Source organism: uncultured Maricaulis sp., from assembly GCF_963976135.1.
Lineage (GTDB): Bacteria > Pseudomonadota > Alphaproteobacteria > Caulobacterales > Maricaulaceae > Maricaulis.
Map to the genome: position 1 here is coordinate 1 of NZ_CAXBKN010000007.1, position 46,708 is coordinate 46,708.

A 46,708-nucleotide genomic window follows, 5' to 3' on the forward strand; every position below is an offset into this window, starting at 1 on the left:
TGATTATGCGCGCAGGTTTGGGGGGCGGGGATAACATCACTCAAAATTCGTCATCCTGACGCAAGTCAGGACCTCGATCGACCGGGCTCCGCGCCTGCTATGTCGAGGTCCCGGCCTTCGCCGGGATGACGTGGGATGATTGTCGACGGTGGGGGATAAGTGCTCACAAACACAGCTCCCACAACTCCGAACAATCCAATTTTTGTCATCCCGGACGGATGCCCGGACGCGGCAGCGATCCGGGCGCAGATCCGGGACCCAGACGCCCGACGTCCGGTCGTTAGTTTGTGGTGAGTAGAGACGTTCGGCCAGCCGGACCAAGATGAACTCACCTTGGCGGTTCTGGGTCCCTGATCTACGCCCCGCAGTCGCGGGGCATCCGTCAGGGATGACAAATGTATATATTTATTGAGAGATTGACGCTTCCCCGCCCGCTTCCTCTTCCTTCGAACCGACATCTTCCGGCGGATCGATCGTGATCAGACCGTCTTTCAGCGAGATATGGGGGACGAAATCGCGGGTGAAGGGGAGGAACCAGTCGCCATTGCGGCCGGGCGTGGCGGTGATTTCCAGCAGATCGCCGGAACCGAAATCATGCACGGCCTTGAGCTTGCCCATGGGTGAGCCGTCGAGGCCCTGGACCGTCAGGCCGATCAGGTCGGAATGGTAGTATTCCTCATCGTCCAGCTCGGGCAGGGCGGAGCGCGGGACGAAAAGCTGCGTGCCGCGCAGCGCCTGAGCGTCTTCGCGGCTCAATTCCTGCTCGAAGGCGACGACCCAGCCATCCTTGACCGGACGCCAGCGTTTGGCGCGCAGGATTTCCTTGCCGGCGGCATCGAGGAAGGGGCCATAGCTGAAGGCGGCTTCCGGATCGCCGGTGAAACTCTTGACCTTGCATTCGCCGCGCACGCCATGGGCCGCCGCGATGGCGGCAACGAAAACGAGATCGGCGGCGGGTTTGGCGGTCATGATACGGGTCTTTCACGCCGCCACCCGGATCCCCGACCGGCACAGGGCCGGGCGGGGACGGGAAGGACGGTCTGTCGTACGAAAAGGCGAAGCCTGTCCGGACTATTCTTCAGCTGGCGCTTCGGCTTCAGCTTCAGCAGCAGGCGCTTCTTCGGCCGGTGCCTCTTCAGCAGCCGGTGCTTCCTTGGCAGCCTTGGCTTCAGCGATCGCAGTCTTGCGAGCTTCTTCCTTCTCGGCCTTTTCAGTGGCCAATTCCTTGGCTTTCTGGCCTGGCTCACCCTTTTTCGGGTTGGAGCCGGCTGTCCAGGCCCAGGCGCTGGCATCAGCGTCATGGATGAAACGGCCGACGCGATCGGTTGGCTGGGCGCCCTTGGCGATCCAGGCCTTGGCCTTTTCCAGGTCGAGCACGACGCGCTGGGCGTCTTTCGGCAGCATCGGGTTATAGGAGCCGATCTTTTCGATGAAACGGCCATCGCGCGGGGCGCGGGCGTCGGCAACGACGATACGGTAATAAGGGCGCTTCTTGGTACCACCACGGGTCAGTCGGATTTTAAGAGACATTATTCGGGTCCTTCGGGTTCATGTCTGGTGAAAAACTTGGGGCTATTTCTTCGGCAAGCCGATTGGCAGACCATCAGGTCCGAGCGGGGCACCGCCCAGACCGGGCAGGCCGGATGGTGAAGCGGGTTTGGACGATCCAAGACCCGGGAAATCTTTCGGGATCTGGCCGAGCGAGGGCTGCTGGCCGCCCATCGGGCCGCCCATGCCCTTGGGCATGTTGCCGCCGCCCATACCGCCCATCATGCCGGCGAGACCGCCGCGGCCACCCCTGGAGGCCTTCTTCATCATGTCGGCCATTTGCCGGTGCATCTTGATCAGCTTGTTGACGTCGGCGACATCGACACCGGAGCCGGCGGCGATGCGCTTCTTGCGGCTGGCCTTGAGAATCTCAGGCTTGGCGCGTTCCTGCTTGGTCATCGACAGGATGATGGCTTCCTGACGGGTCAGCATCTTGTCATCCATGCCCGAGGCCGCGGCCTGGGCCTTGGCGGCCTTGTTCATGCCCGGCAGCATGCCCATGATTGAGCCGAGCCCGCCCATTTTCTTGAGCTGGCTGAATTGTTCGCGCAGATCATCGAGGTCGAACTTGCCCTTGGCCATTTTCTTGGCCATGCGTTCGGCTTGCGCCTGGTCGATATCCTGGCTGGCCTTCTCGACCAGCGAGACGATATCGCCGCGGCCGAGAATGCGGCCGGCGACGCGGCGGGCATCAAAGGCGTCGAGCCCGTCGGGCTTTTCGGACACGCCGAGGAATTTGATCGGCAGGCCGGTGACATGGCGCATCGACAGCGCTGCACCGCCGCGCCCATCACCGTCCATCCGGGTCAGCACCAGGCCGGTCAGCGGCAGGCGTTCGTGGAATTTGGCGGCCGTGTTGACGGCGTCCTGGCCGGTCAGCGCATCGGCGACCAGCAGGGTTTCATGCGGATGGGTGATATCGGCAATGGCTTTCGCCTCGCCCATCATCTCCTCATCGATCGAAGTGCGGCCGGCGGTGTCGAGGATGACGACGTCGAAGCCCTGCAGCCGGCCGGCGCTCATGGCGCGCTTGGCGATGTCGACGGCTTTCTGGCCCGGCACGATCGGCAGGAAGGCGACATTGATCTGGTTTGCGAGCTGCTGCAATTGCTCCATCGCGGCCGGGCGGCGCGTATCGAGCGAGGCGAGCAGGACTTTTTTCTTGTGGCTCTCGGTGATGCGCTTGGCGAGCTTGGCTGCCGTGGTGGTTTTACCCGAGCCCTGGAGACCGGCCATAAGAATGGCGATTGGCGGCTCGCCCTCGAGATAGAGGCCTTCCGGAGCGCCATCGCCGCCGAGCAGGTCGACGAGTGCGTCATGGACGATCTTGATGACTTGCTGGCCGGGCGCGACGGCACGGATGACATCCTCGCCGATCGCACGTTCGCGGATCTGTTTGGTGACGGATTTGACGACCGGCAGGGCGACATCGGCTTCCAGCAGGGCCACGCGAATTTCGCGCAGGGCCGCATCGACATCCTTCTCCGACAGCGCGCCGCGCCCGGTGAGGGTGTCGAATATACCGCCAAGCCTGTCTGTCAGTGTGTCGAACATATGTTCGTTGTCCTGCCTGTTTCCAATATTTCCGCGCAAGAAGCGCAAAGCATCGCGACCCCGCTGAGCGAAAACTTCGCCGGGCGGGGATCTCGCCTGCCTCCCCCGTATCCCGAAAGCCGGGGCGGATGTGCAGGTAAGACAAGCGGTAAGGCTTGCGTGATAAGTGGCGGCGTTTACGCGCGGGCGGGCGCAGAGTCAAGCTGTGTGAGGGAAAGACCGGGCTCTACTGCCCTAGCGGTCGGCATTCTCGCCGGCAAACTCATTGCTCGCGGTGATCATCGGGGCCGGCTGAGTATCCGCGAACAGGTTACGCGGGCGCGGATCCGGTGCGGCAGCGAGAACGGCGCCATAGACCGAGGCCAGCATCACGGCGACGGTCAGCCACAGCATGGCCGACTTGATCAATGATCCGCTGTGTCTTGCTGTCCTGCTCATACCGGTCCCCACGACATATCGGCTGATGGAATTCGAACCTGAGTCCGTTAATGAATGATAATGGCCCCAAATTGGCTGAAACTTTGTCCCCAAAAAGGTTCAAATTGGACCTTTCGCCGTATTTGTTGACGTGCTCGGGGGCGACTTCATAGGCCGATTGGCCCGATCGGGGCGTGATCCTGGACACGCCGCACGTCTGGTGGTTCCGGGCGGGTCAGCCCGAGCGGGCCTGTTCGCCCGCATCGGCAGGGGCTGGACGCAGCCTTCCGAGCAATTCCGGCCAGCGCCAGACAAACCACAGGCCGGTCCAGACATTGCCGAGCACGAAAACCGGCAGGATCCAGAACAGGGCCGGCAGCCAGCGCCGTTCTGTTGCACCGATCACCAGCGCGCTCAGCGCAAAGCCGAAATACAGGTCGGAGAGGGTGACGATGCCCCAGGGCTGGCCAGTCAGCCAGTCACCGGCGGCGCCGAAATCCCCAGCCCTGACCGCCCAGATGATCAGGGCGGTCAGAACCAGCGTTGGGACAAGCAGGAGGAGGCGCGAGATTGAGGGCAAACGACTTCTCCTGCCTTGGGACGCAGGGAGGGTACGCTGCCGGGTTCAGGGCGGATCACCGGGATGCGAAAAAATTCCCCGGCTGGAGACCGGCCTCGGGCGTTAGCGGGCAGTCATCGCGATTTCCCCGTGCCGATCAGACCTTGGCCGGCGCCCGGAACACATCCTCGTCGAGTTCGCCCTCCCATTTGGCCACGGCGGTTGCGACGGCCGCATCGCCGGTCACGTTCACGGCCGTGCGGGCCATGTCCATGATGCGGTCAGCCGGCAGGATGAAGCCGACGATGATGGCGATATGCTCCGGCGAGACGTCGAAGGTCTGCAGGACGATGGCGAGCAGGAAGAGCGAGGCCGAGGGAATGCCGGCGGCGCCAATCGAGACGACGGCGGCGGTGATCGCGATCATCACGTAATTCATGAAGGTCAGGTCATAGCCGAAGGCCTGGGCGGTAAACAGCGCCAGAATGCCGAGATAGAGCGCCGTGCCATCCATATTGATGGTGGCGCCGAGTGGCAGGACAGACCCGGCGACTGACTTCCTGATCCCCAGATTGTCTTCCGCCGCAGCGATTGTGACCGGAAGGGTTGCCGAGGATGATGCGGTCGAGAAGGCGACGGCGATCGGATCGGTCAGGCCGCGGAAGAAGCGGGCCAGTGGAAGATTGAGAATAAACCGGATCAGGACGCCATAGGTGATGAGCGCGTGGGTGATCAGGCCGAGATAGACCGCGACAATCAGGATCAGCACGGATTGCAGTGATTCCAGGCCCTGGCTGGCGGCGGTGTAGGAGACGAGGGCGAAAACGCCGTAAGGCGCGACCTCCATCACATAATGGGTGATTTTCAACACGACTTCGGACGCGGAATTGAACAGGTCACCAACCGGCTTGCCCGCTTTGCCGGTCGCCAGAATGGCGACACCGACGAAGATGGAGAAGAAAATGATCGCCAGGACATTGCCGTCCGCGAGCGCCGCGATCGGGTTGGTCGGAATGATTTCCAGCAGGCGGTCAATAATCGATGGCGCGTCGGTTGAAACTGGCACGGGGACAACATCGCCGAGATTCGCGCCGCGGCCGGGCTGGAAGATCGTGCCGAAGGTCAGCCCGATAATATTGGCGAACATGGTGGTGACGAGATAGAGGCCGATCGTTTTCAGCCCCAGTGTGCCAAGTTTGGAGGGCTTGCCCATCGCAACCACACCAGAGACCAGCGTGGTGAAGATGAGCGGCACGATCAGCATCTGGATCAGACGGATGAAGGCGGTGCCGACGGGGTGAATCCATGTGGAGATCCACTGTGTTGCGGCCTCCTGCCCCATCAGCTGTGACATTGTCAGCCCGAAGGCAACGCCCGCGACGAGAGCGAGCAGAACGCGCTGCCAGAGTTTGATCCCGAACCACCAGCCCATGAAATACCCTCCCCGAGGCGCGCCATCAGGCGTCGCCGGAATGTCCCTGATCGCACACTAGTGCCTGTGACGGATCGGTCAATTGTCTGAGGTAGAAGGGGAGGCTTTGGCCGGGATGCGCGGCACGCCGCCGGGGGCGGTCAATCGCCGGTCAGTTGCGTTCGAAGCCGAGCGTCAGTTTCGACAGGATGCGGTGGGCCGAATAGACCAGCCCGACGCCACCAAGCAGATTGGCCACGCCTGCCAGATCGCCGCTCAGCAGCAATTGCCCGCTCGCCACAAGCGCCACTGATATGGCCAGCCGTACGAGAAGCCAGGTCCAGGACAGGTCGGCAAAATGCCGCGCTCGGGAAATCGTCCGATTGGAAAACCATGTCCGACCGCCCCGGAGCGCATGGCTCTCGGGATTGGTGCGCTTGGGCAGATGGTCGAGGGTATGATCAATCATGGACATAAGCTCATTATACGGAGCTTATACGGAATTGCAAGGCCTGTGGAAAACTCACGAAAAACGTACTAAAGAGTGGGGTTTTCGTGAGTTTTCTACAGCATATCGAAATGTGGCGAAGGTGTTAAAAATGCCTAAACGGCGTTTTCTGCAGCCAAGACCTGGGCCGCGGCATTAACCACGGCAGCGATGCGGACGGCGGCCTGGATCTGAACGCTCGTCAGGCCGTGTTTGCGCAACTCCGCTTCATGGCTGTCGATGCAGAGGCCGCAGCCATTCACGGCTGAAACCGCCAGCGACCATAATTCGAAATCGGCCTTGTCGACGCCGGGATTGGCGAGCAAATTCATCCGCAGGCGGGCGGGCAAGGTGCCGTATTCCTTGTTCTTGGACAGGTGGATGAAGCGGTAATAGACATTATTCATGGCCATGATCGCAGCGGCTGCCTTGGCGGCGGTGGCTGCGGCCGGGTCCATCTGGCCTTCGAACTCGGCGCGTATGGCGCGCAGCACGGTCGGTTCACCGACGGCATAGGCGGTGGCGAGAAAGCTGCCCCACTTCTTCTGATCGTCGAGATCACTCTCGCGTGCCAGGGAGGAGAGGTTGAGTTTCAGATCCTTGGCATAGTCAGGCAGGGCGTTCTTGAGGTCTTCGAGGCTCATCATGATCTCCAAAGCGAATAAGTCTTAATTGCAAAGTCGAGGTCTGAAAAAACCCCGGTCCCGCCGCTCGGTGTGACGGGACCGGGGTTTCACAGGCGGCGCTCCGGGGGGAAAAGCGCAGCCTGAGTGTCAGATTAAAGCGTGTCGCCGCCGACAGGACGGTTGCACGGGCACAGCTCGTCGGTCTGCAGCGCGTCGAGGACACGCAGCGTGTCTTCCGGATTACGGCCAACATTGAGATTGGTGACATAGACATGCTGGATGACATTGTCCGGATCGACCACGAAGGTGGCGCGATAGGCGACGCCGGCGTCCGAGCGGATGCCGAGCGAATCGATCAGCGAGCCGGTCGTGTCGGCAAACTGCCACATCGGAAGCTTGTCGAGGTCCGGGTGCTCGCGGCGCCAGGCCAGCTTGCAGAATTCATTGTCGGACGAACCGCCCATCAGCACGGCGTCGCGATCCTCGAAATCGCCATTGAGCTTGGCGAAGGCGACGATCTCGGTCGGGCAGACGAAGGTGAAATCCTTGGGGTAGAAGAAGATCACCTTCCATTTGCCGGCAAAGCTTTCCTGGGTGATGTTCTCAAAGGCCGACTCGCCATTTTCTTCATGCGCGTTGAAACCGGGCTTCACGCCAGTGATTTCGAAATCTGCGAGTTTTTCGCCAATGCCCAACATGTAAATCTCCAATTGAAACGGCCGGTCAAAAGCGCCGGCGTCAGATAGCCACGCCCCATTGCCCTTGACGCTAATATAAGGCCAATGGATTATCTTTTGCAGGTCCATAGGTATTTTCAATACATGTCCCAGCTCCCCACCCTGCGCCAACTTCAATTCCTGCTGGCTCTCGCCGAACATGGCAGTTTCTCCCGCGCCGCTGACGCCGTCTTTGTCACCCAGCCGACGCTGAGTGCGGCGATCAAGGAGCTCGAGGCAATCCTGGGGGTCATCCTGGTCGAGCGCGGTGCGCGCGGCGCCACATTGACCCCGGCGGGCGAAGCCGCCCTTGCCCGGGCCCGGCGGGTCATGACCGAGGCAGAGGATCTGGTGATCGCGGCCCAGGCTGCGGGCGAGCCCCTGTGCGGACCGCTCCGGCTCGGGGTCATCCCGACCATCGCCCCCTTCCTCCTGCCCCGCGTCCTGCCAACGGTGCGGGATCAATTTCCCAAGCTCAAACTCTATCTGCGAGAGGACCTGACCCAGCGCCTCTACGATGCGCTGCTCGAACGCCGCCTCGATGCCGCGCTGGTCGCTCTACCCTTCGAGGCGCCGATGATCGAAACGCATGTCCTCGGGGCCGATGAATTCCTGTTCTGTTGTGAATCCACCCATCCGCTGGCGCAGCAGCCAACGCTGACCTCGTCCGATCTGGCCGGTGAGCCCCTGCTCCTCCTCGAGGACGGGCATTGCCTGCGTGATCATGCATTGGCGGCCTGTTCGGCCGGCGTGGTGCGCTCCGACTTTGCTGCGACCAGCCTGCATACGCTGGTCCAGATGGTGAAGGCCGGGCTGGGAGCCACGCTCTTGCCACGCATGGCCGTCGAGGCCGGTCTGGTGGACCAGCTGGATCTGACGGTCCGGCCCTTCGACCCGCCTGTCATCGGGCGCGAGATCGGCATTGCCTGGCGCCGGGGCTCAGCGCGGGCCGAGGAGGCGCGTCAGCTGGGCGAGGTCATTCGCGGCCTGCTGATCACCCCCGAATAGGCCGGCCAGTCCCGGGTGGCCCGGCTCAGGCTTTGTGTATCAAGGCTTTCAGCGTCTCCGGCTCAAGCAGGTCGATCTTGTTCACCGGGCCGACAAGCTCGAAACGGTAATCGCTGTTCTTGACGCCCGTATCATGCGCCGTCATGAGCACAACACGTCCCTCATACCCGGCCGAAGCCAGCATGGGCAGGGTCTCGCGATACTCGTCATGGGGCGGAATACGGCGGTCCAGAAACACCAGATCATATTGTTCCGGTTTCGATTCAATAAAGCCGCGCACAGAGGTATGGCCCTCGAATTCGAGCGAATCGTCAAAGCTTGTCGAAAGCTCGCGAAGCAGCATCAATTCAATCGGATCGTCATCGACGACGGCAATACGCATGATCTCTCCGGACACTTTTGATTTGCGGAGAGCGTGTACTGGCCAGACCTGCCCGTCAGGGCAATGCATAAATTATCGGGCGGCCGGCTTATCGGGGGTCGCCCGTGCCTGCCCCGGCAGGCCGGCGCCGCAGGATTGCCTAGAAGAGCTCCAGAACCTGTTCTGGCGGGCGGCCGATCATGGCGCGTTTTCCGTGGATCACGACCGGGCGCTCGATCAGTTTGGGATGGGTCGACATGGCCTTGATGATGGCGGCCTCGTCCTCGCTCGCCTTCAGGCTGAGATCGCGATAATCGGGCTCATTCTTGCGCAGCCATTCATGCGCCGATGTGAAGCCGAGCTTTTTCATCACGTCTTTCAGTTCTGCCACGGATGGCTTGTCTTCCATGTAATTGCGGATTGTCAGCGTGCCGCCGCGGGCTTCCAGCAATGCCAGGGTCTGACGGGATTTAGAGCACCGCGGATTGTGCCAGATGATAGTCGAATCGGTCATGTAAATTTCCTCAGTTCCGCCAATGAAAGCCTTTCCGGCCTCATTTGTAAAAGTCCAAACCTGCTTTTGGTTAGGTTTGCCGCAATCTCAGGGGTCGTTGCCGCTGCCGGCCGATAACAGCGCCCGCGCCGCTTCCAGGTGGAGGCGCTCGACCATATCGCCATCGAGATTGATCACACCCTTGCCGGCATGGGCCGGGTCGGTGAAGGCGGCGACGATCTGGGCCGCCCGTTCCAGTTCAGCCGGGCTGGGCTGGAAGCATTGATGCGCCGGCTCGATCTGGCCGGGGTGGATCAGCGTCTTGCCGTCGAAGCCGAGCGCGCGGCCTTGCCGTGCTTCACGCAAAAAGCCGTCCTGGTCGCGAAACTGATTATAGACGCCGTCGAGCGCGTAGAGGCCACTGGCGCGGGCCGCGCACAGTATCTGGGCCAGGTGCGGCAGCAGGGCCATGCGGTCCTGATCGGGAGCGCAGCGCAATGCCCGCGCCAGATCATTGACCCCGGCCATCAGCCCGCCAAGGCCGGTGCCGGTCGCGCCGGCAATGGCGGCGGCATGGAGCACGCCGCGCGGGGTCTCGATCATCGCCCAGAGCGGCACGGACGAGCCATGGGCATTGAGCGTCGAGCGCGCCGCATGCAGATCGCCGACCTGTTCGACCTTGGGCAGGATGACGGCCTCGGCCTGGCTTGCCGCGCGCAGATCGGCCGCGCCCCAGGCGGTGTTGGCGCCATTGACCCGCACGGCCCGCAACGCCCCGGATGATTGCCACAGCGAGAGCGCCCCGGCGACGATCTCGCGCGCGGCATCCTTGTCGTCCGGGCCGACGGCATCCTCCAGGTCGAGCACCAGCATGTCGGCGCCGAGATTCGCCGCCTTTTCGATCGCACGTGCGTTATTGGCGGGAACAAACAGGGCGGATCGGATCAGGCGCTTCATCTCGGACTTTCGAATGTCTGGGAAAGCGATATAGCATGGAGCCATGCCGATGGCCCTCCTTCTTTCCAGCCATGTTGCCGCCTCCATGGTCGGTGGCAGCATGTCGCGGGCGGTGTTCAATCTGACCGGGATCGACACCATGCTGGTGCCGACCGTGAATTATGGCCGCCATCCCGGCTGGGGCCCGCCCGGCGGCGGCATTACCGGGAATAATGTATTCAGCTCGATGATCGGCGCCATCGGCGAGCAGGGCCTGTTCTCGCTCACCGACATCGTGCTGACAGGCTATTTCGGCGAAGCTGGCCAGGTGTCCATCGCCGCTGACACGATTGACCGTGTGCGGCGCGCCGGTCGCGAACATGAGGGCGCGCGCGCCTTTGCGGATCGCGTATCGATCGTGGTCGATCCGGTGCTCGGCGATGCGCCCGGCGGGCTTTATGTCGACCCGGCTATCGCCGCCGGGATCAGGGACCAGCTCGTCAGCCGCGCCGATCTGGTGACCCCCAATCTGTTTGAACTGGGCTATCTGACCGGTCGCAGCCTGACCGACCTGGCCTCCATGGTCCGGGCGGCGCGGGCGCTGGAACGGCCGGTTCTGGTGTCCTCCCTGCCGCGGCGCGGCCAGATCGGCGTGATCTATGTCGATTCCCGGGAGGCCTGGATCGTGACTCATGACCGAAGCCCGAACGCCCCGAAGGGCACGGGGGATCTGCTGACCGCTGTCTTCACGGCGTCAAGGCTTCGTGGCGCCAGTGTCCGCGATGCGCTGGAATTCGCGACCGCCGCCACGGTCAGTGTGGTGATGCGGGCCAATGAGTGGAATAGCCTGGAATTGCCGGTGGTGGCGGCGGCGAGTGTGTTGCAAAAGCCGCTGATCACCCTCCAGGCGCAGCCCCTATAGGGGCAGGCCGCTTGCTTGCCAGACCCGGAACACGTTAGCCCGAGAACCATCATGACCGACATATTTCCAGAGATAACGGGCCATATCGCCCCCGGTTTCGAACCGGTCGCCGAGGCCTTCCTGGCCAATTGGACTGACCAGGACGAGCTTGGCGCGGGTTTTGCCGTCCGCCTGGGCGGTGAGCTGGTGGTCGATATCCATGCCGGTTGGGCCGACCGCAAGAAAACGCGCGCCTGGCAGGCCGATACGCTGGTGCCCGTCTATTCAACCGGCAAGGCCATTGCAGCGCTGGTGATTGCGCGCCTGGTCGATCGCGGCCTGCTTGATTACGACGCGCCAGTTGCCGATTTCTGGCCGGAATTCGCCGCCAGCGGCAAATCCTCAATAACCGTCGCCCAGGCCCTGTCACACCAGGCGGGCCTGTCGGGCCTGTCCGAGGAAATGGATGCCGCCGACTGGTTCAATGCCACGCTGATCGAGACCCGGCTCGCCCGCCAGACCCCGCTCTGGGATCTTGGCACCGGTTCGGGCTATCACCCGGTGACCTTCGGCTTCATCGTCGACGCGCTGGCGCGGCGCACCGACGGCCGCTCGATCGGCGCCATCCTGCGCGAGGATATCTGCGGGCCGGGCCATATCGACTTCCATATTGGCCTGCCGGAAAACGAACATCACCGTGTTGCTGAACACGCCATGCCGCGGCAATTGCCCGATCTGGGCATCGTCACGCCGGCCCGCGAACTGGCCTTTCTCAAGCCCTGGTCCTCCCCGGGCCGCCGCGGCGCTTCGCAATGGCGCATGCATGAATTCCCCGCGGCCAATGCGCATTCCAATGCGCGCGCCCTGGTGCGGCTGATGAGTGTCTATGCCGATGGCGGCAGGCTGGAAGGCAAGCGTTTCATTTCCGGTGAGACGCTGGAAGCCCTGACCCGCGAGCGCGTATCGGGACCGGACAAGGTTCTGCCCTTCGATCTGTCCTGGGGCGCTGGTGTGATGCGCAATACCCACACGGCCTTCTACGGTCCCGAGCCGGCGGCGATCGGCCATTCCGGCTGGGGTGGGTCCTGCGCCATGGCCGATCCGGTACGCGGGCTGAGCGCCGCCTATGTCATGAACCGGCAGCAGCATCATCTTGCCGGGGATCCACGCCCGACGCGCCTGATCGAGGCCTTGTACGGCTGTCTATAGTGCTTCTTGCGTCAGCCAGCCTGACGCCTGCCGGCGGGTCACAAAGACGCGGATATCGATCGGCCAGTGATCCGGACCATTCATTGCCGCCCAGAGCTCCGCAATGACCCGTTTGAGATCGTCAGCGCAGACAAAGGCTGTACGGGGCCGCGCCCCGGTTCGATTGGTCTCGTTCCATGGCCGCATGAAAGCCTGCAATTTCTCCATGGCTTCCAGCGTGAAGGTCTCCAGGCCGGGGCCATCGCCGATCAGGATCATGATATCGAAATCCGGATCCCAGTCCGCGTGATCACTGAGTTCGCCAAAGGCCTCGATAAGACAGGGAATGGTGGCGGCGCCAAAGATGTCGAGTGTGGCCAGCCGCTTGGCAGGATCGACGATAATATCACAGGTTTTTTGGGCCATGAGTGGCATTTTCCAATGATTGATTGCTTAAGGCAACCTCTTGTTGCCTTTGCCATCGCCGGTACGCGCGAGCGCGGCGATGGCATCGTCCACGCGCAGGAATATCCCGTCTTCAACGCCGGTTGCCATCCGGTTCACCGCGAGCCAGAGCTCGACGATCACCCGTTTGAGCTCATCCGCACACACGATCGCGGCCTGGCTGGGGGGTAGATTGCGGTGCTGCGCGCTCCATTCCGAAATGAATTTTTGATAGCTCACCAGTTTATCGAGCGTGACATCATTGAGATCGGAATCGGTGCCGATGGCGACGATAATATCGAAATCGGCCGACCAGTCCGGATGCGCGGCGACATCAGCCGTGCTCTGCATCAGGCTTTCGATCGCGTTCGGACCGTTCAGCCAGACAATACCGCAATGCTGCTGCGGCCTGATTTCAATGCGATAGCCGGACACGGTGTACACCCTTTTAACGTCAAATATGATTAGACAACTTGCAGGCGTGCCGCGCAATCCACGATCAGGCCGGGAAGCGCCGTGTCAGCCATTCCAGCAGATGGGCGTTGAGCATGTCGGGCTGTTCCCACATCGTCCAGTGACCGCAGCCCTCGAGAATGTCGATATCGACATCCTTGCACAGGGCCGGCATCCAGGCCGCCAGCTTGGGTGGCAGCATGAAGTCGCACTCGGCGGCCACCAGCTTGCACGGCATTGCCAGGCGGTGATCCACCCCGCCCATGCGCTGCCAGTTGGCGTCGAAATTGCGGTAGAGATTCATCCCTGGGCCAAAGCCGGTCTTGCGATAGGCATCGGCATAGACCTTGCGGTCCTCGGGACCGACCACAATGCGGTCTTCGTCACGGCCGCTGAATTGTTCAAACAGGCGCGGGATATGGGTGATCTCCGGATAGAGCGCCTCGAACTGTTCCGCCGTCGGCGGCTTGCCGAAGATAAAGGCGAAGAAGTCATCCTCGCGGCCCTCGAACCGGCTCTCCGCATAGCCCGGCTCCTGGAAGCGCAGGATATAGTGATCCTCACCGCCGATCTCGCGGAAATAATGCGTTGGCGCTTCAGCCCCGCGCGGCAAATGCGGTGTGTTGACGCCGATCACGCCGGCGACCCGCTCGGGGATCAGCATGGCCGCGTGCCAGACGAGAATACCGCCCCAGTCATGGCCGACGAAAACCGCTGTGTCGTGTCCGAGCGCATCGAGCAGGCCAGCGAAGTCGGCCATCAGCGTGTCGACATCATATTTCCCGGCGCCCTCAGGGCAGTCCGAACCGCCAAAACCGCGCAGATCCGGCGCGATCACCCGGTAGCCGGCCCTGGCGAGGACCGGGATCTGGTTTTTCCAGGAATAAGCCAGCTCTGGCCAGCCATGGAGCAGCAGCAGCGGCTGCCCGTCTTCCGGGCCGGCCAGATGCACGGAAAGCTCGATACCATTGGTCTTGATGCGGGTCGGTGCGGGAAAATCGCTCATGAAAGCTCCTGTTTGACCTCAGACTAGCGAAGCCCTAGTCGCTTGTCGCCACCGCCGCCCGCTCGCGCCGCAACTGGCTCCAGGCAAAGGTCGCAACCCCGGCCCAGATGAAGCCGAAGGTGATCAGGTGCGCCGCCGTGAAAGGCTCGCCGCGCATCACACCGATGGCGAATTGCAGGCTCGGCGCGGTAAATTGCAGCAGGCCCATGGTCGAGAGCCGCAGCCCACGCGCACCGATAATATAGAGCAGCAGCGGCACGATGGTGATCAGCCCGGCCAGGATCAACAGGCCCGCCTCGGCGGGACCCTGCAGGAAATGTCCCGTCCCCTGCGACTGCATCCAGATGATCGCGCCGAGCGCAAAGGGCGTGATGAAAGCGGTTTCCCAGAACAGGCCGATGCGCCCGTCGACGGTGACGATCTTGCGCAGATAACCATAGCCGGTGAAGGACAGCGCCAGGGTCAGCGAGATCCAGGGCACTTCGCCGACGGCAATGATCTGGTTGAGCACGCCGAGAGTCGCGAGGACGATGGCGGCGATCCGCCAGGGCCCCAGCGGTTCGCGCAGCACGACCACACCGACGGCGACGCTCATCAGCGGATTGATGTAATAGCCCAGCGAGGCCTGCAGCACCTGACCGTGATTGACCGCATGAACGAAGACCAGCCAGTTGATCGAGATCAGCACCGAGGTCGCCAGCAGGATCAGCACGACGCGCGGCTCGGACATGGCCTTGAAGGCGGTGCGCAGCTTGCCGGCAAACCACAGCGCCGCGAACAGCATCGGCAGTGACCAGACCACACGGTGCGCAACGATTTCCAGCGCATCGGCAAAGCCGACGAGCTGGAAATATAGCGGCGAGACACCCCAGATCAGATAGCCGGCCAGGCCTGCAAACAGGGCGCGGCGCATTTCAGTCTGTGTGGGCTCGGTCATGGCGGCGGCCTTCTGCAGGGTCAGGCCACGCAGATAGGCAGCTGCGCCGCCGATGGCGAGCCGTTTCTTGCGATTGGCAGCGATGCAGAAACGGGCAGGTCGGCCCCGCCCCTAGCTGCGCTTCAGCAATCCGCGATTATTCAGGCCTTCGGCGATCTGCACGGCATTGAGCGCGGCGCCCTTGCGCAGATTGTCGGCGACGATCCACAGGGCGAGACCGTTCTCGACGGTCGGGTCCTCGCGGATGCGGCTGACGAAAGTGGCGAATTCACCGACGGATTCGACCGGCGTCATGTAGCCGCCGTCCTCATGCTTGTCGATCACCATCAGGCCCGGGCTCTCGCGCAGCAGGGCGCGGGCTTCCTTGGCGCTGAGCGGATTTTCCAGCTCGATATGCGCGGCGATGGAATGGCCGACGAAGACCGGCACGCGGGCGCAGGTCGCGAAGAGCTTGATCTTGGGATCCAGGATCTTCTTGGTCTCCATCACCATTTTCCACTCTTCCTTGGTGGAGCCATCCTCCATGAAGACGTCGATATGCGGGATGACATTGAAGGCGATCTGCTTGGTGAAGGCGACCGGATCGGCATGGTCATTGACGAAAATGCCCTTGGTCTGGGTCCACAGCTCGTCCATGCCGGCCTGGCCGGCGCCGGAGACGGACTGATAGGTGGCGCAATTGACCTTCAGGATTTTGGCGCGGTCATGCAGCGGCTTGAGGGCGACCATCAGCTGGATGGTGGAACAGTTCGGATTGGCGACGATGCGCTTCTTCGTCACGCCGTCGAGCGCTTCGGGATTCACTTCGGGAACCACCAGCGGCACGTCCGGGTCCATCCGCCAGGCCGAGGAATTATCGACGACGATGGCGCCGGCCTTGGTGATTTTCGGTGTCCATTCCTTCGACACATCGCCGCCGGCCGACATCAGGACCAGATCGACGGTAGAGAAATCGAACGTATCGACATTGACGCATTTCAGGGTCCGGTCGCCATAGGAGACTTCCTTGCCCATGGATTTGCGGCTGGCGAGGACATGAATGGCGTCAGCCGGAAACAGTCGCTCTTCCAGAATGGTCAGCATTTCCTTGCCGACCGCGCCCGTCGCACCGAATACCGCTACCCGTACACCCATGATGTCGTCCTTTTTCGTGCCCAGATTGATCCATGCCGATCTGCAGGCATGTAGACCCGGGACCCGTGTGTGGCTAGGCTTGAATCAGGCTTTTTGCGCGTCAGGCCCCGGCCTGCGCTATTGCATCCGGCGCCAGATGCGCCAGGCGACCAGGCCGACGATCGCCAAAACCAGCAATTCCAGCGCATTGACACCGAAGAAGAGTGGCGTGATCAGCCGCTGCAGCACGCCCCACCGGCCATCATAAATCGTGTCGCCCTGGCGGACGAAGCCGACATAGACACCGCCGGCAATGACGAGCGCGGCGCCGAAGCCCGCCAGACGTATCATGCCTGCGGGGTTGAAGCCCTGGCCGGTCTGGTCGCGGCGGGTGCGATTTCTGTGGGTGCGATCGAGGAAGCGGCGGCGTGTCATTCGCCAGTCTCGCCATGTTCGGTCTCGCCATGCTCGGGCACGCTGTTTTCGGTCCCGCTGCTTGCGGGCTCACTGGTTTGCGGCGTGATCATGCGCAGGGCCTCGTCGAGATCGATGCTTTGGGTCCGGCAGCTGGGTGTGCGGTCGCGAAAGCCGTTATTGGCGTAGTTATTCCAGCAGGCGCCATTGATGGAGCAATAGCAGATTTCAATATCGAGTCCGGCGATTGTGTCCCGCATGGTGAGACCCAGCCCCTCGCCGGTGATGCGAAAGGCCGTCAAATCCTCGCCGACAGCGAGCACTGAGTCGGGAACCGAGCCGACCTGCATGGCGAGTCCGGTATTTGGGCGTCCGGCGAGGTGGACCAGCCCAAGCGGATGCGTGACTTCCACCCCGTCCTGGACCAGGCGGAATTCATGGATCAGAGCCGGGCCGAGTCCCTTGTTCGACAATTGAAGGTCGAAAACATCCGCCTGCAGGGTGATCGAGATATCAACATAGGGCCAGACATCGGCCTGCAATTGCCGGTCGGCGGCACGTAACTGCAGGAAGGTAAAGACCATTGCGATCGCCGATATCGCCAGCGCGACGCCGGACATCAGGTATTGGTTGCGGTCATTTGTCGTCATGGGGCACCTCAGAAAATTGATTATGACGCAGGCGCCACTGAGCGCCACACCGGATTCATTTGATTTATGGGTGGACGTGTGCGTATAACCCCTTCTAACGGGCGGCCACATAGGCCGGACGGAATACTGATCGCCTATCCGGTGCCTCGTTCATCGGACCATTCGACTTCAGCCTTCCCCGACTTCACGTCCGTAACACCCACACCGGGACGCTGGTGTGTACAATATGGATTGTGCCCGGACGCGGAGCATGCATACAGGGAAGGTTCCCCATCATGGCCACAGGTACGGTCAAATTCTTCAATCAAAGCAAAGGCTTTGGTTTTATTACTCCTGATGAAGGCGGCAATGACGTCTTCGTGCACATCTCTGCCGTTCAAGCGTCAGGTCTGCCGGGTCTCAGCGATGGTCAAAAAGTCGCTTTCGACACCGAGCCGGATCGCCGCGGCAAAGGCCCTAAGGCAGTGAACCTCCAGTTCGCTGACTAAGGTCTGAAAAAAAGGATCGCAAGATTCTGTGGCGCGGGAGCCTGGCTCCCGCGCCATTTTCATATCTGCATTCCGGATTCCAAGGCACTGTCTGCTCTATTCGGCGGCCATCGCATCGCGCACCCGCACGGCGGTCGCCGGGAAATCGGTAAACACCGCATCGGCGCCCAGATCATAGATCCGGCGCAGCTCGGTCTCGATATCAGCCCCGTCACCGACCGGATCATCATCGCGGAAGGTCCATGGATGGACCGGCAGACCCAGCGCGTGTGCGCGGGCGATGAAGCCGGTATCCATTCCCTCACTGTCGACCAGCAGGGCCTTATAGGGTCCGACGCCGTCGGCGAAGGCGATCATGTCCTCCAGCGCTACAGTCGGGATCAGCGGATCAAGGTCCGGCTCCAATTCCTGCATCTGGAAGACCAGCATCAGCAGCGGCGTATCGATCTCGCCATTCAGCCGCGCCAGGAAATCCGGCTCGAAACACTGGATCGCGATGGGTGCGTCGGCCGTGTCGAGCCCGCGCAAGCGCAGAATTCGCACCAGTTCCGGCAGCGGGTCGAGCCCGGCCGCGATGAATTGCGAGGGTGATTTGACCTCGGGTTCGGTGGCGACGCCATGGGCGGCGGCCAGATCGAGCACCTCCTCGAAGGTCGGGATCAAATAGAGCCCGTCAAACTCCGTCGGACGGCCGGGGCGGACCTGGCGCGCCCGCAGGGTGCGGATCTCGGCCAGCGTAAAATCATCCACCCACCAGTCATCGCGTCCGCCCTCCACCCGGCGGCGATCGGCAAATTCCGGGTGATCGGCGATATCGGTACTGTCAGCGAGATAGCGGTCATGGCGCACGACAAACACGCCGTCGGAGGTCAGGACGAGATCGGGCTCGATAATGTCGGCGCCCTGCTCGATGGCCAGCGTGTAGGCCTCGATCGTGTGTTCGGGCAGTTCGCCATTGGCGCCGCGATGCGCGATCACCAGTGGCGGCTCACCCGAAAGCGTATGCCAGACATGGGTGCCGGGGGCATCGGGCGCCGCACAGGCCGCCAAGCCGGCTGAAATCGCCAGAGCCCAGATTGAGTACCGCATTCGCCTCTCCCGTTTTTCGCCGCAACACACTAGCCTGCCTGTACTGATTGCGGGAGAGCGAAATGACCGAACCGAAACCCTTTGACATCCTGGCCGACGCCGCCGAGCGATATGGCCGTGCCAGCCTGGATAATTATGCCCAGGTCCGCAATGTGGCCGAGAATGTCCAGGCGGGCTTTTGCCGCTATCTGTCGGGCGGAGAGAAGGTCTGTGTCTATCTCGTGCCGCCCGAGGGCGCATGGTCGCCGCAACCCTATCAGAGCGGTGCGTTTTCGGTCTCCGGGACCGGTTTCCTGCCCCTGGACCCGATCAGTTTCGGCCTCGCGGTGCGGGTTTCGCGGACCGGCGACTGGCTGCGCCTGGTGCTGAGCTGCGCCAAGATGGGCCCGGAAATGGAGATAACGATCCAGAATGGTGGTCAGTTCTCGCTGACGCTCCCGGCCTCGCCCGAACAATTGAAGCAATTATTCGATCTGCTGTACGGCCATCTGACCGCCTGGTTCGTGCAACAGGCCGATCTGTATGAGAATGGCGAATATGGCGGCCGCTCGATCGGGTTCGATTTCCTGCACAGCCCCAATGGCGATTCCGGCCCGGTTGTCTAGCGGCGGGCGGCACCCTAGTGGAAGAGGCCGGTCAACCAGGCCATGGAAACCATCTCCGGAGCCGGCACCATGCCGGCACCAACCGCACCCAGACAACCGAGCGCTGACAGGCCCAGCGTGGTGGTGAGCTGACGGCGCAGTGCAAAACCGAACGTCGCGCGCGCCAGTCCCAGCACGCGGCCGGCGCCGATCAGCGCGACCGGACCGCCGATCAGCGTCGCAGCGCAGAATGAGACCAGGGCCATCTGGATTTCATAAGACAAGGCTTCCATTTCTACCTCCCTGCGTTTGTGCGCGTCTGACAGGCGACGGGCTTCGAAAAACGCGTTATCAGATGCCTCATGATAGACGCTGCTTCTGACCTCCCCCTGACCATCGCGATCATCACCGGTTCAGGTGTCGCCGCCCAATGGCTCGCCTGGCGCCTGCGCGTGCCTTCGATCGTGCTGATGATGGGGGCGGGGCTTTTGCTCGGTCCGATTGCTGCCGTGGCGCTGGGCCATCCTCTGCTGACACCGGATGAGAGCTTCGGTGATTACTTGCGGCCGATGATTGCGCTGGCCGTGGCGATCATCCTGTTCGAAGGCGGGATCACCCTCAATTTCCGCGAACTGCGCGATACATCAACCGCAGTTCGCCGCATGGTGGTTCTGGCCTTTCCCCTGGGCTGGGGCCTGGCCACGCTGGCCTTGCACTTCATTGGAGGTCTGGCCTGGGACGTTGCCGCGATGATCGGGGCACTGCTGACCATTACCGGCCCGACCGTGGTCCTTCCCTTGCTGCGGCAGGCGAAACTGCCGCCTCGCATCGCCTCGGTGATGAAATGGGAAGGCATTGTCAACGATCCAATCGGTGCCCTTGCGGCCGTTTTCGTGTTCGAAGCCATCCATCAGACCCAGCTCGGCCACAGCGTCGGCTCGGCCGCTCTCGCCCTGTCCTTCGGAATCGCGATTGGCGCCCTGCTGGGTTTCGTCTCGGGCATCTCCCTGTCGCACGCCTTCCGCCGCGGCTGGGTGCCTGAACCGATGAAGGCGCCGCTCGTGCTTGCCGCTGTCCTGGTCTGCTACGCGCTGGCCGACAAGCTCGCGGCCGAGACCGGCCTTGTCGCCGTGACCGTGTTCGGCCTGGTCGTTGCCAATTCCCGTCTCGCTTCCATCGAGGAAATGCGCCGCTTCAAGGAAGGCATTGCCTCCATCCTGGTGGCCAGTGTCTTCGTCGTGCTCGCAGCCTCGCTGACGCCGGCAGCGCTGGGCTCGCTCGGCTGGCAGCATTTTGCGGCCGTCGCGGCGATTATCCTGGTCGTGCGCCCGGTGGCTGTCTTCCTGGCGACGCTCGGCTCGGGACTGACCGTTGCCGAGGCCAGCTTTATTGGCCTGATCGGGCCTCGCGGCGTCGTGGCCGCTGCGACGGCTGGGCACTTGTCCGTGAGCTTGATGCAGTCGGGCAGGGAAGATGCGACCGTACTCGCGCCCTTGGTATTTCTCGCCGTATTTGCCAGCGTCTTCGGCTGCGGCTTTGCCGTCGCACCGTTGTCACGCTGGCTTGGATTGTCTGAAACGGGTCCGGACCGGCTTTTGATCGTCGGGGCCAATCCCTGGAGTCTCGGCCTGGCCGATGCACTGAAGAAGGCGGAGGTGCCGGTCACTATTGCCGATACCAGCTGGCGGCGTCTGCGTGCGGCACGGCTGGCCGGACATGATGTCTATTATGGTGAAGTTCTCTCGGAGACAGCCGATTGGCGGCTCGAGCCCTCGCGCTTTTCCAGCCTGCTCGCCGTGACCCCGAATGACGCCTATAATGCCCTGGTCTGCATTGAATACGCGCCGGAGCTGGGCCGCAGTCATGTCTTCCAGCTCTCCGGCTTCGATGGCCCGGCTGAGTCGGCGAGGGCTGATGATGACCCGCAAGCGATTGCGTTCACCGCGCGCGGCCGGACATTGATCCGCCGCGGCCGCGGCTATGACAGCCTGGCCCGCGACTGGTGGGGTGGCTGGCGCTTCAAGGCGACGCGGTTGACCGAGGAGTATTCGCTCGAGCAATGCCTTGAAGATGCCGGTGATGATGCCGACTTCATTCTTGCACGGCGGCCGAATGGCCGTGTCTCCCTGTTGGGGGATAATACCAAACTCCCCGATGCAGCCGAGACGGTCCTGATCCGCTTCGCGCGCAAGGCTGCGGCAATAACCACGGCGCCCGAGACCGCGACCGGGTCTGATGCGGTGGTGGAGCCTGGCGCGGACAGCGCCTGATCAGTCGCCGCTATAGGGTTTGTCGAGATAGCGTGGTTGCGACCCGCCCGGCTGGGCAGCGCCGCAATAGGGCCAGTTATCGGCATTCGGGTCGCCGCCAGGGCAGACCGAATCGGCGCCTTCATACAGGCCGATACAGCCGGACAGGCTCAATGAGCCCAGGATCAGGGCCAGAATGGCAACGGAACGCTTGATGGACATGACAAATCCCCTTTGTGGCCATGTTGGCGCGCCAAGGCTTTGGTAGCAAGTCTGCAAGCGCTGTTCTTCATCGGGAATTAACTCCAATTCCTGCAGATGAAGGCTTCGAGAGCTTTCCAAGGACACCACATGGCCCGCAGGCCTGCCACACCGCTTGAGGCGACGCGCACCAACCGGCCCGGGCCGGGGCCGTCGCGCACGCCGTCAGGGCGTCGCTCATCGCGACGGCGTGGTGGTCTGTGGCGGCTGGCCGTCAGCGCGATGCTATTGCTGGGTCTCGGGGTGGCCGGCTGGCTCGTCTCGATCGCGCGCGAACTGCCCGACACGTCCGGTCTGATCGAGGTTGAGCGTGCGCCCAGCCTCGCCTTCTACGATCATGACGGCCGTCTGATCGCCCGCCGCGGCTCGGCCCATGGCCGTCTGGCGGTGATCGAGGAATTGCCTCACTACGTTACCGATGCGGTGATGGCGGTCGAGGATCGCCGCTTCTACAGCCATTTCGGCATTGACCTGATCGGTACGGGACGCGCCCTGCTGGCCAATATCCGCGCCGGTCGGGTTGTCCAGGGCGGTTCGACCCTGACCCAGCAGCTGGCGAAAAACCTGTTTCTGACCTCGGAACGCACCGTCCGGCGCAAGGTGCAGGAAGTGATGCTGGCTTTCTGGCTGGAGAGCCAGTTCACCAAGGACGAAATTCTCGAACTCTATCTCAACCGGGTCTATTTCGGCGGCGGTGCCTGGGGCATTGAAGCGGCGGCGACGCGCTATTTCGGCAAAACGGCCAGCGAGCTCAATCTCGGTGAGGCGGCGCTGCTGGCCGGTCTGCTCAAGGCGCCTTCGCGCTACAGCCCCGTCAATGATGCCCAGCGTGCAGCCGCGCGCGCGACGGTAGTGCTTGATCTGATGGCCCAGACCGGGCGTATCACCGAGCAGGAACGCATTGATGCGGCGGAAACCCCGATCCGCGTCTCGCGCGGGGCCTCCAGCCCGGGCGCCCAATATTTCATCGACTGGGTTGCCCAGCAGGTCCGCATGCTCGTCCCGGGCGATCATGGCGATCTCATCGTGCGCACCACGCTCGATGTCCGCGCCCAGCGCGCCGCCGAGCTTGCCGTATCCGGCATTATGGACGATCCCGAGATGGCGTCGGGGGCCGGCGAGGCCGCCCTGGTGGCGTTGGCGCATGATGGCTCTGTGCGGGCGATGGTCGGGGGGCGCAATTATGCGACCTCGCAATTCAATCGCGCCGTGCTGGCCCGGCGGCAGCCCGGATCGGCCTTCAAGGCCTTTGTCTATGCTTCAGCCTTTGAGGCCGGGCTGACGCCGGAGGATATCCGCGATGACGCCCAGATCCGGCTCGGTGACTGGTCGCCGCAGAATTACAATGATGAATATCGCGGCCCGATCAGCCTGCGCGAGGCGTTTTCGCGTTCGTCCAACTCGGTAGCCGTGCGCATTGCCGAGGAAACCGGCCGCGGCCATGTCGCCCGGCTGGCGCAGCGTTTCGGGATTGAAAGCCCGCAACGGGTCGACCGCTCGCTGGCGCTCGGCGTGCATGAAGTCACGCCCCTCGAACTGGCCTCGGCCTATGCGCCCTTCGCCAATGGGGGCTATCGCGCCCGCGCCTATGGCATCGCCTCGATCGAAACTCGCGATGGCGAATTATTGTATTCCGCCCGGCCGGCCTCCGGCGAGGTGGTGATGGATGCCCGCACATTGGGGCAGATGAATGATCTCCTGCAGACAGTAGTGCGTTCGGGCACGGGTCGGCGGGCCGCCGTCGCGGGCCTGAATGTGGGCGGCAAGACTGGCACCACCAATGATTTCCGCGATGCCTGGTTTGCCGGTTTCGCCGGCGACCTGGTCGCCGTTGTCTGGACGGGCAATGATGATAATTCACAGACCCGCCGGGCGACGGGTGGCGGACCACCGGCCCGGATCTTCAGCGCTTTCATGAGCGCCGCGCCGCGTACCGGACTGGACGCCCACCCGTCGAGCACGCCGCTGGAGCTGGCCGAGCCATTCACGGGCGAGCCGGCAGTGCCTGCAGAGGCCGAAGCGCCGGCTGCCGACCCGATTGCAGCCTTCCTCGCCAGCCTCGGACGTGATTAAGGACGGCGTGACCGTGTCACGCCGCCGGGTCAATCAGCGTGTCTTGAGTGCCGCAGCACCTTTTTCGCTCATGAAGCGTTTCATCATCGGCGCGACCTGTTCGCGGAAGCGGCGGCCGTTGAAGACGCCGTAATGGCCGACATCGGGCTGCACCCAGTCTTCTTTCAGACCGTCGGAGAGTTCCGAGCAAAGCGTGTGCGCGGCCTGGGTCTGGCCGATGCCGGAAATGTCGTCATTCTCGCCCTCGACAGTGAGCAGGGCGACGTCGGTAATGCTGGACGGAACGACCAGGCGGCCCTTCACTTCCTGCGTGCCGGTGGCCAGCTTGTGCTCCTGGAAGACATCGCTGATCGTCTGCAGGTAGAATTCCTCGCTCAGATCCATCACGGCGAGATATTCGTCATAGAAAGTGCGGTGACGATCAGCTTCATCGCCATCACCCTTCACCATATTGGCGAAATAGTCCTTGTGGGCGTCGACATGGCGGTCGAGATTCATGTTCACGAAGCCGGCCAGCTGCAGGAAGCCCGGATAGACACGGCGCATGGCACCGGCATTGGGCATGGTCACCGTATGGATGAGATTGTCGGCAAACCAGCTGAATGGTTTGTCCTGTGCCAGCTTGTTGGGAACCGTTGGTGACAGGCGAGTGTCGATCGGCGAGCCCATGAAGGTCATGCTCAGGGGCCGGGCGGGATCCTTGTCCTCGGCCATCAGCGCGACAGCCGCCAGGGTTGGCGGGCCGGGTTGGCAGACGGCGACGACATGCGTGTCCGAGCCCAGCTCGGTCAACATGGCGCGGACATAGGTGGTGAAATCGTCGAGGTCGAAGCGGCCATCGGTGACGGGGACGCTGCGCGCATCCTTCCAGTCGGTGATATAGACCTCATGATCGGGCAGGAAGGCCTCGACCGTGCCGCGCAGCAGGGTGGCGTAATGGCCGGACATCGGTGCGACGAACAGGACTTTGGGCTGGGCCGTCTTGACGCCGGCTGCCTTGAGCGCCTGGGGATCGCGCACGAAGTGCAGCATGTTGCACCAGGGCTGGCTCCACACGACAGTCTCGGTGACGGGCACCTTGTGGCCATTGATCTCGACGGGTTCCAGATTCCATTCCGGTTTGACATAGCGTCGCGTCATGGTCTCGAACAGATCGGCGGCGGCAGCCATGGTGCGCCCGGCATAGGTGTCGCCGATCGGATTCCAGGGTGCCTGCATCATCTGGCGGGTGGCATTGGCTGCGGCGCGCCATGGCGTCATGGCCAGACGGTTAAACTCGTAAACACTATACAGCATGAGTCCTCCTGGGACCGGCACTGCCGACACCGGCAATGCTCATGAGGATGAACCTTCTTCCTCAAGGAATTCTTGCAACCGGGCCGCCATCGTTTGCGGGTCCGAGCCATGCGAGAAGACGTCAACGAAACGTCCTTCAAAATCCATTAGATAGACGATGGAACTGTGATCCATCAGATAGTCGTCACCGGTATCATCCTGGCCGTCTTCACCGGGACTGCGCCGGAAGGCGACGCGGTAGGCGCCGGCGACATCGGCGATTTGTTCCGGTGTTCCGGTCAGTCCGGCCAGGTCAGGCGGGAAGGCCGGCGAGGCGACATATTGCGCCAGTTGGTCGACCGTATCGCGCTGCGGATCGATCGTGATCAGGATGGGCTGGATGCGGGCGCGCTGCTCGGGTTCGAGCTGTTCGAGCGCGGCGGCCATGATCTGCAAGGAGAAGGGGCAGACATCCGGGCAATAAGTATAGCCGAAATAGATCAGCATGGCGCGGCCATGGAAATCGGCCTCGGTGACAGTCTGCCCGGTCTGGTCGATCAGGGTGAAGGGACCGCCAATAAGGGCTTCGCCGCTGGTGCGCGTCGGCGCACGCCGGGTCTCGCGCTGGCCCGGATCGGTGAGCATCAGCGTGAAGAACCCGATCACCACAATCATGGGCAGGGCAATAATCAACCAGATCCAGGCTCGTTGCATTTGCGCTCCATCAACTATCCGAAGGCGGACAAAGCATGTTATGCCGCCCCGGATGTAATTTGCTGCAGATGCGAAGCTAGGACGGCTCGATCCGCCTGTCCATCGACTTCGCTGCATGACCGGAGCCAGCCAATGCTAGATGCCGATTGGGACCCGTATGGCAGTGATGCGCACCTGACGCCGGTGTTCGGGCGTCTGCGCCTGCGCACACTGGTCATGCTGCGCTGGCTGGCGGTGGCGGGTCAGACCCTGACCGTTCTGCTCATACATTATGTCGTCGGCTTTGACCTGCCGATCGGCGTCTGTCTCGGCGTCATCATGGGCAGCGCCTGGATCAATACATGGCTGACCCTGTCTGTGCCGCCGCAGCAATTCGCCAAGGATTGGGAAGCCTTCGCCCAGCTCAGCTATGATGTGTTGCAGCTTTGCGCGCTCCTGATGCTGACCGGCGGGCTGCAAAATCCCTTCGTCGTCATGCTGGCCGCGCCCGTCACCATCGCGGTTGCGGCATTGCCGCAGCGCTGGGCGCTTGGCGTCGCTCTCATCGCCATGGCCGGCACCGGGCTGATGTGGCTGTGGAGCCTGCCCCTGCCCTGGGTCGGCGGTGAAACGCTGCACCTGCCCGACATGTATGTGCTGGGCTTGTGGTGTGCGATCTTCATCGCGGTCGCCTTCACGGCCGTCTATTCCTGGCGCGTCAGCCAGGAGGGGCGCCGGATGGCGACCGCCCTGGCAGCAACCCAGAGCGTGTTATCCCGCGAGCAGCGCCTGTCGGCCCTCGGCGCACTGGCCGCTGCGGCCGCCCACGAGCTTGGCACGCCTCTGGCCACGATCCAGCTGACCGCCAAGGAAATGCTGCGCGAGGTCCAGGACAATGATCTGCTGCGCGAGGATGCCGAGTTGATGGTGACCCAGGCGCGCCGGTGCCGCGATATTCTCAAGCGTCTGAGCCAGGAACAGGCTGTGTCCGACGAACGCCATGACCGGGTCGGGTTGCTCGCGGCTCTCGAGGAGGCCAGCACGCCCCTGCGTGGTCTGGGTCCGATGCTGGATGTCACTGTGGTCGAGGCCGAGGGCATGGGTCCGGCCCCCATGCTCAACCGTATGCCGGAAATGCTCTATGCCATTGGCAATTTCGTCGAGAACGCTGTCGACTTCGCCGCCACCCGCGTCACGGTCGAGGGCTGCTGGGATGCCGAAAGCCTGCGCGTCACGATTTGTGATGACGGTACCGGCTTCAGACCCGAGATTCTCTCAAAGATTGGCGAGCCCTATGTCACCACCCGTTCGGGGACGCCTGGCCAGGGCGGGCTGGGGCTGGGCGTGTTTATCGCCAAGACGATGATCGAGAAAACCGGCGGACGGGTGGCTTTCGACAATGTTTCACCCCAGGGTGGTGCCCAGGTCAAAATCGTCTGGCCGCGCAACCGGGTAGAGGCGGCGCCGATCCTTCGCTAGTAATGATGGCCAGACAGATACCGAATCGCGAGGACGCTGCCGTGGACGATATAGAATACGACATGCCCGAAGACCGCACCCTGCTCATCCTGGACGATGACGCACCCTTCCGCACCCGTCTCGGGCGGGCGATGACCAGTCGCGGCTTTGTCGTTTCCGCCGTCGGTACGGTGGACGAGGCCGAGGAAATTGCGCGCCAGAATCCGCCGGCCTTTGCCGTGCTCGATCTGCGCCTGACCGATGGCGACGGGCTGGAAGTGGTCAAGGCGCTGCATGCCTCGCGCCCCGACTGCCGGGTCGTGATGCTGACCGGTTATGGCAATATCGCCACCGCCGTTGCCGCAGTGAAGGCCGGTGCGATCGACTACTTGTCCAAGCCTGCCGATGCCGATGATGTCATCAAGGCGCTGCTCGCCAGCCCGGAAGACAAGCCACAGCCGCCGGAAAACCCGATGTCGGCCGATCGCGTGCGCTGGGAACATATCCAGCGCGTGTTCGAATTGTGCGATCACAATGTCTCGGAAACCGCGCGGCGTCTGAACATGCACCGGCGCACATTGCAGCGCATTCTGGCCAAGCGCGCACCACGCTGACGCCTTACTTCAGCGCCGCGGCTCGGCCCGGGCATAGCCATAGATCGGGCCGCCATTGGCGCCCTGCACGATGGCGACCGTGCCGTAGCGGCGATAGGCCTCGCCCATGAATTCGGCCTCACCGCCCGACCAGCGGCCGAGATAGGTGAGGCTTTTCACCATGTTGTAGTGCAACATCTCGACGCCTTCATTCTCGCCGGCGCCGATCTCGAGGCTGGCCCAGCCGGGCGCATAGGCGATCAGCCAGACATCGAGATTTTCCTCCGGCGCGGCGCCATCGAGGCGAACGATGAAGGAGCCGAACGGGCCGTCACCAAGGCGGATGGACGGGCTGTCGGGCATCGCCGCCAGGCGGTCATCGACCGCCTCGGACACCTTGTCCTGGTTCCAGCCGGGCGCGTCGGTGACGCCATCGACGACGAAATGCGGCGTGTAGAGCCGGTTGACGCCGAGGCGCGGCAGATAGGTGCGCTGGCGCTGGACATATTCGGGCCGGGCATAGGTATCGGCCCAGCCATACATGTCCCAATAACTCACCCCGAAGGCGAGCACGAAGACATTCTCGCGCTGGTCGAGTTCGCCGAGATAGCGATTGGCCTCCGGGCACAGGCCGCAGCCCTGGCTGGTGAAGAGCTCGACCAGGACCGGGCGGGCGGTAGCCGGCGGCTCATGCGGGCCGGCCTGTCCGAAGGCAGGCAGGGTCAGCAGGGCGGCGGTCAGAAGCGAAATGAAAAAGCGCATGCCGACTACATAATCACGACCGCCCGCATCGGCCAATCAATTGGCTGTGACGCGGGCGGCGTTGATTATCAGGCGTTACGAGCGGGCGAGATTGCGCAGCACATAGTGCAGGATGCCGCCATCGCGATAATATTCCAGCTCGTTCTCGGTATCGATCCGGGCGCGGACCGAAGCGGTCTTCACCGTACCGTCCGGGAAGGTCACTTCGACGGTCATCAGGGCGCGCGGCTCGATCTCGGCGACGCCGAGAATGTTGACGCTTTCATCGCCCGTCATGCCAAGACCTTCCCAGGACGCACCGTCCTCGAACTGCAGCGGCAGAACGCCCATGCCGATCAGGTTGGAGCGGTGAATACGCTCGAAGCTCTCGGCGATCACGGCCTTGACGCCGAGCAGGCGGGTGCCCTTGGCCGCCCAGTCGCGCGAGGAGCCGGTGCCGTATTCCTTGCCGCCGAAGACGACGAGCGGGATGCCGGCAGCCTGGTAGTCCATGCAGGCGTCGAAGATATCGACCTGCTGGCCATCCTTCTTGGTATAACCGCCCTCAACCCCATCCAGCATCTTGTTCTTGATGCGGATATTGGCAAATGTGCCGCGCATCATCACTTCGTGATTGCCGCGGCGCGAGCCGTAGGAATTGAACTCCAGCACCGGAACCTGGCGTTCCTGCAGATAGCGGCCGGCCGGGCTGCTGGCCTTGATCGAACCGGCGGGCGAGATGTGGTCGGTGGTGATGCTGTCGCCAAACAGGCCCATGATGCGTGCATTGACGACATCGCCCGGCGCATCCGGTTCCATCGTCATGCCTTCGAAATAGGGCGGGTTCTGGACATAGGTCGAGGTGTGATCCCAGGCATAGTTCAGCCCGGTGGGAACATCGATGCCCTGCCAGGCCTTGTCGCCCTGGAAGACGTGGGCATAGCGCGTCGCGAACATGTCCGGCGTCACCGAGGTGCGCACGGTCTCGGCGATCTCCGCCGAGCTGGGCCAGATATCTTTCAGATAGACATCCTTGCCATCCTGGTCCTGGCCGAGCGGCTCCTTGGTGATGTCGATCTGCATCGAGCCGGCGATCGCATAGGCGACGACGAGTGGCGGCGAGGCGAGATAATTGGCCCGCACGTCCGGACTGATCCGGCCCTCGAAATTGCGATTGCCCGACAGGACCGAGGTCGCGACGAGGTCGTTTTCGTTGATCGCCTTGGAGATCGGGCCCGGCAGCGGACCGGAATTGCCGATACAGGTGGTGCAGCCATAGCCGACCAGGTTGAAGCCGAGCGCATCGAGATCATCCTGCAGGCCGGCGCGCAGCATATAGTCGGTGACGACTTGCGAGCCCGGTGCGAGCGAGGTCTTGACCCAGGGCTTTACCTTCAGGCCGCGGGCGACAGCATTGCGGGCCAGCAGGCCGGCGCCGAGCATGACCGACGGGTTGGAGGTATTGGTGCAGGAGGTGATGGCGGCAATCACGACATCGCCATTGGTGATGCGATAATCCTCGCCCTCGACCGGGGCTGACTTGGCCATTTCATTGGCCTTGTTGAATTCCTTGCCCATTGCTTCGGTGAAGGCGGTCTTGGCCTCGGTGAGGATGACACGATCCTGGGGCCGTTTCGGGCCGGAGATCGCCGGCACGACGGATGCCATGTCGAGATGCAGGGTGTCGGTGAAGATCGGATCGGCTTCATATTCCGGGCGATACATGCCTTGGGCCCTGGAATAGGCTTCCACGAGGGCGACGCGCTTGTCGTCACGGCCCGTGGCGGTCATGTAGGTGAGGGTTTCCTTGTCGACCGGGAAGAAGCCGCAGGTCGCGCCGTATTCCGGCGCCATATTGGCGATGGTGGCTTCATCTTCCAGCGAGAGATGGTCGAGACCCTTGCCGTAGAATTCGACGAATTTGCCGACGACGCCGCGCTTGCGCAGCATCTGGACAATCACCAGCACGAGATCGGTCGCGGTCGCGCCTTCCGGCAGCTTGCCGGTCAGCTCGAAGCCGATCACTTCCGGAATCAGCATCGAGACCGGCTGGCCGAGCATGGCGGCTTCGGCCTCGATCCCGCCAACGCCCCAGCCGAGCACGGCGAGGCCATTGATCATCGTGGTGTGGCTGTCGGTGCCGACGCAGGTATCGGGATAGGCGATGGTTTCGCCGTTTTCTTCCTTGGTCCAGACGCACTGGGCCAGGTTTTCCAGATTGACCTGGTGGATGATGCCGGTGCCTGGCGGCACAACGCGGAAGTTTGCGAAGGCCGACGCGCCCCATTTGAGGAATTTATAGCGTTCGCCATTGCGCTCATATTCGCGCTCGACATTTTTCTCGAAACTGTCGGCATGGCCGAAATTATCCACCATCACCGAGTGGTCGATCACCAGATCAACGGGAACCTGCGGATTGATTCGCTGCGGATCGGCGCCCAGCTTGGTGGCGGCATCGCGCATCGCGGCGAGATCGACGACAGCGGGAACGCCGGTGAAATCCTGCATCACGACGCGGGCCGGACGATAGGCAATCTCATGCGTGGATTTGCGCGTTGTCAGCCATTCGGCCATCGCCTGGATATCAGCCTTGGTGACGGTCTTGTTGTCTTCGAAACGCAGCAGGTTTTCCAGCAATACCTTGAGCGAAGCCGGCAGGCGGGAAATCCCGGCCAGACCGTTCTGCTCGGCGACCTTCAGATCGTAATAGGCGTAGGTGTCGCCGGCCACATTGAGGGTGCGTTTACAGGAAAAACTGTCGAGAGAAGCCATTGGGGATCGTCCTCAGGGTCGGTGGGGTGTCAAACACCCGGTGGGGAGGGTGGGTCAGCTGGATATGACCACATGTTTGCTGGGGTTCTACCCCTTGTCCCCGTTTGCTGCAATGCGGCACGCAGTCCGTTGACCTCGGGCCTGCATTTGGGCGACATGTCGCCATGACATCGGCCTCGCTTTCCCAGACCGCCAAACCGGCACCGGCCTTCCCGGCGCTCCGCCTGGACGTGAGTGAGCTGGGCTTGTCGCGCGGCGATACCGTGCTGGCGAGCGATCTGGCCCTTGCGCTGGGGCCGGGCGAGGCTGTGCTGCTGACCGGCCGCAATGGCACCGGCAAGACCAGTCTTCTGCGTGCCCTGGCCGGCTTCATCGAGCCGGACGCCGGCGCAATCACGCTCAATGACGAGCCCCCGGCCATGGCCGCGCCCGAGGCGATCGCCTGGCTGGGACATGCCGACGGGCTCAAACCCGGCGAGACGCCGCGCAGCGCCCTGCGCTTCTGGGCCGATCTCTATGGCCAGCCGCGCACCGCCATCATGCCGGCCCTGCGCGCGCTCGAGATCGATCACCTGATCGACCGCCCCGCCGCCCGGCTGTCGCGCGGCCAGCAAAGACGCTGCGGCCTTGCCCGCATCGTGCTCGCCAATCGCCCGCTCTGGCTGCTCGACGAACCCGCCGGCCCGCTCGACGCTGAAGGCCGCGCCTGCCTGGCGGCGCTGGTGAGCCAGCACCGGGCCCGCGGCGGCCTGGTGATCGCGGCGACGCACCAGCCGCTCGACTGGCCCGATGCCCGCAGCCTCGATATGGGGCGGCTGTGATGGGTGTCCTGACAGCCATTTTCGCGCGCGAGGCCCGCCTCGCCTGGGCCGGCGGTGGCGGTGCGGCCGGACCGGCCGCCTTCTTCCTCGCCGCGATCACCCTCGCCCCGCTGGCCATCGGCCCCGCCGCCGACCTGCTCGCGGCCGCCGGTCCCGGCATTCTCGCCTTCGCCGCCCTGCTCTCCGTGCTGCAATCGGCGGAACGCCTGTTCGGCGATGATTTTTCCGACGGCACGCTTGATCTCTATCTGCTCACCCCGACCAGCCTCGCCGCCCTGTGCCTGGCCAAGGTGATGGGCCAGGCCAGCGCCACCCTGTGGCCGCTGCCGCTGATCGGCGTGCTCGGCGGTCTGATGTATGGCCTGCCGCCAGTTTCAGCGCTGGTGCTCGGCGCCGCCCTGCTCGCCGCCATCCCGGCCCTCGCTTTGATCGCCGGTTTCGCCGGGGCGCTCGCCGCCGGCATCAAGCGCGGCGGCCTGCTGATCGCCTTGATCGCCACGCCGATGATGGTTCCGGTCCTGATTTTCGCCGCCGGAGCCGGGCGCTCGGCTTTCGCTGGGGATGAACGCGCCGTGGCAAATTTGCTGCTGACCTTGGCGATCAGCCTCGGGACGGTGGCGCTGGCCCCATTCGGGATCGCGGCGGCGGTGCGGGGGCGGTTGGGATGAAACGGTTCACCTGCGACCACCCGGCAGTTGCCGCCCGGCCTCCCGCAAAGTAAGTGAGCGCCATGCTGTCCTATTTCGCCAACCCGCAACGTTTCGACCGGCTCGCCCGCATCGCGATTCCGGTGTTTGGCGTGTTGACGCTGATCCTGCTCGGCGCCGGCATCTACATGGCCTTCTTCGCCTCGCCGCCGGACTATCAGCAGGGCGAGACCGTGCGGATCATGTATGTGCATGTGCCCGCCGCCTATATGGCTTCGGCGCTCTATGCGGCGCTGGCCGGGGCGAGCTTTGTCTATTTCGTCTGGCGTCATGCGATTGCCGATGCGGCGGCTGCCGTGATTGCGCCGATCGGGGCGGTGTTTACGGCGCTGGCGCTGGCGACGGGGTCGATCTGGGGCAAGCCGATGTGGGGCACCTGGTGGGAATGGGATGCCCGCATGACCTCGGTGCTGGTGCTGTTCCTGGTTTATCTGGGCTATATGGCGCTGCGCGCCGCGCTCGAAGACGCGCAGCAGGCGGCGCGTGCCGGCGCGATTCTGGCGATGGCCGGGGTGATCAATCTGGTGATCGTGAAATTTTCCGTCGAATGGTGGTCGAGCCTGCACCAGCCGGCCTCGGTCTTCCGCGCTGACGGGCCGACCATACATTCCAGCCAGCTCTGGCCGCTGGCACTGATGGCGCTGGGTTACACAATGCTGGCCGGCTGGCTGGTGTTCTACCGATTGCGCACGCGCGCCATCGCCCGGCGGGCCGATGCGCTGATGCGTCAGAAGGAAAACGAGGGCCGCAAATGAGCGATTTCCTCGCCATGGGCGGCTATGCGGTCTGGGTCTGGTCGGCCTGGGGGCTTTCGGCCGCAGCCTTGATCGCGCTGGTCGTGACCGCTCTGGCCGAGCGCCGGGCGGCGGCGGAACGCCTGCATCGCCTCGAAAGTGACGAAGCATGATGCCGGCGATCCGCCTCCTGGCCATACTCTCCATTCTGGCCTTGGGCGCCGCTCTGGGCTGGCGCTGGTATCAGGACCGGCCAGCGCCGCCTGAACCCTTGCCATCCCTGACGCTGGCGGCGGTGGACGGGCGGGCGAGCTTTGATCCGGCGGTGATCGAAGGCCCCTATCTGATCAATGTCTGGGGCTCCTGGTGTCCCTATTGCCAGATCGAACACCCGGTCCTGATGGCGCTGCAGGCCGAGGGTATCGCGATTTATGGCATCGCCTGGCGCGACACGGCATTGGCCGTGAATGCGTCGCTTGACCGGCATGGCGATCCCTATGCCGGCGTCATGCTGGATGTCGACGGCTTGTCCGCCCGGGCGCTCGGTGTGACCGGAACGCCGGAAACCCTGGTGGTCGGAGCGGACGGGCAGATCCTGGCGCGCTGGTTTGGCCCGATCACGGCGAACGTCTTGCGCAACCGGATCTATCCGGCGCTCGAGCGCGGAGCGTTGCAGGACTAGAGTCTCAGGACGCCGCGCGTTCGCTGGCGCCCTTGCGGGCCTTTTTTTCGGCCTTTTGTGCCTTGAGCTTGGCCTTTTCCTTGGCCCGCCGCTTGGCTTTTTTCTTCTTTTCCTTGTCTTTCACCTTGGCCTTCATCACCGCTTCCTCGCCCTTTTCCAGGGTGAGGGCGATGCGGCGCAGGGTCTCCAGGAAATTGGCGCGTTTATTCTTGGGCATGGCCGAGATGATGGCCCGGTCGGCCTCCATCGCGCCCAGCGTGGCGGCTTCAAGCAGGGCACGGCCGGACGCGCTGAGATGGATCGCATTGGCGCGGGCATCATCGGCCAGTTTTACGCGCTCCAGCAGACCATTACGCGCCATCCGCGAGACCAGTTCGGCCAGGGTGGAGCGGTCGATTCCGGTGATCTTGACGAGCTCGGTCTGGGTCAGACCCTCATTCTGGGCGGTTGCGTGCAGGACAGCAAACTGGCGCTGGGTCAGCTTGGCGCCGGCCATCGCCTTGGTGAAGCGTTCGGCAGCGAATTGCTGGGCTCGGTGCAGCAGATGCCCCGGCGAATCCGCGAGATCGAAAGCCTTCGGGCTGTGCTTGTCACTCGGCATGGCAGTCTCCGGATGTCGTCTGGCTCATCCTGACTCGGATTTATAACGTAAGAATGACGTTTGTCCGATCACGGAGCGTTGCATTTCTTATGCGGCTTCTCCGGTTTCCGCGCCGTCTTCATCCTCGGCCCGCTGGTATTTGAGCAGGAGCGGCATCTGCAACGCGGCGAAGGCCAGGCTGAGCACCATGACGCCGAGCTTGGCATTGGCCCAGAAGGCCTCGCTCATCTCGAATTCGGCGAACCAGCGCGCTGATTCCGGCACCACGGAATCAGTGATGTGGCGCCACATGACCTCGTTGAGCAGGGCGAGAAACTGGAACCAGAGCGCCCAGCGCACGGCCAGCATGGTCCAGGCTTCTTCGGGCAGGTTGAAGACGCTGGCGAAGAAGACTTTCCAGACATTATGCCCCAGCGCGACGCTGATCAGGATCAGGAAGGAGTAGAAGAGATTGATGATGGTCGGTTTGAGGTAGAGGAAGATCGGATCCTGCAGCACGATGCCGATCGTGCCCATGCCCAGCACGATCACCGTGGTGAAGATCAGCATCGGCGGGAAGCGTTTTTCGACCCGGATCGCATAGGCCAGGCCGATGACGGCGGCGATCATATAGGCCCCGGTACCAATATAGATCGCCTGGTCGCCGGCATAGGCCCGGGCCAGATTGTAAACCACGATCCAGACCCCGATCGGGCCGAAATCGACCAGCATGCTGGCGGTCTGTTTCGTCGTGGTTTCGGTCTGGTTCACGGAGTTCTCCTTGGCATTCACAATGTCTGCATCACGACAAGTCCGGTGACCAATAGCACGGCCAGCGCAATACGCTTCAAGCCGAAAGCCTCCTTCAGGACCAGCGCCGCAAGCAGTGCGCCGAACACGATACTGGTTTCGCGCAAGGCCGCCATTGGTGCGACCGGGGCGATGGAATAGGCGTAGAGGGCCAGTCCGTATGTCGTCAGATTGAACAGCATCGAGGTCGCGGCCGGGCGGGTTTCCTGCCGTGCCGCGGCCCAGAAACGCGAACCGCGCCGAATGGCCGCTGTGGTGCCAATGGTGACACCTGAAAGTACGAAGAACCAACCCGTATACACCATCACATTACCCGAGGCGCGCACGCCGGCGGCATCGATCACGGTATAGCAGGCCGTCATGCCCGCGGCCGCGAGGGCGAGCAGCAGGATCTGGGCCTTCGGTGCGCCGTCCTTTTCCGGCCAGGCAAAACCGACCAGTGCCGTTGAGGCAATCGCCAGGCCGAGCAATTGCCACAGCGAAACGGCCTCGCCGAGAAACAGATAGGCCGCCAGCGTCGCCAGCGCCGGCGCACTGCCGCGCATCACCGGATAGACCAGATTCATCTCGCCGCGCTCGAAGGCGGCGATCAGCAACATGTTGAAGGCCCAGATCGTTGCGGCACCTAGCAACAGGAAACGCCAGACTTCCCAGCCGGGCAGGGGCTGGAAGACCAGCCAGGGCAACATCAATAGCGCGACGAAGATCAGCGACAGGGCGCGAAACACCAGCCGATCCTGCGCCCGCTTGGTCAATAGCGTCATGCCGGCATGGGCCAGGGCCGAACCGAGCATGGCGAGGGCGCCAGCTGTCAGGCTGGCGTCCAAGCGCTAGCTCTCCAGCCCGGCCAGCGCCCGCGAGAAGTCGCGCGCATTGAAGGCCTGGAGATCATCCTCGCCCTCGCCAATGCCGATATAATGGATCGGCAGCTGGAATTTCTCCGCCACCTGGACCAGCGCCCCGCCCTTGGCGGTGCCGTCGAGTTTTGTCATCACCAGGCCGGAGATCTGGGCCGCATCGAGGAAGGCCTGGGCCTGGGAGACGGCATTGGAGCCGACGGTGCCATCGAGCACCAGCACGGTCTCGTGGGGCGCGGACGGATTCTTCTTGCGGATGACGCGGACGATCTTGCGCAGCTCGTCCATCAGCTCCGCCTTGTTTTGCAGCCGGCCGGCGGTGTCGATCAGCACGGTATCGCGGCCTTCGCGTTCGGCCTGTTCCAGCGCGTCGTAAGCGAGCCCGGCGGCATCGGCGCCGATCTCGCGCTTGATCACCGGCGATTTCGCGCGCTCGCCCCAGACCGAGACCTGTTCGATCGCCGCGGCGCGGAAAGTGTCGCCGGCGACCAGGATCGGGTCGCGGCCCTCGCGCTTGAGCTTGACGGCGATCTTGCCGAGCGTTGTCGTCTTGCCCGAACCGTTCACGCCGACAAACAGGATGACATGCGGGCCGTCCGTGCCGGTCAGCTGCAGGGGTTTTTCGAGCGGTTGCAGGGTTTCACAAATCACTTCGGCGAGGGTCTCGCGCACTTCCTCGTCGGTTATTTCCTTATCGAAACGATCGCGCGCCAGCCGCTCGGTGACGCGCAGGGCTGCGGCGGTGCCAAGATCGGAGGCGATCAGCAGGTCTTCCAGCTCGTCCAGCGCTTCGCGATCGAGCTTGCGCTTGGTGAAGATCGCGGTGACCGATTCGCCGAGCTTTGACGAGCTCTTGCTGAGACCTGAGACGAGGCGGGAGAAAAAGCCGCGTTTCTTCTCGGACGGCTTGTCGTCGCTCATGATGTGAGCTCCCCGTGCAATTCACGCCCGTCATGATGCGTGACCTGGATATTCACCAGTGCCCCGGCGCGTGGAAACTCGGTCTCCGGCAGGCGGATGGCGGCAAAATTCCCGGCCCGCGCAAAGCCGGGCTTTTCCATCAGGGCACCGGCCACGGTGCCGATCATCGTATCGAGATGGGCGGCCAGGACCTGATCGGCCTTGTCGCGCAGACGCGCGGCGCGGGCCTTGATGACGGACTTCTCAAGTTGCGGCATGCGCGCTGCTGGCGTTCCCGGTCGCGGCGAATAGGGGAAGACGTGCAGATAGGCGAGCTGGCACTCATCAACCAGTTTCAGCGAATTTTCGAACATCGCTTCGGTCTCGGTCGGGAAGCCGGCAATGATATCCGCGCCGAAGGCGATCTCCGGCCGCGCGGCTTTGAGCCGGTTGCATAGCGCGATGGCGTCCTCGCGCGAGTGGCGGCGCTTCATGCGCTTGAGGATCATATTGTCGCCGGCCTGCAGCGAGAGATGCAGATAGGGCGCGATGCGGGCCTCGCCCGTGACAGCCTCGAACAGGGCTTCGTCGATCTCGATCGCATCGATCGAGGACAGGCGCAGGCGCGGCAGATCGGGCACCTGTTTCAGGATCGCCTGCACCAGCCGCCCCAGCGGCGGCGTGCCGGGAAGATCGCCGCCCCAGGAGGTCAGATCGACGCCGGTGAGCACGACCTCGCTATGGCCGGATGCGACCAGCGCCTTGATCTGGCTGACGATCTCGCCAGCCGGGACCGAGCGTGAATTGCCGCGGCCGAACGGGATGATGCAGAAGGTGCAGCGGTGATCGCAGCCATTCTGGACCTGGACATAGGCGCGCGCGCGCCCCTCCATGCCTTCGACCAGATGGCCGGCGGTCTCGCGCACGCTCATGATATCATTGACGCGGATCTTCTCGGTGCCGCCCAGCAGGGTGACCGGGTTGAAGGTCTCGGCGCGCAGTTTTTCCGCATTGCCGACGACGCGGTCGACTTCCGGCATGGCGGCGAACATGGCCGGATCGACCTGGGCGGCGCAGCCGGTCACGATGATTTTCGCATCGGGATTGGCGCGGCGGGCCTTGCGGATCGACTGGCGCGCCTGGCGCACGGCTTCCGAGGTTACGGCGCAGGTATTGACCAGGATGGCATTGTCGAGCCCGGCCTCGCGGGCATGGGCGCGCATGACTTCGCTTTCCCAGGCATTCAGCCGGCAGCCGAAGGTCAGGATTTCAAGGCCGTTTTCCGGATCCGTCTCACGCGTGGAGGGCGTGTCGGCACCGGAGGCGGCGGGATTGTCTGTGCGCGCGCTCATGGAGCGTGGATAAGTGGTGGAGCCGCGCCTCCAGGTCAAGCGCGGCTGGCAATCACCCGCCGCATCGCTTCGCCCGCCAGAATCGCCCAGAGCGCCAGAAGCGTGTGGTAGACGTGCCAGTTGGCGATTCCGAATGTGGTCTCTTCGCGGCTGCCGCCGATCATGATCGAGGCATAGGCCAGTAATAACCATGCGAACAGCCAGATGAGTCCGGTCTGCCAACGGCGATGTAGCAACAGGGCGATGCTGGCGGCCAGACCGAGAAGCAGGGCCAGTTGTGGCAGCAGGGCGAGAATGTCCTCACTGCCTGGCCAGGCCATCATGACAATGGTCACAACTGAAATCCCGATCCGCAGATACCGACCCACGCCCGGAGGCCAGCGAATGGGAAAGGCCTCCCAGGCCAGACCAAGGGCGATCAACAACATGCCGGCCGCGCCAGCAAATGTGCTGGCCAGGCTGTGCAATTGGGCTAGCTCCTCGACCTGGCCGCTGGCGAACCGGATCGCGCCGATCAGGGCTGCCAGTCCGACAAAGGCCAGTCCCAGCCGGACCATGCGGACATCACCCTTGCGGCGATGCGGCCAGAGCCGCCAGATCCCGAGGCCGCAGCCAATGACGACAAGAAAGTCTGTGAGGGCGAAGAGCATGGTGATCTAGTTCCGATTTCCGGCTTCTTCTTCGTTGATCCAGCGGCGCATCTTGGCCTCCAGCGCAGACAGCGGCATGGAGCCGTCGGCGAGCAGCACGTCATGGAAGGCGCGAATGTTGAAATCCTCGCCCAGGCGCTCCTCGGCTTCGGCACGCAGGTCGCGCATCAGCAATTCGCCGGTCTTGTAGGCCAGCGCCTGGCCCGGCCAGGAGATATAACGCAGGACTTCGGTACGGATATTGTGCGGCGCCAGGGCGGAGTTCTCGAGGAAACAGGCCTCGGCCTCCTCGCGGGTCCAGCCCATATAATGCACCCCGGTATCGACCACGAGGCGGCAGGCGCGCCACATCTCATAGCTCAGTCGGCCAAACTCTTCATAGGGCGTCGTATAGATGCCCATATCTCGGCCCAGCGTCTCGGAATACAGGCCCCAACCCTCGCCGAAGGCGGTGATATAGGTGTCGCGGCGGAAATCCGGAACATTCTCCAGCTCGGCGGCGATCGAGCCCTGATGATGGTGCCCTGGCACAGCCTCGTGTGCGGTCAGGGCGGGCAGGGTGTAGAGCGGGCGCTGGGTCAGGTCATAGGTGTTGACCATATAGCCGCCGGCGATGCCGCGCTCCATGTCGCCGGACCAGTAGCGGCCGGTGGTGTAGGTTGGCGCCATGGTGTCCGGCACAGGGCGCACGCCATAGGAGAGGCGCGGCAGATGGCCGAAATAGGCCGGCATCTGGTCGTCGAGCCGCTTGGCGATCCAGGCGGCATGCATCAGCAATTCCTCTGGCGTCGTCGCGTAGAATTGCGGATCGGTGCGCAGGAAGTTGAGGAATTCGGCGAAGCTCCCCTCAAATCCGCTCTCGTCGATCACGGTTGCCATCTCGCCGCGGATACGGGCGACTTCGGCGAGGCCGCGCTGGTGGACTTCTTCCGGCGAGGTATCGAGCGTGGTGTGGTAGCGCACCAGGGTCTGATAATAGGCGCGGCCCTCGGGCGTCTCGGACACGCCCAGGCTGTCGCGGGTTTGTGGCAGATATTCCTCGCGCAGGAAGCGGGCCAGCGCCGCGAAGGCGGGTTGGGCGGAGTTGTCGATGGCGGCGGCGGCCGCATCATGGAGACGCGCGCGTTCGGCGGCCGGCAGTGCGGTCGGCAGATTGTCGATCGGCTCGATCAGGATCGCGCGCAGGGTGGCGGCATCGCTCAGGGCCTCGACCTGGCTTGCGGCGGATTCGGTGATGATGCGCGGCTGGGTGAAGCCGGTCTCGAGACCGCGCCGCATCCAGTCGGTATTCTGCTGGAAAAACCCGGCAATTCCATTGATGCGGGTGATCCAGGCTTCGCCCTCGGCAATCGTGCGCGGCCGCGCCGATGCGGCGGCATAGGAGGGCCAGAAGAAGAATCCGCTGTCGGAATTGAAGGCGATACGGGCCTCGCCAAAGGGCGCCAGCTCGGTGCGGAAGCGCAGGATGTAATCAAGCACCGCATGGGAAACCTGGTCGGTTTGCGACAGGGCGGCCGCATCAATGCCGTCCAGCCGTTCAAGGAAGGCGGCTTCGTCGGCAAATTGCGCGGCCAGGGTTTCCGCCGAGAAATCCCCCCATTGCCCGGCGGCCTCCAGATCACCGCGACGGCCGCGTTCGTCGGGATTATTGGCCAGTTCGAAGGCTTCAAATTCAGAGACCAGGGCGGCAAAGGCCGCGCTGGCATCCGCGTCGGCCGCAGCTTCCGGCGCCGCCATGGTCCCGGACGGCACCGCACTGTCAGTGACCGCCGCATCCGGCGCCGCCGATATGGGCGGGGCCTCGGCCTGCTGGCCACAGGCGGTCAGGCTCAACGCCATCAGGCTGGCGATCGATATGTGTGGAAGCGTGCGATAATTCATGTCAGTCCCCCAGGCGCCCGGGCGCCGCGTCTCGGTTCAGATTGTGATACTCTTGACCAGGCGGCGATGGCCGGCAAGCGGTGTCGGTTCAGCGTTTGCGCCGCGTCAGTCCGAGGCTTTTGGCCACGATATTGTTGACCATGCGCTCGGGCAGCATGCGTGGCAATGACCAGTTGGTCAGGCGCTTGGGCACGATGGCATAGCGGAAACGCGGCTTGTCCTCGGTCAGGGCGCGGAAGGCGCGGTCGGCGATCACCGAAGGCGCAAAGCCTTCCGGGCCGCTCTTGCTCATATAATTGCGCAGCCGGGTCAGCGCCTTGTAATAGACCGACCCCTCATAGGGCGTGATGTCGACCTCATCGGACTTGGCCCAGATCGGCGTCGCGACGGCGCCGGGGCCGAGCACGATCACTTCGATCCCGAACAGCATCATTTCCCGGCGCAGGGATTTGGACAGGCCTTCGACAGCATGTTTTGACGCTGAATAGGGGCCCAGGAAAGGGGCGCCCATCTCGCCGGCCATTGAGGATATCATCACGATCCGGCCCGGCTCACCGGTCAGGCTCTCATCGGCGCCCAGCAGGGGTCCGAAAGCCTGGGTGGTGCGAACCACGCCGGTGACATTGACGTCGAGCTGGTGTTCGAACTCCTCGATCGGCACGCTCAGCATCGGTCCGGCGACCGCGATGCCGGCATTATTGATCAGGCCTTTCAGCGTCACCCCGTTCAGCGCGGCGCGGACCGTGTCGGCGGCGCTCTGCATGCAGGCCGTATCGGTCACCTCCATGATCAGGGGCGTGACCGCGGCACCGAATTCTTCCTTCAACCGGTCGGCATCCGCCTGTTTGCGCACCCCGGCGAAGACATGCCAGCCCTTGGCAGTCAGCTCGGCGGTACAGGCATGGCCGATGCCGGTGGAGGCGCCGGTAATCACGGCGGATGGGGTTGGTTTGGTCATGATCAGCTCCCTGCTTTGGCGACAGGCTAGTCTGCTGAGCGGGTTTTGCCATATCGATTTTGCTTTTTCACCAGCGCGGTTAGTTTGTTGGACGAATCTTTTGGGGAGAGCGTTATGAAATACCAAATGGGCTTGTTGTCGGGCGTGCTGGCAGTGTGCGTCACCGCTGGGGCATGGCCGGAAGGCCGTCAGGCGCTTGTGGGCGGTACGCTGATCGATGGTTATGGCGGTCCGCCCGTCCATGACAGCGTCATCCTGGTCGAGGATGACCGCATCGTCGCCACCGGCAACCAGGACAATACGCCTGTCCCGGACGGGTATGCCGTGATCTCGACCGAGGGCATGACCGTCATGCCCGGCCTGTGGGAAATGCATGCGCATCTAATGCTCAACGGGCATTCCGATTATGATCACTGGGATCGTACCTATCTCGACCGGCTCGAAGACGAGATCATGCCGGCCTCCGCCGTACAGCTTCTGCTGGCTGGGGTCACCTCGGTCCGCGATCTCGGTGCGCCCCTCGAGCCGTCCATCTCGGTCCGCGACCGCATCAATGCCGGCGAGTTGCCGGGCCCGAATCTCTACGTCTCCGGTCCCTTCATCCAGCATCAGCCCTATCCGGGTACGGAGGCCTTCCGCTGGGGCGTGAGCAGTGTCAGTGAGGCCCGTGCCCATGTGCGCACGCTGGCCGATGCCGGCGTTGATGTCATCAAGCTGGTCAACCAGGACCAGATGACCACCGCAGAAGCCCGCGCCGTCGTCGACGAGGCGCATGCGCGCGGCCTGCGGGTTGTCGGTCACTCCCACCGTCCCGAGGAGATCCTTCTCGGGCTGGAAATCGGCATTGATAATTTCGAGCATACCGGCCTGACCACGGCGCCGGAATATCCGCCAAATGTAATCGAGGCGCTGCGGGCGCGCACCGCGCGCGGCCGTATCTCCGGCGGCCCGCTTTACTGGACGCCGACGATTGAAGGCCTCTGGAACTACGCACGCACGCGCGAGAATTCCGAATTCCTCGACAATGATTGCTGGCATCGCGGGCTTGAGCCCGACACGATCGCCGACATCGCCGCCTCGATCGAGCATCCCGAGCGTCTCTCCTACACCCAGTTGACGCCATTGCGGGCGCCAACCCTGCGCCGCAAATTCGAGCAATTGCGTGAGGCCGGCGTGGTGATGCTGATCGGCACCGATAGCGGTATCCCGATGAAATTCCACTGCCAGGCCACCTGGAATGAGTTTGACGTCTGGACCCGTGAGCTCGATGTGCCGGTGATGGATGCCATCCGGTCGGCGACCTACTGGCCGGCTGTCTTCATGGGTGTCGAGGATCAAACCGGCTCGATCGCGCCGGGCATGGCCGCTGACATTATCGCCGTCGATGGCGATCTGATGACCTATCCAAATCTGCTGCAGCACGTCGATCTCGTGATGAAAGGCGGAACGCTCTATGTCGAGGACGGGCAGGTGAATGAAGCCCTGCTTCCGGCGAATATGCGCATGGAATAGGGCGAATCCGGGCGCTTCCCGGCGGCCGGACCCCGGCCGTTCTCAGTGGCTGTCGGGTGAAAATGTCTGCAACTTGTCAGCGGTCTGCAACTGATCGCGTTGACGCTGACATTGTGCGGCCTATTGTGCAGTGCGAAACTCAAGGCTGACACGCGTCCTGCGTTCGGCGATACCGACACAGCTTTCGAAAGGGTGCCTCATGGCTTCCGACTGGTCCGACCCGCGGCCAATGTCGCCACACCTCCAGGTCTGGCGCTGGCACGCGACGATGGCGTCCTCCATTCTTCACCGGGCGACCGGCATCGGCAATTATATCGGCGCGGTCGCAATTGCGGTCTGGCTGGTCCTGCTGGCTTTCGGCGCCGAGGGCTCGATTGCCTTCCTGTTCGAGGGCTGGATGGCCTGGGTGACGCGCTTCGGCCTCGTCCTGCTGACCTATTCGGTGAGCTATCACTGGCTCAATGGCCTGCGGCACCTGTTCTGGGATTTTGGCAAGGGGTTCGACCCGAAGGGTTCGAATTTCCGGTCGATGGCGATCATGTTCATTGCCATCATCCCGACGGCCGCCATCTGGCTTGGTATCGGGAGCTGATCGATGCGTGATTACAGAACTCCGGCCGCCAAGGTGCGCGGCCTCGGCGCTTCCGGACACGGCACGGCGCATTTCATCGCCCAGCGCGTCACCTCGATCGCGCTTTTCTTCCTCGTTCCGGTCTTCGTCTGGATGCTCGCCACGTCGGGTGCCCCGGATCCGGCTGCCACGCGCGCGTTCCTCGCCTCGCCATTGGGCGCGATCGTGACCCTGCTGACGCTGACCGCCGGCTTCCATCACATGCGCTCCGGCCTGCAGGTCGTGATCGAGGATTATGTCCACAAAGCGGGCACGAAGGCGTTTCTTCTGCTCGGCAATACTTTTCTGACACTGGGCCTGTGGCTGGTCACCGTGTTCGCACTTGTCAAACTCGCGCTGTAACGGACGTTCTTCATGGCCGACTATAAATGGATCGATCACACCTATGATGTCGTGGTCGTTGGCGCTGGCGGCTCCGGTCTGCGCGCCGCACTGGGTGCCTCGCAGGCCGGTCTGAAGACCGCCTGTATCTCCAAGGTTTTCCCGACCCGCTCGCACACGGTTGCGGCGCAGGGCGGGATTTCCGCCTCGCTCGGCAATATGGGCGAGGATGACTGGCGCTGGCACATGTATGACACCGTCAAGGGCTCCGACTGGCTCGGCGACCAGGACGCGATCGAATATCTCTGCCGTGAAGCGCCGGCTGCCGTTTACGAGCTCGAGCACTGGGGCGTGCCCTTCTCGCGCACCGAGGACGGCAAGATCTATCAGCGCGCCTTTGGCGGCATGACCCGCAATTTCGGCGAAGGCCCGGTGCAGCGCACCTGTGCCGCCGCCGACCGTACCGGCCACGCCATCCTGCACACGCTCTATGGCCAGTCCGTGCGTCATGAGACCGAATTCTTCATCGAGTATTTCGCCCTCGACCTGATCATGGATGACGGTGTCTGCCGTGGCATCACGGCCTGGAAGCTTGATGACGGCACGCTGCATCGTTTCCACGCCCAGACCGTGATCCTGGCGACCGGCGGTTATGGCCGCGCCTATTTCTCGGCCACTTCGGCCCATACCTGTACCGGTGACGGCAATGCCATGGTGCTGCGCGCCGGCCTGCCGCTGCAGGACATGGAATTCGTGCAATTCCACCCGACCGGGATTTACGGCGCTGGCTGCCTGATCACTGAGGGCGCGCGCGGCGAGGGCGGTTATTTGACCAATTCCGAAGGCGAGCGCTTCATGGAGCGCTATGCGCCATCGGCCAAGGATCTCGCCTCGCGCGATGTCGTTTCACGCTCGATGACGATGGAGATCCGCGAAGGCCGCGGTGTCGGTCCGAACAAGGATCATATCCACCTGCATCTCGACCATCTCGACCCGGCCGTACTGGCCGAGCGGCTGCCCGGAATTTCCGAGAGCGCGCGTGTCTTCTCCGGCGTCGATGTCACCAAGGCGCCGATCCCGGTCCTGCCGACGGTCCACTATAATATGGGCGGCATCCCGACCAATTATCATGGCGAGGTCCTCACCAAGGTCGGCGATAATGCCGATACGGTGGTGCCCGGCCTGATGGCGGTCGGCGAAGCGGCCTGCGTCTCGGTGCACGGCGCCAACCGGCTCGGCTCCAATTCGCTGATCGATCTGGTCGTATTCGGCCGCGCGGCCGGCCTGCGCCTTGGCGAGACTGTCACGCCCGGTGCCACCCAGCCTGAATTCAAGCCTGAAGAGGGCCAGAACTCGCTCGACCGGCTCGACAAATACCGCAATGCCGCTGGCGCTACCCCGACGGCCAAGCTGCGGCTGCAAATGCAGCGCGGCATGCAGAATAACTGCGCTGTTTTCCGCACCGGCCCGGTCCTCAATGAGGGCGTCGAGGCGATGCGCGAGGTTTATGCCGGAATGGCCGATATCGGCGTTTCCGACCGCTCCATGGTCTGGAATACCGATCTGATGGAAACGCTGGAACTCGACAATCTGCTCGCCCAGGCCGCCGTCACCGTCAATGGCGCGGCCAATCGCGAGGAAAGCCGCGGCGCCCATGCGCGCGAGGATTTCCCGGACCGCAATGACGAGACCTGGATGAAGCACACCCTCGCCTGGTGCGACGACAAGGGCGATGTGCGGATCGATTATCGCCCGGTGCATGACTACACGATGTCGAAGGATATCGACTATATCGTGCCAAAAGCTCGGGTTTA

The 46,708-nt window shown here is 63.3% G+C and carries 52 protein-coding genes; 18 read left to right on the top strand and 34 right to left on the bottom strand.

What is annotated here, in order from left to right:
* Window positions 1–405 precede the first annotated feature (405 nt).
* The 9 genes from rimM to AAC023_RS01690 all read right to left on the bottom strand — a co-directional run bounded on the left by rimM (window position 406) and on the right by AAC023_RS01690 (window position 7,300).
* Window positions 406–969, bottom strand: coding sequence for a ribosome maturation factor RimM (rimM, locus tag AAC023_RS01650; RefSeq protein WP_339737447.1), 564 nt, complete (start codon window positions 967–969; stop codon window positions 406–408).
* Window positions 970–1,071: 102 nt separating this feature from the next.
* Complete coding sequence (gene rpsP / locus AAC023_RS01655; RefSeq protein ID WP_339737449.1) at window positions 1,072–1,530, bottom strand: 30S ribosomal protein S16; 459 nt, start codon at window positions 1,528–1,530, stop codon at window positions 1,072–1,074.
* Window positions 1,531–1,572: 42 nt separating this feature from the next.
* Complete coding sequence (gene ffh, locus AAC023_RS01660; RefSeq protein ID WP_339737451.1) at window positions 1,573–3,102, bottom strand: signal recognition particle protein; 1,530 nt, start codon at window positions 3,100–3,102, stop codon at window positions 1,573–1,575.
* Window positions 3,103–3,336: 234 nt separating this feature from the next.
* Window positions 3,337–3,540: a hypothetical protein gene (locus AAC023_RS01665; RefSeq protein ID WP_339737453.1), complete on the bottom strand. Its 204-nt coding sequence runs from the start codon at window positions 3,538–3,540 to the stop codon at window positions 3,337–3,339.
* 214 nt (window positions 3,541–3,754) lie between these two features.
* On the bottom strand, window positions 3,755–4,099 hold the full coding sequence (locus AAC023_RS01670) for a hypothetical protein (protein WP_339737455.1): 345 nt from the start codon (window positions 4,097–4,099) through the stop codon (window positions 3,755–3,757).
* Between the two features lie 136 nt (window positions 4,100–4,235).
* The gene (locus AAC023_RS01675) at window positions 4,236–5,510 is read right to left on the bottom strand and encodes a dicarboxylate/amino acid:cation symporter (protein WP_339737457.1); all 1,275 of its coding nucleotides are present in this window, start codon (window positions 5,508–5,510) and stop codon (window positions 4,236–4,238) included.
* Window positions 5,511–5,661: 151 nt separating this feature from the next.
* A complete protein-coding gene (locus AAC023_RS01680; RefSeq protein WP_339737459.1) occupies window positions 5,662–5,958 on the bottom strand; it encodes a hypothetical protein in 297 nt (98 codons plus the stop codon).
* Window positions 5,959–6,092: 134 nt separating this feature from the next.
* A complete protein-coding gene (locus AAC023_RS01685) occupies window positions 6,093–6,623 on the bottom strand; it encodes a carboxymuconolactone decarboxylase family protein (RefSeq protein ID WP_339737461.1) in 531 nt (176 codons plus the stop codon).
* 131 nt (window positions 6,624–6,754) lie between these two features.
* A complete protein-coding gene (locus AAC023_RS01690; protein ID WP_339737463.1) occupies window positions 6,755–7,300 on the bottom strand; it encodes a peroxiredoxin in 546 nt (181 codons plus the stop codon).
* A 123-nt stretch (window positions 7,301–7,423) separates the two neighbouring features.
* Here AAC023_RS01690 and AAC023_RS01695 point away from each other — a divergent pair, with 123 nt between their 5' ends.
* Window positions 7,424–8,326, top strand: a complete 903-nt coding sequence (locus AAC023_RS01695) for a hydrogen peroxide-inducible genes activator (RefSeq protein WP_339737465.1) — start codon at window positions 7,424–7,426, stop codon at window positions 8,324–8,326.
* Between the two features lie 25 nt (window positions 8,327–8,351).
* Here the strand turns inward: AAC023_RS01695 and AAC023_RS01700 are convergent, their stop codons facing one another.
* The 3 genes from AAC023_RS01700 to AAC023_RS01710 all read right to left on the bottom strand — a co-directional run bounded on the left by AAC023_RS01700 (window position 8,352) and on the right by AAC023_RS01710 (window position 10,137).
* Entirely contained in the window at window positions 8,352–8,708 is a 357-nt protein-coding gene (locus AAC023_RS01700) for a hypothetical protein (RefSeq protein WP_339737467.1), read from the bottom strand.
* A 139-nt stretch (window positions 8,709–8,847) separates the two neighbouring features.
* The gene (gene arsC, locus AAC023_RS01705; protein ID WP_339737469.1) at window positions 8,848–9,201 is read right to left on the bottom strand and encodes an arsenate reductase (glutaredoxin); all 354 of its coding nucleotides are present in this window, start codon (window positions 9,199–9,201) and stop codon (window positions 8,848–8,850) included.
* An 87-nt stretch (window positions 9,202–9,288) separates the two neighbouring features.
* On the bottom strand, window positions 9,289–10,137 hold the full coding sequence (locus AAC023_RS01710) for a CoA ester lyase (protein ID WP_339737471.1): 849 nt from the start codon (window positions 10,135–10,137) through the stop codon (window positions 9,289–9,291).
* 49 nt (window positions 10,138–10,186) lie between these two features.
* On the opposite strand from AAC023_RS01710, the gene AAC023_RS01715 reads away from it, so the two are divergent.
* Entirely contained in the window at window positions 10,187–11,038 is an 852-nt protein-coding gene (locus tag AAC023_RS01715) for a PfkB family carbohydrate kinase (RefSeq protein ID WP_339737473.1), read from the top strand.
* Between the two features lie 51 nt (window positions 11,039–11,089).
* A complete protein-coding gene (locus AAC023_RS01720) occupies window positions 11,090–12,226 on the top strand; it encodes a serine hydrolase domain-containing protein (protein WP_339737475.1) in 1,137 nt (378 codons plus the stop codon).
* Here AAC023_RS01720 and AAC023_RS01725 read toward each other — a convergent pair.
* From AAC023_RS01725 to AAC023_RS01755, 7 genes are all read right to left on the bottom strand, one after another.
* Entirely contained in the window at window positions 12,221–12,631 is a 411-nt protein-coding gene (locus AAC023_RS01725) for a hypothetical protein (protein WP_339737477.1), read from the bottom strand. The genes AAC023_RS01720 and AAC023_RS01725 overlap by 6 nt on opposite strands.
* A gap of 27 nt (window positions 12,632–12,658) precedes the next feature.
* On the bottom strand, window positions 12,659–13,141 hold the full coding sequence (locus AAC023_RS01730) for a hypothetical protein (protein WP_339737479.1): 483 nt from the start codon (window positions 13,139–13,141) through the stop codon (window positions 12,659–12,661).
* A 7-nt stretch (window positions 13,142–13,148) separates the two neighbouring features.
* On the bottom strand, window positions 13,149–14,108 hold the full coding sequence (locus AAC023_RS01735) for an alpha/beta hydrolase (protein ID WP_339737481.1): 960 nt from the start codon (window positions 14,106–14,108) through the stop codon (window positions 13,149–13,151).
* Between the two features lie 34 nt (window positions 14,109–14,142).
* A complete protein-coding gene (gene rarD, locus AAC023_RS01740) occupies window positions 14,143–15,045 on the bottom strand; it encodes an EamA family transporter RarD (RefSeq protein WP_339737483.1) in 903 nt (300 codons plus the stop codon).
* A gap of 111 nt (window positions 15,046–15,156) precedes the next feature.
* Window positions 15,157–16,179 carry an aspartate-semialdehyde dehydrogenase gene (locus AAC023_RS01745; RefSeq protein ID WP_339737485.1) on the bottom strand — a complete coding sequence of 341 codons (1,023 nt, stop codon included), beginning with the start codon at window positions 16,177–16,179 and terminating at the stop codon, window positions 15,157–15,159.
* Between the two features lie 117 nt (window positions 16,180–16,296).
* Window positions 16,297–16,593, bottom strand: a complete 297-nt coding sequence (locus AAC023_RS01750; RefSeq protein ID WP_339737487.1) for a hypothetical protein — start codon at window positions 16,591–16,593, stop codon at window positions 16,297–16,299.
* Window positions 16,590–17,222, bottom strand: a complete 633-nt coding sequence (locus AAC023_RS01755) for a hypothetical protein (RefSeq protein WP_339737489.1) — start codon at window positions 17,220–17,222, stop codon at window positions 16,590–16,592. Before AAC023_RS01755 ends, AAC023_RS01750 begins: the two co-directional genes overlap by 4 nt.
* Before the next feature lie 275 nt (window positions 17,223–17,497).
* Between AAC023_RS01755 and AAC023_RS01760 the strand changes: the two genes are divergently transcribed.
* A complete protein-coding gene (locus tag AAC023_RS01760; protein WP_176780173.1) occupies window positions 17,498–17,710 on the top strand; it encodes a cold-shock protein in 213 nt (70 codons plus the stop codon).
* 96 nt (window positions 17,711–17,806) lie between these two features.
* On the opposite strand, the gene AAC023_RS01765 is transcribed toward AAC023_RS01760, so the two are convergent.
* Window positions 17,807–18,799, bottom strand: coding sequence for a glycerophosphodiester phosphodiesterase family protein (locus tag AAC023_RS01765; RefSeq protein ID WP_339737493.1), 993 nt, complete (start codon window positions 18,797–18,799; stop codon window positions 17,807–17,809).
* A gap of 62 nt (window positions 18,800–18,861) precedes the next feature.
* Between AAC023_RS01765 and AAC023_RS01770 the strand changes: the two genes are divergently transcribed.
* Window positions 18,862–19,404: a hypothetical protein gene (locus AAC023_RS01770; protein ID WP_339737495.1), complete on the top strand. Its 543-nt coding sequence runs from the start codon at window positions 18,862–18,864 to the stop codon at window positions 19,402–19,404.
* Window positions 19,405–19,418: 14 nt separating this feature from the next.
* On the opposite strand, the gene AAC023_RS01775 is transcribed toward AAC023_RS01770, so the two are convergent.
* Entirely contained in the window at window positions 19,419–19,676 is a 258-nt protein-coding gene (locus AAC023_RS01775) for a hypothetical protein (protein WP_339737497.1), read from the bottom strand.
* 69 nt (window positions 19,677–19,745) lie between these two features.
* On the opposite strand from AAC023_RS01775, the gene AAC023_RS01780 reads away from it, so the two are divergent.
* The gene (locus AAC023_RS01780) at window positions 19,746–21,653 is read left to right on the top strand and encodes a sodium:proton antiporter (RefSeq protein WP_339737499.1); all 1,908 of its coding nucleotides are present in this window, start codon (window positions 19,746–19,748) and stop codon (window positions 21,651–21,653) included.
* Here AAC023_RS01780 and AAC023_RS01785 read toward each other — a convergent pair whose 3' ends face one another.
* Window positions 21,654–21,854: a hypothetical protein gene (locus AAC023_RS01785; protein ID WP_339737501.1), complete on the bottom strand. Its 201-nt coding sequence runs from the start codon at window positions 21,852–21,854 to the stop codon at window positions 21,654–21,656.
* Window positions 21,855–21,983: 129 nt separating this feature from the next.
* On the opposite strand from AAC023_RS01785, the gene AAC023_RS01790 reads away from it, so the two are divergent.
* Window positions 21,984–23,966 (top strand): PBP1A family penicillin-binding protein, encoded by a 1,983-nt coding sequence (locus AAC023_RS01790; protein ID WP_339737503.1) that lies wholly within the window; start codon window positions 21,984–21,986, stop codon window positions 23,964–23,966.
* A gap of 33 nt (window positions 23,967–23,999) precedes the next feature.
* On the opposite strand, the gene phaZ is transcribed toward AAC023_RS01790, so the two are convergent.
* Window positions 24,000–25,262, bottom strand: a complete 1,263-nt coding sequence (phaZ, locus tag AAC023_RS01795; protein ID WP_339737505.1) for a polyhydroxyalkanoate depolymerase — start codon at window positions 25,260–25,262, stop codon at window positions 24,000–24,002.
* A gap of 39 nt (window positions 25,263–25,301) precedes the next feature.
* Window positions 25,302–25,955, bottom strand: coding sequence for an SCO family protein (locus tag AAC023_RS01800; RefSeq protein WP_339737507.1), 654 nt, complete (start codon window positions 25,953–25,955; stop codon window positions 25,302–25,304).
* A 132-nt stretch (window positions 25,956–26,087) separates the two neighbouring features.
* Between AAC023_RS01800 and AAC023_RS01805 the strand changes: the two genes are divergently transcribed.
* Both AAC023_RS01805 and AAC023_RS01810 read left to right on the top strand, forming a co-directional pair.
* Complete coding sequence (locus tag AAC023_RS01805; RefSeq protein WP_339737509.1) at window positions 26,088–27,413, top strand: ActS/PrrB/RegB family redox-sensitive histidine kinase; 1,326 nt, start codon at window positions 26,088–26,090, stop codon at window positions 27,411–27,413.
* A 41-nt stretch (window positions 27,414–27,454) separates the two neighbouring features.
* A complete protein-coding gene (locus AAC023_RS01810) occupies window positions 27,455–28,006 on the top strand; it encodes an ActR/PrrA/RegA family redox response regulator transcription factor (RefSeq protein ID WP_339737511.1) in 552 nt (183 codons plus the stop codon).
* A 9-nt stretch (window positions 28,007–28,015) separates the two neighbouring features.
* Here the strand turns inward: AAC023_RS01810 and AAC023_RS01815 are convergent, their stop codons facing one another.
* Together AAC023_RS01815 and acnA are read right to left on the bottom strand one after the other, a co-directional pair.
* Entirely contained in the window at window positions 28,016–28,747 is a 732-nt protein-coding gene (locus tag AAC023_RS01815; RefSeq protein ID WP_339737513.1) for a DUF1223 domain-containing protein, read from the bottom strand.
* A 75-nt stretch (window positions 28,748–28,822) separates the two neighbouring features.
* Entirely contained in the window at window positions 28,823–31,498 is a 2,676-nt protein-coding gene (gene acnA, locus AAC023_RS01820; protein ID WP_339737515.1) for an aconitate hydratase AcnA, read from the bottom strand.
* Window positions 31,499–31,662: 164 nt separating this feature from the next.
* Here acnA and ccmA point away from each other — a divergent pair, with 164 nt between their 5' ends.
* The 5 genes from ccmA to AAC023_RS01845 all read left to right on the top strand — a co-directional run bounded on the left by ccmA (window position 31,663) and on the right by AAC023_RS01845 (window position 34,442).
* Window positions 31,663–32,319 carry a heme ABC exporter ATP-binding protein CcmA gene (ccmA, locus tag AAC023_RS01825; protein WP_339737517.1) on the top strand — a complete coding sequence of 219 codons (657 nt, stop codon included), beginning with the start codon at window positions 31,663–31,665 and terminating at the stop codon, window positions 32,317–32,319.
* Window positions 32,319–32,987: a heme exporter protein CcmB gene (locus AAC023_RS01830; protein ID WP_339737519.1), complete on the top strand. Its 669-nt coding sequence runs from the start codon at window positions 32,319–32,321 to the stop codon at window positions 32,985–32,987. The genes ccmA and AAC023_RS01830 overlap by 1 nt, the downstream gene beginning before the upstream one ends.
* 62 nt (window positions 32,988–33,049) lie before the next feature.
* Window positions 33,050–33,781 (top strand): heme ABC transporter permease, encoded by a 732-nt coding sequence (locus tag AAC023_RS01835; protein WP_339737521.1) that lies wholly within the window; start codon window positions 33,050–33,052, stop codon window positions 33,779–33,781.
* A complete protein-coding gene (ccmD, locus tag AAC023_RS01840) occupies window positions 33,778–33,933 on the top strand; it encodes a heme exporter protein CcmD (protein WP_339737523.1) in 156 nt (51 codons plus the stop codon). The genes AAC023_RS01835 and ccmD overlap by 4 nt, the downstream gene beginning before the upstream one ends.
* Window positions 33,930–34,442: a redoxin family protein gene (locus tag AAC023_RS01845; RefSeq protein WP_339737525.1), complete on the top strand. Its 513-nt coding sequence runs from the start codon at window positions 33,930–33,932 to the stop codon at window positions 34,440–34,442. Before ccmD ends, AAC023_RS01845 begins: the two co-directional genes overlap by 4 nt.
* 4 nt (window positions 34,443–34,446) lie before the next feature.
* Here the strand turns inward: AAC023_RS01845 and AAC023_RS01850 are convergent, their stop codons facing one another.
* From AAC023_RS01850 to AAC023_RS01885, 8 genes are all read right to left on the bottom strand, one after another.
* Window positions 34,447–35,043, bottom strand: coding sequence for a MarR family transcriptional regulator (locus tag AAC023_RS01850; RefSeq protein WP_339737527.1), 597 nt, complete (start codon window positions 35,041–35,043; stop codon window positions 34,447–34,449).
* An 87-nt stretch (window positions 35,044–35,130) separates the two neighbouring features.
* Window positions 35,131–35,793, bottom strand: a complete 663-nt coding sequence (locus AAC023_RS01855) for a septation protein IspZ (protein ID WP_339737529.1) — start codon at window positions 35,791–35,793, stop codon at window positions 35,131–35,133.
* 17 nt (window positions 35,794–35,810) lie between these two features.
* Window positions 35,811–36,659 (bottom strand): DMT family transporter, encoded by an 849-nt coding sequence (locus tag AAC023_RS01860; protein ID WP_339737531.1) that lies wholly within the window; start codon window positions 36,657–36,659, stop codon window positions 35,811–35,813.
* Between the two features lie 3 nt (window positions 36,660–36,662).
* Window positions 36,663–37,610 (bottom strand): signal recognition particle-docking protein FtsY, encoded by a 948-nt coding sequence (gene ftsY, locus AAC023_RS01865; RefSeq protein ID WP_339737533.1) that lies wholly within the window; start codon window positions 37,608–37,610, stop codon window positions 36,663–36,665.
* Window positions 37,607–38,941 carry a tRNA (N(6)-L-threonylcarbamoyladenosine(37)-C(2))-methylthiotransferase MtaB gene (gene mtaB / locus AAC023_RS01870; protein ID WP_339737535.1) on the bottom strand — a complete coding sequence of 445 codons (1,335 nt, stop codon included), beginning with the start codon at window positions 38,939–38,941 and terminating at the stop codon, window positions 37,607–37,609. The genes ftsY and mtaB overlap by 4 nt, the downstream gene beginning before the upstream one ends.
* Window positions 38,942–38,976: 35 nt before the next feature.
* Window positions 38,977–39,591 carry a hypothetical protein gene (locus tag AAC023_RS01875; protein WP_339737538.1) on the bottom strand — a complete coding sequence of 205 codons (615 nt, stop codon included), beginning with the start codon at window positions 39,589–39,591 and terminating at the stop codon, window positions 38,977–38,979.
* 6 nt (window positions 39,592–39,597) lie between these two features.
* A complete protein-coding gene (locus AAC023_RS01880; RefSeq protein WP_339737540.1) occupies window positions 39,598–41,472 on the bottom strand; it encodes a DUF885 domain-containing protein in 1,875 nt (624 codons plus the stop codon).
* An 88-nt stretch (window positions 41,473–41,560) separates the two neighbouring features.
* Window positions 41,561–42,430, bottom strand: a complete 870-nt coding sequence (locus AAC023_RS01885; RefSeq protein WP_339737542.1) for an SDR family NAD(P)-dependent oxidoreductase — start codon at window positions 42,428–42,430, stop codon at window positions 41,561–41,563.
* Window positions 42,431–42,544: 114 nt separating this feature from the next.
* Here AAC023_RS01885 and AAC023_RS01890 point away from each other — a divergent pair, with 114 nt between their 5' ends.
* From AAC023_RS01890 to sdhA, 4 genes are all read left to right on the top strand, one after another.
* Window positions 42,545–43,942, top strand: a complete 1,398-nt coding sequence (locus tag AAC023_RS01890) for an amidohydrolase family protein (protein WP_339737544.1) — start codon at window positions 42,545–42,547, stop codon at window positions 43,940–43,942.
* Between the two features lie 199 nt (window positions 43,943–44,141).
* Entirely contained in the window at window positions 44,142–44,534 is a 393-nt protein-coding gene (sdhC, locus tag AAC023_RS01895; protein WP_339737546.1) for a succinate dehydrogenase, cytochrome b556 subunit, read from the top strand.
* 3 nt (window positions 44,535–44,537) lie between these two features.
* A complete protein-coding gene (gene sdhD / locus AAC023_RS01900; RefSeq protein ID WP_339737548.1) occupies window positions 44,538–44,915 on the top strand; it encodes a succinate dehydrogenase, hydrophobic membrane anchor protein in 378 nt (125 codons plus the stop codon).
* Window positions 44,916–44,927: 12 nt separating this feature from the next.
* Window positions 44,928–46,708 (top strand): succinate dehydrogenase flavoprotein subunit (gene sdhA, locus AAC023_RS01905; protein ID WP_339737550.1); only part of this gene is annotated, 1,781 nt, incomplete at its 3' end.

Bases quoted from the DNA above. Each gene is read 5' to 3' on its own strand.
- rimM (WP_339737447.1), bottom strand. From the start codon at position 969: ATGACCGCCAAACCCGCCGCCGATCTCGTTTTCGTTGCCGCCATCGCG.
- rpsP (WP_339737449.1), bottom strand. From the start codon at position 1,530: ATGTCTCTTAAAATCCGACTGACCCGTGGTGGTACCAAGAAGCGCCCT.
- ffh (WP_339737451.1), bottom strand. From the start codon at position 3,102: ATGTTCGACACACTGACAGACAGGCTTGGCGGTATATTCGACACCCTC.
- AAC023_RS01665 (WP_339737453.1), bottom strand. From the start codon at position 3,540: ATGAGCAGGACAGCAAGACACAGCGGATCATTGATCAAGTCGGCCATG.
- AAC023_RS01675 (WP_339737457.1), bottom strand. From the start codon at position 5,510: ATGGGCTGGTGGTTCGGGATCAAACTCTGGCAGCGCGTTCTGCTCGCT.
- AAC023_RS01680 (WP_339737459.1), bottom strand. From the start codon at position 5,958: ATGATTGATCATACCCTCGACCATCTGCCCAAGCGCACCAATCCCGAG.
- AAC023_RS01685 (WP_339737461.1), bottom strand. From the start codon at position 6,623: ATGATGAGCCTCGAAGACCTCAAGAACGCCCTGCCTGACTATGCCAAG.
- AAC023_RS01690 (WP_339737463.1), bottom strand. From the start codon at position 7,300: ATGTTGGGCATTGGCGAAAAACTCGCAGATTTCGAAATCACTGGCGTG.
- AAC023_RS01695 (WP_339737465.1), top strand. From the start codon at position 7,424: ATGTCCCAGCTCCCCACCCTGCGCCAACTTCAATTCCTGCTGGCTCTC.
- AAC023_RS01700 (WP_339737467.1), bottom strand. From the start codon at position 8,708: ATGCGTATTGCCGTCGTCGATGACGATCCGATTGAATTGATGCTGCTT.
- arsC (WP_339737469.1), bottom strand. From the start codon at position 9,201: ATGACCGATTCGACTATCATCTGGCACAATCCGCGGTGCTCTAAATCC.
- AAC023_RS01710 (WP_339737471.1), bottom strand. From the start codon at position 10,137: ATGAAGCGCCTGATCCGATCCGCCCTGTTTGTTCCCGCCAATAACGCA.
- AAC023_RS01715 (WP_339737473.1), top strand. From the start codon at position 10,187: ATGGCCCTCCTTCTTTCCAGCCATGTTGCCGCCTCCATGGTCGGTGGC.
- AAC023_RS01720 (WP_339737475.1), top strand. From the start codon at position 11,090: ATGACCGACATATTTCCAGAGATAACGGGCCATATCGCCCCCGGTTTC.
- AAC023_RS01725 (WP_339737477.1), bottom strand. From the start codon at position 12,631: ATGGCCCAAAAAACCTGTGATATTATCGTCGATCCTGCCAAGCGGCTG.
- AAC023_RS01735 (WP_339737481.1), bottom strand. From the start codon at position 14,108: ATGAGCGATTTTCCCGCACCGACCCGCATCAAGACCAATGGTATCGAG.
- rarD (WP_339737483.1), bottom strand. From the start codon at position 15,045: ATGACCGAGCCCACACAGACTGAAATGCGCCGCGCCCTGTTTGCAGGC.
- AAC023_RS01745 (WP_339737485.1), bottom strand. From the start codon at position 16,179: ATGGGTGTACGGGTAGCGGTATTCGGTGCGACGGGCGCGGTCGGCAAG.
- AAC023_RS01750 (WP_339737487.1), bottom strand. From the start codon at position 16,593: ATGACACGCCGCCGCTTCCTCGATCGCACCCACAGAAATCGCACCCGC.
- AAC023_RS01755 (WP_339737489.1), bottom strand. From the start codon at position 17,222: ATGACGACAAATGACCGCAACCAATACCTGATGTCCGGCGTCGCGCTG.
- AAC023_RS01760 (WP_176780173.1), top strand. From the start codon at position 17,498: ATGGCCACAGGTACGGTCAAATTCTTCAATCAAAGCAAAGGCTTTGGT.
- AAC023_RS01765 (WP_339737493.1), bottom strand. From the start codon at position 18,799: ATGCGGTACTCAATCTGGGCTCTGGCGATTTCAGCCGGCTTGGCGGCC.
- AAC023_RS01770 (WP_339737495.1), top strand. From the start codon at position 18,862: ATGACCGAACCGAAACCCTTTGACATCCTGGCCGACGCCGCCGAGCGA.
- AAC023_RS01775 (WP_339737497.1), bottom strand. From the start codon at position 19,676: ATGGAAGCCTTGTCTTATGAAATCCAGATGGCCCTGGTCTCATTCTGC.
- AAC023_RS01780 (WP_339737499.1), top strand. From the start codon at position 19,746: ATGATAGACGCTGCTTCTGACCTCCCCCTGACCATCGCGATCATCACC.
- AAC023_RS01785 (WP_339737501.1), bottom strand. From the start codon at position 21,854: ATGTCCATCAAGCGTTCCGTTGCCATTCTGGCCCTGATCCTGGGCTCA.
- AAC023_RS01790 (WP_339737503.1), top strand. From the start codon at position 21,984: ATGGCCCGCAGGCCTGCCACACCGCTTGAGGCGACGCGCACCAACCGG.
- phaZ (WP_339737505.1), bottom strand. From the start codon at position 25,262: ATGCTGTATAGTGTTTACGAGTTTAACCGTCTGGCCATGACGCCATGG.
- AAC023_RS01800 (WP_339737507.1), bottom strand. From the start codon at position 25,955: ATGCAACGAGCCTGGATCTGGTTGATTATTGCCCTGCCCATGATTGTG.
- AAC023_RS01805 (WP_339737509.1), top strand. From the start codon at position 26,088: ATGCTAGATGCCGATTGGGACCCGTATGGCAGTGATGCGCACCTGACG.
- AAC023_RS01815 (WP_339737513.1), bottom strand. From the start codon at position 28,747: ATGCGCTTTTTCATTTCGCTTCTGACCGCCGCCCTGCTGACCCTGCCT.
- acnA (WP_339737515.1), bottom strand. From the start codon at position 31,498: ATGGCTTCTCTCGACAGTTTTTCCTGTAAACGCACCCTCAATGTGGCC.
- ccmA (WP_339737517.1), top strand. From the start codon at position 31,663: ATGACATCGGCCTCGCTTTCCCAGACCGCCAAACCGGCACCGGCCTTC.
- AAC023_RS01830 (WP_339737519.1), top strand. From the start codon at position 32,319: ATGGGTGTCCTGACAGCCATTTTCGCGCGCGAGGCCCGCCTCGCCTGG.
- AAC023_RS01835 (WP_339737521.1), top strand. From the start codon at position 33,050: ATGCTGTCCTATTTCGCCAACCCGCAACGTTTCGACCGGCTCGCCCGC.
- ccmD (WP_339737523.1), top strand. From the start codon at position 33,778: ATGAGCGATTTCCTCGCCATGGGCGGCTATGCGGTCTGGGTCTGGTCG.
- AAC023_RS01845 (WP_339737525.1), top strand. From the start codon at position 33,930: ATGATGCCGGCGATCCGCCTCCTGGCCATACTCTCCATTCTGGCCTTG.
- AAC023_RS01850 (WP_339737527.1), bottom strand. From the start codon at position 35,043: ATGCCGAGTGACAAGCACAGCCCGAAGGCTTTCGATCTCGCGGATTCG.
- ftsY (WP_339737533.1), bottom strand. From the start codon at position 37,610: ATGAGCGACGACAAGCCGTCCGAGAAGAAACGCGGCTTTTTCTCCCGC.
- mtaB (WP_339737535.1), bottom strand. From the start codon at position 38,941: ATGAGCGCGCGCACAGACAATCCCGCCGCCTCCGGTGCCGACACGCCC.
- AAC023_RS01875 (WP_339737538.1), bottom strand. From the start codon at position 39,591: ATGCTCTTCGCCCTCACAGACTTTCTTGTCGTCATTGGCTGCGGCCTC.
- AAC023_RS01880 (WP_339737540.1), bottom strand. From the start codon at position 41,472: ATGAATTATCGCACGCTTCCACACATATCGATCGCCAGCCTGATGGCG.
- AAC023_RS01885 (WP_339737542.1), bottom strand. From the start codon at position 42,430: ATGACCAAACCAACCCCATCCGCCGTGATTACCGGCGCCTCCACCGGC.
- AAC023_RS01890 (WP_339737544.1), top strand. From the start codon at position 42,545: ATGAAATACCAAATGGGCTTGTTGTCGGGCGTGCTGGCAGTGTGCGTC.
- sdhC (WP_339737546.1), top strand. From the start codon at position 44,142: ATGGCTTCCGACTGGTCCGACCCGCGGCCAATGTCGCCACACCTCCAG.
- sdhD (WP_339737548.1), top strand. From the start codon at position 44,538: ATGCGTGATTACAGAACTCCGGCCGCCAAGGTGCGCGGCCTCGGCGCT.